The organism is Nitrosomonas sp. Is37, from assembly GCF_033063275.1.
Taxonomy (GTDB): Bacteria; Pseudomonadota; Gammaproteobacteria; order Burkholderiales; family Nitrosomonadaceae; genus Nitrosomonas.
The window spans coordinates 57,672-115,342 of record NZ_JAWJYP010000008.1; the positions used below are offsets into that span (position 1 = coordinate 57,672).

Below are 57,671 nucleotides of genomic sequence, written 5' to 3' on the forward strand. Positions count from 1 at the left end.
TTCGGGATTGAACCTATCGTAGTTTTTGCGGGTACCACTTTCCAGCGAGAAAGTTCACATCACTATCAGATTTTTCCGAAAAATCCTCGTGATTTTGACCAATTACTACAAACGATACGCGAAGAAGGTAAAACGATCGGTCATATTTTTTATCTTTGGAGTTTGAGTGCGGAGGAGGAGGCCAGTACCCAGGCAGAAAGCCTGAACAGCAATTTTTATAGCTTGCTTTTTCTTGCGAGAGCGCTGGAAGCTACCCCAGCGTTACTTCCATCAGGTAAGAAAATCAGTATTACGATAGTGACCGACCAATTGGAGGATGTTACCGGCACTGAAATGCTGTGCCCAGCTAAGGCGCTGCTCTATGGGCCATACAAAGTCATTCCTCAGGAATACGAGCATCTTGCTTGCCGCTTGATCGATATCGAATTGCGAGATCGGGAAAGTATGAGTCGCATGCGTCTGGCTCAACAGATTTTTGCCGAGTCGCAACTGGATAATGAAACGGCTGTAGTCGCATTTCGAGGACCGCACCGATGGATACAACGTTTCGAAACCTTGCAACCTCGCGCAACGGTTGCTAACCGCTTCAAATCGGGAGGGGTTTATTTGATCACTGGCGGATTAGGCGGTATCGGCTTGACGATCGCTGAGTATCTGGCCCGTACCCAGCAAGCTAAACTGGTACTGCTGGGTCGTTCTCCTATTCCTGCGCGAGAAAACTGGCAGGAAGTTCTGTCCATGGTCAACGAGGACAACTCGCTACGCAGTAAGTTAGAGAAAGTGATGCGTCTGGAAGCACTAGGTGCCCAAGTGTTAGTTTTGAATGCGGATGTGGCCAACCCGAGTGAGTTACAGACTGCAGTGACGCAAGTGCGGCAGTTTTTCGGTGCGATCAATGGTGTGATCCATGCCGCGGGTGAAGTCAGCAGTGGATTAATCTCTACGAAATCGGATGAAGCGATTGCACGAGTATTTGCGCCCAAGTTGCATGGAATGCGCGTTCTGCAAGCAGTTTTCAAGGATGATCCACTCGATTTCATGCTGTTATGCTCATCGCTTGCTACGATCGCAGGTGGACTCAGTAAGATCGATTATTGTGCGGCCAATGCTTACTTGGATGCGGTGGCGCGTGCCGCTTACCGTGAATTTGCCTATCCGGTCATTTCAGTTAATTGGGACAGCTGGCGGGAAGTTGGTATGGCCGCAAACATGGACATGCCAGAGGGCATAGGAATTGCCCCGCAAGCAGGCGCAGCAGTGTTCGAGCGTATCGTGAACGGCTCGCATCTCCCTCAAGTGATCGTTTCAACGATCGATTTGCATACCCGATTGAGTCAAACACAGCAAGATTTGGTCGCGCAACCGTTTGCTTTTGCGGCGCCCATTAAGACAGGAAGGTTTCCGAGACCGGCGTTGCCAACGGCATTCAAATCCCCAGAAAGTGAGCTGGAAACGAGCATTGCAGAGATTTGGCAAAGCTTGCTGGGAATCGATGCCATTGGCGTGGACGATAATTTATTTGAATTAGGCGGTGATTCGCTGCTGGGGGTACAACTTCTTTCCAGAATCCGAACCGGCTTTTCCGTTGATCTACATCCAGCCGATTTCTTCAGATCACCTACTATCGCGAGTTTGGCAGCATTAGTTGAAACCAAACTGCTCGATGAAATCGAATGTTCATAAGCAGTCTTCCGTATTGATGCATAACTCAAAGAATATTCTTTATGACAGACAACAACGATCTTGCGCAACGGCGGGCACGTCTTACGCCGGAACAGCGTCAACGATTAGCACAGAGGCTCCAGACAGCTAGAGGCCAGGTACGGCAAGAATCTACCATTCCGCGGCGAGAGGCGGGGAAACCTGTATACCTTTCCTACGCACAACAGCGGCACTGGTTTTTATGGCAGCTGGATTCGCACAGTACGGCCTATCATTTAGGCGGTACATTACAACTGAGGGGCAAGCTGGATCGGCAAGCACTGGAAGACAGTTTCCAAACACTGGTTGCACGACATGAATCGCTACGCACGGTGTTCCGTGCCAATGCGCAAGGCCTGCCTGAGCAGATTATTCAGGCGGAAAGCCAATTTAAACTGACGGTGATCGATTTGAGCGATTTACCGGCTGAGCAGCGGGCAGCACGCGCACGGGCAGAAGCGATCCGCATCCATACCACGCCATTCGATCTCACCCAAGGTCCGCTATTGCGTGTGGCACTGATCCGGATCGAACCCGAGGAACACTATCTGGTAGTGGTGATGCATCACATCATTTCGGATGCCTGGTCCAATCGCATTATCATCGACGAATTCGCTGCGTGTTACCGTGCCCATAGTGAGGGACAATCTGCTGCGCTGCCAGCGCTTTCCATCCAATACGCCGATTATGCGCTCTGGCAGCGTAACTTTCTGGAAGCGGGCGAGAAAGATCGGCAATTGGCTTACTGGCGTAGCCAGTTAGGCGAAGCACACCCTGTGTTGCACTTACCAACCGATCACTCGCGCTTATCAACAAGTAGTTATCGGGCCGCCCAGCATGATTTCGTGCTTTCTGCTCCACTGATGGCACGTCTGCAGCAGCAGATGCAGGCGCATGGGGCCACGCTCTTCATGGGCTTGTTAACAGGCTTTCAGGCGTTGTTATACCGCTATACCGGGCAAAGCGACATACGGATGGGCGTGCCAATCGCTAACCGTCACCGGCTGGAAACCGAAAAGCTGGTTGGCTGCCTGGTGAATACGCAGGTATTGCGTAACCAGATCGACGGACGCATGTCGCTGAGCAAGATGCTCGAGCAAGTACGTGAAGTCGCTCTGGGCGCACAAAGTCACCAGGATCTGCCTTTTGAGCAACTGGTCGAAGCCCTTCAACCTGAGCGCAGTTTGCACCAACCTCCGTTATTTCAGGTGATGTTCAATCATTTGCGTGAGGATTATCGTGCGCTGGAGCAACTGCCGGGATTGACTGTCGAGGAAATTGAGCTCGGGGAACGGGGTGCTCAGTTTGAATTGACGCTGGACACACTGGAGCGAGCGGATGGTCAATTCAGTGCGCGCTTCACCTATGCAGCCGAACTGTTCGAAGCAGAGACTATCGCACGGCTTGGTGAGCATTATCTTCGATTGCTCGAGCAATTGGCGGAACAGCCTGCGCAGTGCCTGGGCGATGTTACTCTGTTAAGCGAAGCAGAACAGATTCAGCTGAAGGCATGGGGAGTCAATGACCGACATTATGCAAACATCGAACCCGTACATCGCCTGATTGAACGCCAAGTGATGACATGTCCGGAAGCGATCGCATTGATTTTTGGCGATATCGAACTCAGCTATGTGGAACTAAATCGGCGCGCAAACCGGTTGGCGCACCGGCTGATCGCATTAGGGATAAAACTGGAGAGTCGGGTGGGGATTGCGGTGGAGCGCTCGATCGACATGATCGTGGGGCTGCTCGCCATCCTCAAGGCGGGCGGAGCCTATGTGCCGCTCGATCCGGATTATCCGCGGGAACGATTGAATCACATGGTGACAGACAGCGCCATCGAGCTGCTGCTGACCCAGCGTGCCATCCAGGAAAGAATTCCTTGTCCAGCTACAGGTCATATTCTGGTACTTGATAAACTAGATTTAGCAGATTCACCGGAAGACAATCCGATTGTCACCCTCCATGGCGAGCATCTGGCCTATATCATTTATACCTCCGGCTCTACCGGCAAACCTAAGGGCGTGATGGTGCGCCATCATGCATTGAGTCATTTCGTAGCGAGCATGCTTGAATCGCCGGGTATGACATCCAAAGATACCCTGGTATCTGTCACTCCACTCTCGTTCGATATTGCTGGTCTGGAGATTTATCTACCTCTGAATGCAGGCGCGCGGCTGGTGCTGGCACCGCAGGAAGCGAGACGTGATGGATCGATCCTTGCGCAATTGCTCCAGACTCATCAGGCAAGCGTTCTCCAGTCCACCCCAGCCGGATGGCGCGTATTGCTGGCAAGTGAATGGAAAGTCTCACAAGAAGAGAATCAGCGTCCTTTTAAATGTCTATGCGGTGGAGAATCACTGCCTATCGATTTGGTTGATCAGTTGAGCACACTGAATGTCGAACTGTGGAATATGTATGGCCCCACAGAAACAACTATTTGGTCAGTTATAGGCAAAGTCGAGCACCGAACGAATCCGCTTGGCGCACCGATAGCCGCAACACAACTCTTTATCCTTGATGCGGAAATGAAACTGGTACCGCAAGGTGTGGTAGGGGAAGTCTATCTTGGCGGTGTTGGCCTCGCACGCGGTTATTTGAACAGATCAGGACTGACGGCGGAGCGGTTTGTTGCCGACCCATTCAATGATCAAGGAGGCCAGCTTTACCGGACAGGCGATCTAGCCAGGTGGCGGTCGGATGGACAAATCGAATACCTCGGACGAGTGGATCATCAGGTCAAGGTCAGAGGTTTCCGCATCGAATTAGGCGAAATTGAAGCACAACTGCTGGCACAGCCGGAAGTAAGAGAAGTTGTCGTAACAGCCAAGGAAGGGCCAATCGGTACGCAGCTGGTGGCCTATGTCTCGCTGCAAGCAGGCAGTGCGGTGACGACCAGCGAATTGCGTAAATCGCTTGTGCAAACCTTGCCGGATTACATGTTGCCCTCGGCGATAGTGGTACTGGACAGTCTCCCCTTGAATATGAACGGCAAGGTGGATTGCAAGCACTTGCCGGAGCCGGAATTTGTCAGCGAAGGGAAATATGAAGCGCCTGAAGGGAAAATTGAGGAAGCCTTAGCGACGATCTGGGCACAAGTATTAGGTCTTGGCCGAGTAGGGCGCAACGATCATTTCTTCGAACTCGGGGGGCATTCTCTTGCCGTTCTGCAAGTTCAACAGAAACTGCAGCTAAGTCAATCCATTTCCATGCCCTTGCGGGTATTTTTTGAGCAGCCTGTGCTGAGAGATATTGCAGGAGTGATACAGGAAAAATACACGCTGGTTTCCAGGGAAGCCAGGGAGCAGGGTGAATTATCTGAAATGTCTAAATTACTCGATTTACTGGAGAATTAATTAGAATTGAATAAACAAGATATTGCTGAGCGGTTTTCCACTCTTTCCTCCGAAAAACAGAAGGTATTTCTGAGCGCATTGAAGGAACGAGGTATTGATTTTTCTCTTCTACCTATCGTTCCACAACCAAGTGAAAAACGCCATATTCTTTCCTACGCACAACAGCGGCACTGGTTTTTATGGCAATTAGATCCGCAAAGTACGGCGTATCACTTGAGTGGTGCATTGTGTTTGCGTGGGGAGCTGGATATTGAAGCCTTGCAGGCAAGTTTCCAGGCATTGGTAACACGTCATGAATCGTTGCGCACGGTTTTTCAGGTTAACAAAGAAGGATTGTCGCAGCAAAAGATCGATGCGGAAGGAAAATTCGAACTGATTCTAATCAATTTGTGCGACCTACCGCTTGCGCAGCGCGCAAAGCAGGCGCATGAAGAAGCGATGCGGATCAATACCACGCCGTTCGATCTAACAAAAGGGCCGCTATTGCGTGTAGCATTGATACGAGTTGCGGCAGAAGAGCATCATCTGGTGGTCGTGATGCATCACATCATCTCGGATGCTTGGTCCAACCGCATCATTATCGATGAATTTGCCGCGCATTATCGTGCACAAGTTGCAGGATTGACGCCTTCGCTGCTGCCGCTTGTGATCCAGTATGCAGACTATGCGCTATGGCAGCGCAACTGGCTGGAAGCAGGGGAGAAAGAACGGCAGTTAGCCTATTGGCGCAGCCAATTGGGAGAAACGCATCCGGCGCTGCAATTACCGACCGATCACCTACGCTCATCAACCGGCAATTACCGTGCGGCACAACACGATTTTGTATTACCGGCTGCACTGGTAGCACACCTGCAGCGCCAGGCGCAGGATCAGAGAGCAACGCTATTTATGGCATTACTGACGGGTTTTCAGGCGTTGCTCCATTGCTATACTGGGCAAAACGATATTCGCGTGGGCGTGCCGATTGCCAACCGTCACCGGGAGGAAGTAGAACATGCCGTAGGTCTGTTCGTGAATACCCAGGTATTGCGTAATCGTATTGACGGACGCATGACGCTGAGCAGCATGCTTGAGCAGACCCGTGAAGCTGCGCTGGGTGCTCAGACGTATCAGGATCTACCGTTTGAACAGCTGGTCGAAGCGTTGCAGCCGGAGCGAAGCTTAAATCAGAATCCCCTATTTCAGGTTATGTTCAATCACTTGCGCGAGGATTATTATGCACTCGAGCAACTGCCCGGACTGACTGTCGAAGAATATGAACTCGGCGAACGGGGTGCACAGTTTGAGTTGACTCTGGATACAGTGGAGAGGCCAAATGGGCAAATTGACGCACGCTTTACCTATGCCGCCGAGTTATTTGAGCCGAACACGATCAGGCAACTGAGTGAACACTATCAAAGAGTATTGGAGCAACTGGCTGAATACCCAGAGCGGTGTCTGAGTGATATCACGCTATTGAGCCCAACAGAATGGGAACAGCTAAAAAGGTGGGGGGTTAACGAACGGCGCTATGGCAATACAGAACCGGTGCATCGACTGATCGAACGGCAAGTCAATGAGCGGCCTGATGCGACCGCGCTTATTTTTGGTGAAATGGAACTCAGTTATACGCAACTGAATTCTAGCGCGAACCGGTTAGCGCACCATCTGATTGCGCTGGGAGTGAAGCCGGAGAGTCGAGTAGGGATCGCGGTGGAACGCTCGATCGACATGGTGATTGGATTGCTAGGGACGCTCAAGGCAGGCGGGGCGTATGTGCCGCTGGATCCGGAGTATCCGTGGGAGCGGCTGAATCACATGGTAGCGGACAGCGCAATTGATCTGCTGCTGACGCAAAGCCATGTCAGAGAGCGGGTTCCTCATGCGGAAGGGCGTCCTGTTGTGGAGCTGGACACACTGGATTTATCGGGTTGGCCGCAAAATAATCCGCAAGTGAATCTACATGGTGAACATTTGGCTTATATCATCTACACCTCTGGTTCCACTGGGAAACCTAAAGGAGTAGGCGTGGCGCATGGGCCGCTGGCAATGCATGTGCAATCGATTGGCGAGCTTTACGGCATGGCACCAACCGATCGCGAATTACAATTTGCCTCGATCAATTTTGATGGCGCGCATGAACGCTGGCTGGTGCCGCTGGCCTTTGGTGCCACATTAATGCCGCGAGACAACGAGCTGTGGTCTGCTGATCGCACGGTTGCCGAGATAGCCAAACATCGCATTACGGTTGCTTGCTTTACGCCGGGTTATTTGCAGCAGCTCGCGGAATTTACCGGCAGTGCTGGCACGAACCTACCGATTCGCTCCTACACGGTTGGAGGTGAAGCGATGAGCCGCAGCAGCTTTGATTTTGTCCAAAAGACTCTTCATCCGCCGCGTATCATCAATGGCTACGGTCCTACCGAAACAGTGATCACACCGCTGATTTTTAAAGCCTATCCTGGAACGCAGTTTGATTCAGGTTATCTGCCCATTGGTTCACCAGTTGGTGACCGCACCGCTTATATTGTTGACGCTGAAATGAAGCCGGTTCCGCGAGGCGTGACCGGTGAACTATATCTTGGAGGAATGGGACTTGCGCGCGGTTACCTGAACCGGCCTGGCCTGACGGCGGAGCGGTTTGTGGCGGACTCATTTGATGAGAACGGAGGACGGCTTTATCGCACGGGGGACCTGGCGAGGTGGCGGGCGGATGGGCAGATCGAATACCTGGGACGATTGGATCATCAGGTCAAGATACGGGGTTTTCGCATCGAGCTGGGCGAAATTGAAGCGCAACTACTGCTACAACCGGCGGTAAGAGAAGCCGTGGTGATCGCGAAGGCAGCCTCTCATGGCGCGAGGCTAGTGGCTTACGTCTCACTGCATACAGGCAGCACGGCAGATACCGCTGGGTTGCGCGAATCGATAGGGAAAGCTTTGCCGGATTACATGATTCCCTCTGTAATCGTTGTTTTGGAGAACCTGCCGCTCAATGCAAACGGTAAAGTCGATCGCAAGCTGCTGCCCGAGCCGGAATTTGTAGGTGTGAGTGACTATGAGGCACCACAAGGCGAAGTGGAAGAAGCATTGGCCATTATCTGGTCAGAAGTACTTAGCATCTCCCAAGTTGGGCGGAACGATAATTTTTTTGAGTTCGGTGGTGATTCCATTATCAGTCTGCAGATTGTGACCAAGGCACACCGTGCAGGTTGGAAGATCACGCCGCGGCAATTGTTCGAACGCCAAACCATTGCTGCGCTGGCAAGTGTTGTCAAACCGGTGGAGGAAATTGCTAAAACTATCTCTCAACAGGATGGTTTGCTGGATACCACAGCGCCTATTGCTATGCTGCCGATTCAGCTCGATTTTTTTGAACAATCCATTCCTGCGCAGCACCACTGGAATCAGGCAGTATTGCTGAAAAGCCGCCAACGGTTACAAGCGGTATGGCTCGCTCAGGCATTGCAAGCGATTGTGCAGCGCCATCGGGCGCTTTCCTTTTGTTATGACGTACAAGTGGATGGTCAATGGTTACAGCGCGCGAGGGGCGCAGCGATGCAGGAAGTTGCGCACGATGTGTTGTGGGAGCGTGACGCGGCTGATAGTGAACAATTCATCGCATTATGCAACAAAGCGCAGCGCAGCCTGAATCTGCACGAAGGGCAACTCCTGCGCGCATTGCTGGTCGACATGTCTGACGGTACGCAACGTTTGTTGTTGATCACCCATCATCTGGTGGTCGACGGGGTTTCTTGGCGGATCCTGCTGGAAGATCTCGAAGCGGCTTATGATCAGGCGGCGCGCAATGAAACGATCGTCTTGCCTGAGGCGACGACCGATTATGCCATCTGGACCCAACGGCTTCAGCATTTTCCCGTCACGCATGCAGCCGAGTTTGCTTATTGGCAGAATCTGGCGGACATTCCTGTTGCATTTCCATGTGATTACCCGGAAGGCTCAAACGCCATGCTGCACATCGATCGCGTGACCATGAAACTCGATCAAGCGAACACGCAGGCCTTGCTCAAGGACGCGCCAGCAGCTTACCGTACGCAAGTCAACGATCTGCTGCTTACTGCATTGGGTAGTGCGCTATGCCAATGGAGCGGGCATGAGAAAATTTTGATCGACCTTGAAGGTCATGGAAGGGAAGATCTTTATTCTGATATCGATCTTTCCAGGACGATCGGCTGGTTTACCTCTCTATTTCCGGTGGTACTTGATCCAACAGGCGATTTAGCTACGCGACTCAAGCGCATCAAAGAATGCTTGCGGCAGTTACCGCATAAAGGATTAGGCTATGGCCTGTTCAAATATTATGGAACTGAAGCACAGCAACGAATCCTGGCCAGCTTGCCTAAAGCGCAAGTCGTATTCAATTACCTGGGGCAATTCGATACCAGTTTTGAATCGGATACTCCCTGGCAATTGGCCAGTGAGCCTATTGGCGATTTGATGGATCAGGATGCGCAGCAACCACATGATTTATCGATCAATAGTCATATTTACGAAGGTAGACTCTGCCTGGAAGTAAGCTACAGCAAAGCTCGTTATACGCGAGTGAGCATTGAGGCGTTTATTCGTATTTTCATGGCCGAGCTTGAATCCGTGATTGCCCATTGCACACAAGACATTCGTGCAGTCACACCTTCTGATTTTCCCTTGACTCGTATTACGCAGGATGAATTGGATCGCCTACCCATTCCCATCGATCAGCTTGTGGATCTCTATCCGCTTTCCCCGATGCAGACAGGTATCCTGTTTCATAGCGTGTTCGATACGGATGGCGGCGTTTACCTCAGTCAACTCAGAGCGGATATCGAGCATTTGTCGGCAGAGCGTTTCAGAAGTGCCTGGCAGGCTGCAATCGACCGGCATGAAATATTGCGTACCGGTTTCCTACAAGAAGGCGGTACTCCTTTGCAGTGGGTCGCCAAAACAGCTGAGCTTCCTTTCGTCATCATCGATTGGCGTGATCGCACGATGTTTTCTGCGGCGTCCTTGGAACAAGCGCTCGATGACCTTGCGCAATCGGAACATGCGCAAGGTTTCGATCTGATGAAACCGCCGCTTATGCGTATTGCCGTGGTAAGCCTGGCTGATGATCGCTATCACGTCATCATGACGATTCATCATTTGTTAATAGATGGCTGGAGCACTTCCCAATTGCTAGGTGAAGTGTTGCGGCAGTATGGCGGCGCGCTCCCTTCATCACCACGCGCCCGTTATCGGGATTTCATCGAATGGTTGCAGGGGCATGAGCGGAAAGCAGCAAAGGATTATTGGCAGGCGTGGTTAAGTCAATTCAACGAGCCCACCAAGTTAGCTGGGTCAATTGCATCTCCATCAACCAATGAAGGTTACCAGGAAGTCGCACGCCAACTCGATCATGAGTTTACCGAAGCGTTGATTCATTTTTCCCGGCAGGAACGAGTTACGGTCAATACCCTCGTGCAGGCAACCTGGGCTTTATTGCTTGGTCACTATACGGGTCAGCATAGGGTGACTTTTGGGGTGACTGTCGCCGGTCGACCGGCAGATTTATCAGGATCAGATCAGATTCTAGGACTGTTCATCAATACCTTACCTGTGAAGATTGAACTCAAACCAGAGCTTGCGGTGGGGGAATGGCTGCGTGTCTTACAAGCGCAGAATCTGGCTTCACGCGAACATGAACACACACCGCTATACGAAATCCAGCGCTGGGCAGGGTTACAGGAATTATTCGATAGCATTTTGGTTTTTGAGAACTATCCCCTCGATGAAGCTTTCAAGCACTCTACACCCGGCGGGCTCGTGATCACGAACGTGCGAGGGCGCGAGGAAACAAATTATCCAATGACTGTTTCGGTCGTTGAGAGCAATGGTTTTAATCTGAACTACAGTTACGATTGTAAGTATTTTTCAGAAGTGACTGTCAATGGCATCGCGGCGCAAGTGGAGAAGCTTCTGCGTGAAATCATGCAAAGTGCTGCCAAGCGGCTAGGCGATCTTATTCTTTTGAGCGAAGCACAGCAGGTTCAACTCAAGACGTGGGGGATCAATGAACAGCGATTTACATCGGTCGAGCTCGTCCACCGCCTTTTCGAACAACAAGCTTTGGTGCGTCCGGAAGCGGCTGCGCTGATTTTTAATGATACCGAACTCAGTTATGCGGAACTGAACCGGCGGGCGAACCGGCTGGCGCACCGGCTGATTGCAATGGGCATTCAACCCGAAAGTCGGGTCGGGATTGCGGTGGAGCGCTCGATCGATATGATCGTCGGACTACTGGCGATTCTCAAGGCAGGGGGCACGTATGTGCCGCTGGATCCAGATTATCCAAGAGAACGGTTGAGTCAGATGGTGAGAGATAGTGCTATCGAGCTGCTGCTAACTCAGCGCGCCATCGAGGCAAAAATTCCTCGTCCTGCTTCAGGTAACGTGCTGGTGCTGGATACCTTGGATTTAACCGATTCACCCGAGGATAATCCCGCTGTCACGCTACATGGCGAGCACCTGGTTTATATCATCTATACCTCGGGTTCTACCGGTCAGCCCAAAGGCGTAGCTGTTGCACACCATGCTCTTGTTGAGCATGCGCTGATCGCTGTTGAGTTCTTTAAGCTAAGCAGCAGTGATCGCATGCTGCAATTTTCCACCATCAATTTCGATGGTTTTATCGAGCAACTTTTTCCACCGCTATGTATTGGCGCCGCGATCGTGTTACGCGGCACTACACTCTGGGACAGTGAAACGTTCTACCAGGAACTGATCGATAAGCGCGTTACAGTCGCTGATTTGACCACCGCTTACTGGTTTTTGCTCGTGCAGGATTTTGCCAGAGAAGGGCCGCGTGACTATGGCGTATTACGGCAAGTGCATGCAGGAGGCGAAGCGATGTCGCCCGAAGGCATCAAGGCTTGGCGGCAAGCTGGTCTAGCGGGAATAACTTTGCTGAACACCTATGGGCCCACCGAAGCGATCGTGACGGTGACCGTTGCTGACTGTGGTGAAGATGCAGGAGTTGCAAAGGGCCACGATCAGGAGCCGGTGGTCACTATCGGCAAGCCGCTGCCCGCACGTCATATTTATCTGCTCGATGCTCAGCTGATGCCTGTGGTACCAGGCGTAGCGGGAGAGCTGTATATCGGGGGCGAATTGCTCGCACGTGGCTACCGCAACAAACCTGGTTTGACAGCCGAGCGGTTTGTCGCCGATCCGTTTAATGACCAGGGTGGCCGGCTTTACCGGACGGGTGATCTGGCGAGATGGCGCCTGGACGGCCAGATTGAATACCTCGGGCGGGTAGATCATCAAGTCAAAATCAGAGGCTTCCGTATCGAATTAGGCGAAATCGAAGCACAATTGCTGCACCAGCCAGCCGTGAGGGAAGCGGTGGTAGTAGCCAAGGAGGGGCCGAGCGGCACGCGGCTGGTAGCCTATGTTTCATTGCAAGCAGGCAGTGCGGTGACAACTAGCGAATTGCGTGAAGCGCTTGTGCAAACCCTGCCTGATTACATGTTGCCCTCGGCAATTGTCGTACTGAAAAGTCTCCCGCTGAATGCAAACGGTAAAGTGGATCGCAAACGCTTGCCTGAACCGGAATTTGTCAGCGATGATAAATATGAAGCGCCCGAAGGGAAAATAGAGGAAGAGTTGGCGGCAATTTGGGCAGAAGTATTGGGTATTGATCGGGTAGGGCGCAATGATAATTTCTTCGAACTGGGTGGCGACTCCATCCTCAGTTTGCAGATTGTGACTCAGGCGCGACGCGCAGGCTGGAAAATCACACCACGCCAACTGTTTGAACGGCAAACAATCGCTGCGCTCGCATCAGTCGCTGAGCCCTTGTCGGAATCAGTGATAGAGGCGACTTCATTGGCCCCTTTATTCGAGCGTGCGTCTCTAGAAGATTTCCTCGATGAAAGCCTCTTGTCGACATTACCCTTTGGAAATGATGACGTCGAGGATATCTACCCGTTGTCGCCAACACAGGAAGGAATGCTATTTCATACCCTGGAGGCACCTGGCACTGGATTATATGTGAATCAGATCAGCGTCGAAGTCGAGGGTCTCGATGCTCCGCGGCTGGCACAAGCCTGGCAGGCCATGATTGCCCGCCATCCTGTGTTGCGTACGGGGTTCTTATGGCGCGCGGGATTGGCACGTCCTTTACAGATTATCTTCAAGCAAAGCGAGGCGCCAGTGATCCAGTTGGATTGGCAAGATAAGGATAATCTAGAAGAATGCATCGTTACCTATGCTGACCAGGAGCTGAAGCGGGAATTCGATTTTCTCCATCCTCCTTTGGCACGCTTGAGCTTGATCCGGCTAGACGACAAACGCCATCAGTTGATCTGGACCAAACACCATATCCTGGTGGATGGTTGGGGCGATTCTATACTGATCAGTGATTGGCTGCGTTGCTATAACGGTGAAACATTACCTCCGATTGGGCCAGGTTATGGCGTTTATGTGCGTTGGCTGGCTAAGCAAACCAGTCAAGCAGCCCAGCGTTTTTGGCAAACCGAACTCAGTAACACTGAAGGGCCGACGTTGTTAGCAGAATCGGTCGCGAAGACAGTAAAAAATCAGAGTCGATCTGGTTTTGCTCAGATTTATACACGCTTGAACCCAGAAGAAACCCGTCGTTTGCAAGCCTTTGTGCAGCAAGCGCGCGTGACCTTGAATACCTTTGTCCAGGCAGCCTGGGCGCTGCTATTGCAACGCTACACCGGAAAACAGACTGTCATCTTCGGTGCAACTGTGGCCGGGCGTCCGCCCAGCCTGCCGCGAGCAGACGAGATTCTGGGGTTGTTTATCAATATGATTCCGGTGCCGGTGGCGCGCCGCAGCGAATTGACGGTAAATGAATATTTACAGTCGTTGCAGCAAACAAATGCCCGGTTGCGTGATTATGAACATAGTGCACTCGCCGATGTTCAGCGATGGGCAGGTTTTCCAGGGCAACCGCTGTTCGATAGTATTGTCGTTTTTGAAAATTATCCGATCGATGCGTCATTGCGCAGCAATGAATTGTATGGTCTGCGTTTCGGCGAAATTGCCGGCAAAGGGCTGACCGGCTATGCCATGGATTTGCAAGTGACGATCGGGGATACGCTGGAGATCGAATATGCTTATGGCTGCCATGATTTTACCGATGAATTTGTAATCGAATTGCGCAGCCACATGGAATGCCTGATGCGGGAAATGATGGCTTACCCGCAGCATGCGGTGGGAGAATTGAGGGGGCTCGCCAAGGAGAGACTTGAACACCTGCTATTACTACGTGGCGGTGAGGAGACAATTGGAAGTTGGTCACAGTCCTGTCAACCCGTTCACTGTCTGATCGAACACAATGCAGCGCACCAACCGGATGCTATCGCGCTCTTGATGGGCGAACAAGAAGTGACCTATGCAGAACTGAGCAGGCGCGCAAACCAGCTGGCGCACCACTTGATCCGGCTGGGCGCCAAACCGGAGATCCGGGTCGGCGTTGCGATGGAACGTTCTCTCGATGTCATCGTAACGCTGCTCGCGATTCTCAAGGCGGGCGCAGCTTATGTCCCGCTTGATGTGGATTATCCGACTGACCGACTCTTGTTCATGATGAAAGACAGCGCCTTATCGTTGTTGATCACGCAAAGCAAGGTACGCGCCAAGCTTGTATTCAATACAGTTGTACCTGTGCTTGTCATGGATGCGATCGAGCTTGAGGCTGAGCCGGCATCGAATCCCGAGATACCAGTGTATGAGCACAATCTCGCTTATGTGATTTACACTTCAGGATCAACCGGGTTGCCCAAAGGGGTGGCAGTTACGCATGGCCCACTTGCCATGCACTGCCAGGCGACTGCGCGCATTTACGAGATGACGCCTCGCTCCTGTGAGCTGCTTTTCATGTCCTTTTCCTTCGACGGCGCGCATGAACGCTGGCTGACCGCGTTGACGGTAGGGGCAGGGCTTGCAGTACGCGATCAGGAATTATGGACTGCTGAACAGACCTATGATGCTTTGCGTCATTACGGTATTACCAATGCTGCCTTTCCTCCCGCCTATCTTGGTCAGGTTGCGGAATGGGCCGTACCGCGCAACGACCCGCCGCCGGTCGAGCTCTATGTCTTTGGTGGCGAAGCGATGCCAAAGGCATCCTATGACTTGATTCGCCAGACGTTGCGGCCGCGAACCCTGATCAATGGCTATGGCCCCACCGAAACGGTCGTTACCCCTTTGATCTGGAAAACCGATGCCAGCAACAGCTTCGAATGCGCTTATGCGCCGATTGGACGCCCAGTAGGTGAACGCGCCGTGTACGTGCTGGATGGCGATATGCAGCCCGTGCCGATGGGTATCATGGGCGAGCTTTACATTGGCGGCTATGGGCTGGCACGCGGTTATTTGGGACGAGCTGGTCTGACGGCTGAACGTTTCGTCGCTGATCCTTTCGACGAACAGGGTGGCCGCCTTTACCGTACGGGTGATCTGGTCAGGTGGCTGGAGGATGGCAACATCGAATATATCGGCCGCGCGGATCATCAGGTAAAAATACGTGGGTTTCGCATCGAGCTCGGTGAAATCGAGGCCCGTATTCGTGAAGCAACCGGTGTCGCAGAAGTGGCTGTGGCGGTTCACCAGGGGACAAGCGGCGCTCAACTGGTGGCCTACATCGTTCCTACCAAAGAAGATGCGACAAAGCAATCATCGCAGCACTTGATCACGCAACTCAAACAATCACTGAGCGAGCGACTGCCTGAATACATGCTGCCCGCCCATTTTATGACACTTACCAACTTGCCGCGTTTACCGAGTGGCAAGCTCGATCGCAAAGCGTTACCGCAGCCCGATTATTTGCCGGGAGCGCATTATCAAGCACCTTCGACACCAGAAGCCAGATTGATCGCAAACATATGGCAGGAAGTTCTAGGCGTTGAACGTGTCGGAGAAACGGACAATTTCTTTGCACTTGGCGGCGATTCTCTATCCAGTCTGAAGGTGATGGCACGCATGCGCAGCCTGACCGAGGTGAAGTTGGATTTCAAGCTAAGGGATTTGATACAACGACCAACCATCGCCAGCTTACTTGGTTTGGATAAACGATCGCAACCCAATCATGGACTATTGATGCTCAACCAAGGGGGGGACGATGGCAGAACTCAACCGTTGTTCTGCCTGCATGCCGGTTTAGGCACGGTATTCGATTACCGGCCGCTTGCTCAGCGCTTGCAAGGGCAGAGGACCGTCTATGGTTTACCTTGCCGCATGCTTGCCGATCCTACGCATCGCGATATCTCCTTGAACCAGATGGCAGAAGACTATTGCAGCATGATTCGCGCTGTTCAACCGGAAGGACCCTATCATTTGCTGGGCTGGTCATTGGGCGGGACGCTGGCTGCCATGATTGCCGCGTTGCTGGAAGCAGCTGGGCAGACGGTTGCGTTTCTGGGCCTGATCGATCCCTACATACCCGGAACTGAATCACCGCAGCAAGATGATTGGCAGCTGGATTTTCTCGATTTTGTTTCGGTGGCGATTCCTGGAGTGACGTCCAATGTTGCACTTCAGACAAAGTTATCCAGCCAATCTGCGGGAATGGTGTCAAAGCAGGTCATCGTCGATTTATTGGAAAGCGTGCTAGCTACCAGGCAAGCTGAAAGCCGAATGAATGGGCAAACGGCTATGCAAGGTTATGCCGAGATGGGTACGGAGGAACTGGCAAATATCTTTCTCGTTGCCCGCCATTTAAAAACACTGTCGTTGCAAACCAGCGCACTGCGTCCTTTGAAATGCCAAACAACGTGCTGGTGGGCAACGACACGTGAGGTAAATGATCGGCAGGCGCTTGAGCAGCAAATCAAACCTGCCGAGATTCGCTCAGTTGAGATTGAAGCCGATCATTTTTATATTGTGAGGTCTGAATCCTTATTGTTGGGAATCAGGTCTGAACTCGAACAAATTACGCATGATTCAGACGTATCTGATAACCTAACCTCAGCTATGGCAGAACAATAGCCCAATTTAGTTTATGGCGAGGCGGTATCGATTTGCCGCCATCCTTTGGCAGGGTGGCAAATCATGCCTGGAGCTTGCGGAAAAAAAACAGCCAGACCAGTAATTTTCACGCACAACTGTTTCATTCCTGTTTACCTTTTGGCTCCAACGATCTGCACACGATTACCCGCATTAAAGCAAGTATTCTGATTCATAAGCTTGGATATATTTACTGCATCAAAGTCAATGAAACGAAATAATTCTTGACAGTTGTGCGATAACGCCACACAATTTCCGCATCATGGGCTATGAATCTTTCCAAGCGTGAAACTTAAACAGATCGCAACCATCAATGCTGGCTATCCATTTCGAAGTAAAATTCCTGAAGTAATTGATTCTAGCGTGATTGCGGTTCAAATGAAGGATGTGTCGCTACAGGAAGGAATTCACTGGACAAATTGTTTAACAACCGAGCTGACCGGTAAGCGTGAACCCGGCTGGTTGCAACCAGGCGATATCCTGGTTGCGGCACGCGGCAGCCATAACTATTCCGTAGCGGTTGATGAAAATCTGCTTCGAGCGGGTGTGCAGGCAGTGGCGGCTCCGCACTTTTTTGTAGTCAGCATCCAACGCAAAGCGGTGCTGCCTCAATATCTGGCCTGGTTCTTGAACCAAAGTCCCTGTCAGCGCTACTTCGAGCAGAACGCCGAGGGCACTCTGACCAAAAGTATTCGTCGCCGTGTGCTGGAAGATACACCGATCGCCGTGCCACCGTTAGCCAAACAGCAGGCCATTATTAACCTAGTCAATGCAATCAAGCAGGAACGACAAATCGTAGAACAACTGCTGCGCAATCATGAGCGCTTACTTGATATCATTGCCAGCGATCTGCTGGCGAATCAATAGGCAAAACCCACACCGAATTAGAGAATAACAAGGAAACTCCGCCGATGAACGACAAAATCAACCAGGACAGTATCAACAAAGCACTGTGGGCTGCCTGCGACACCTTCCGCGGCACCATCAGCGCCGATACTTACAAAGATTTCATCCTCACCATGCTGTTTTTGAAATATATCTCCGATGTCTGGCAGGATCACTACGAAGGTTACCAAAAAGAGTATGGCGATGAGCCAGAACTGATTGAAGAGATGATGAAAAACGAGCGCTTTGTGCTGCCGCGCGAGGCTAGTTTTTACGCACTGTTTGATCGTCGCTTCGAGCCCGGCAACGGCGAGCGTATCGACCAGGCACTGCACGCCATTGAAGAAGCCAACGGCACCAAACTGAAAGATGCCGGTAAAAGCGTGTTCCAGGACATTTCCTTCAATACCGACAAACTCGGTGAAGAAAAGCAAAAGAACACCATTCTGCGTCATCTGCTGGAAGACTTCGCCAAGTCGGAACTCAACCTCAAGCCCAGCCGTGTCGGCAGTTTGGATGTGATCGGCAACGCCTACGAGTATCTAATCAAAAACTTCGCCGCCAGTGGCGGCCAAAAGGCGGGTGAATTTTATACTCCGCCGGAGGTGAGTGACTTGATTGCCGAGCTGCTCGACCCGCAACCGGGCGACAGCATCTGCGATCCGGCCTGCGGTTCCGGCTCCTTGCTGATGAAGTGTGGCCACAAGGTTGTCGCCAACCATAACAGTAAGCAGTACGCTTTGTATGGTCAGGAAGCAATCGGCTCCACCTGGTCGTTGGCCAAGATGAATATGTTCTTGCACGGCGAGGACAATCACAAAATCGAATGGGGCGATACCATCCGCAATCCAAAACTGCTGGATAAAAACGGCAACCTGATGCTGTTTGACATCGTCACTGCCAATCCGCCGTTCAGTCTGGACAAATGGGGTCATGACGAAGCTGAGCACGACAAGTTTGGCCGCTTCCGTCGCGGCATCCCGCCGAAAACCAAGGGTGACTATGCTTTTATCCTGCACATGATCGAAACCCTCAAACCGAAAACCGGACGCATGGGTGTGGTGGTGCCGCATGGCGTGCTGTTCCGGGGGTCCTCCGAGGGCAAGATCCGGCAGCAACTGATCGACGAAAATCTGCTCGATGCCGTGATTGGCCTGCCGGAAAAACTCTTTTACGGCACCGGTATCCCCGCTGCGATTCTGATCTTCCGTAAAGACCGCCTCCCTCTCCCTCAGGGAGAGGGTAGGGGTGAGGGGCCAGGCATTCTGTTTATCGACGCCAGCCGCGAATTCAAAGCCGGTAAAAACCAGAACCTGCTGACTGATGACAATATTGCCAAAATCGTTGCGACCTACCAAGCGCGTAAAAGCGTGGATAAGTACGCCTATCTCGCCAGCCTAGAGGAAATTAAAGAGAACGACTACAACCTCAACATCTCGCGTTATGTCGATACCTTTGAAGAAGAGGAAGAAATTGATCTGATGGCGGTGCGTAAGGAAAGGCTGGAACTTAAAAAACAGCTTGCTGCATTGGAAATGGAAATGGAAAGCTACCTGAAGGAACTGGGCTATGAGTGACAGTGGCAGAAAGGGCAGAGGCAAAAATCTTGATCCGGATGTCATCCTGCCAGTACCATGCCACCTGAGCGAGTTGCCCGATAGCTACCCAGAGCTACTGGAAAGCGTGAAATCGCTGGTCAGGCATGAACGCCTGAAGGTGATACAAAGCGCCAATGCCTAAATGATTCTGCTTTATTGGCAGATTGGCCAGCACATCTTAAGGCGTCAGCAGCACGAGGGCTGGGGCGCCAAAGTAATCGATCGCCTGGTTTATGACCTCAAACGGCATTCCCGGAAATGGGCAGCTTTAGCTCCCGCAATCTGAAATACATGCGCAAATTTACCGAGAGCTGGCCCGACCTGGAATTAGTGCAGCGGTGCGCTGCACTAATTCTCTGGGATTGCAAAGCAATGCACAATGAGAATTCGCTATCAACATAACTTAAAAAGGTAAACAAGGTGGACAAGCAACTGATCACCCAACTTAAAACGCGATTCGATCAATCCTTACACCGTCTGGAAGACGCCGATATTGAATTCTGCTATGCCCAAGAGCTGATGGTCCTGCTGGGCTATGACCGCTGGGAGAACTTTCTCAATGTTATTGAAAAGGCAAAACATGCCTGCAGGAACAGCAAGATAGAAGTCGAAAACCATTTTCGTGACGTTACGAAAATGGTCGCCATAGGGTCGGGAGCTGAATGCTAGAATGCGAAATGATCAAGTATCTGAAGGAGTTGGGTTATGGTACCTAGGGGGTGGAGAAAAGGGCTTTTCGAAGAGGGGATAGAACTGATATCTGGTCAGCATGTTGAAGCAGATCTAGTGAATACAGTTGGTATAGGTCGCCCATATTTGACAGGGCCAGCCGATTTTCTCAATGGAAAAATCATCGTAACCAAGTACACAGAGAGTGGAAAAAAATTTAGTAAGAAAGGCGATCTTTTAATCACCGTGAAAGGCTCTGGAACAGGCAAAGTTGTCGAATCTGATGGCGCTTACGCTATCAGTCGACAGCTCATGGCAATTCGTCCCACTAGGTTCTATGTGAGATTTACATACTACAACTTGCTTGCAAGGATTGCTCGGTACGAGGAAGCTGCGGCCGGCTTGATTCCTGGTATATCACGAGATGACGTGTTACATACCCCACTTTTAATTCCCCCGCTTCCCGAACAAAAGAAAATCGCCCAAATTCTTTTCACCTGGGATAAGGCGATCACCACCACCGAGCAACTGCTCGCCAATAGCCGGCAACAAAAAAAAGCCCTCATGCAACAACTGCTCACCGGCAAAAAACGGTTCGATCGGAGTTCCGGTACCTATGGGTTCCAGAAAACCAGATATGGAGAAATTCCATCCGATTGGAGTTATCTGGCTATTAAGGAAGTTTGCACCGAGATCTCAGAGAAGAACTCTACTGGGCGGAATTACCCGGTACTCTCATGCTCGAAGCATGAAGGCTTCGTTGATTCACTAAAGTACTTCAAGAAACAGGTATACAGTGAAGATACCTCTAGTTACAAGGTTATTCCTCATGGTTGTTTTGGATTTCCAGCAAACCATATTGAAGAGGGATCAATCGGGCTTCAGACGTTCTATGATGTTGGTATTATCAGTCCGATCTACGTTGTTTTTAGAGCAGATAGTCGCAAAGTGAATAATGACTATCTATTTGCAATATTTAAAACCGAGCATTATCGCCAGATTTTTAGTGCTGCAACCAACGCATCGGTTGATCGCAGAGGCAGTCTTCGTTGGAAGGAGTTCAGTGCAATTCATTTACCGCTCCCCCCACTTGAAGAGCAAAACAGGATCACGAGGATTCTTAAATCCGCCGATCAGGAAATAGACGCCTTACAACAAAAACTTGACTGCCTGAAACAAGAGAAAAAAGCGCTGATGCAGCAGTTGCTAACGGGTAAGCGCCGGGTCAAAGTCAACGGCCTTGCCACCTAAACCTAAAGGATGAGTTTATGAAAATTAAACAGTTCCGGTTACATAACTTAGGCCGATTCAAGTTATTGGAAGCACCTTTAGCACCAACGCAACAGACGACATCAAATGTAACAGTATTAGTTGGTAATAATGGTGCCGGTAAAACTTCAATACTGAGAGCATTGGCTACCTCACTGAGCTGGTTTGTAGCGAGATTGCGTAGTGAGAAAGGCAATGGCAGCCCAATTCCTGAAGAGGTAATTTTCCATGGTGCATCTTCGGCTGCCATTGATATAGCGGTATTTGATGAACGTGGACAATCAGCTAATCCAGAAGCCAATGAAGAAGACTTTTTTTATCAATGGACATTAACGAAAACGCGCAAGGGAAACAAAGGTGAACACACAAGCCATCTGAATGATGCTTCAAGGCTGGCAGATTATTATCGTTCAGCCTTATCCAACAATGACAAAACTAGCTTGCCGCTCATTGCTTTTTACCCGGTTGAACGGGTGGTACTCGATATTCCACTTAAAATCAAAGAAAGGCATACGTTTTTACAGCTTGATGGTTATGATAATTCGCTCAATCAAGGTGTCGATTTTCGCCGCTTTTTTGAGTGGTTTCGCGAACGTGAAGATACCGAGAATGAGTCCGGGATTTCGCAGGATATGCTCAATAAATTGCTAGAAATGCTGGGCAGTGAGAAAAACAGTGTATGGGAAAAACTACTCGCGCTTAAAGCCTCATCAAGAGACAGGCAGCTCACAGCGGTACGGACGGCTATTGCCAATTTTATGCCTGGGTTTAGCAATCTAAGAGTGCGCCGTAAACCAAGACTGCATATGTCTATCGATAAAGATGGCGAGACTTTTAACGTATTGCAGCTATCCCAGGGTGAAAAATCGCTGATGGCACTGGTGGGTGATATTGCCAGACGACTAGCGATGATGAATCCGTCCCTTAATAATCCTTTGCAAGGGGACGGTGTGGTCTTAATTGATGAAGTCGATATGCACCTGCACCCGTCGTGGCAGCGTAGCATTATCGAGCGGCTAACCAATACCTTTCCCAATTGCCAGTTTGTATTAACTACTCACTCACCTTTGGTTATCAGTGATTGTAAAGATGTGCTGGTGTACTCACTCAATAGCGGTGAGCTGACTCTAGTTCCATCTCAATATGGCCAGGATGCAAATAGTGTATTGCTAAATGTGATGGATACCCATATCCGAAACGCTGAGATTGCGAAAAAACTAAATGATCTGCTAGATCACATTCAAGATAGGCGATTGTCAGAAGCCAGAGAACTACTGACTGAGTTGGGGCGTGAGTTACCTGCTAATCATATAGAGCTTGCAAAAGCAAAACTATTATTGCGTAAAAAGGAGTTACGTGGTGAGAAAGATTAACAAAGGACGGGAGCCTGCAAGTTTAATCGCTTGGAAACGTACCAACCCTGTAGGCGACTATAATCAACTAACAGAGATCGAACGCCAAGATATCCGTGATGCTTGTTTGCAAGAGCAGTTTTATCTTTGTGCTTACTGTTGCCAGAAAATCACTGGAGAAAATGATGATTGTATGAACGAGCATGTCGAAGCGCGTCATTTGGCACCAAATCGGAGCCTTGACTTCGGTAATATTGTTGCCAGTTGTACTACTCCTAATCAGTGTGACGCAGCCCATGGTTCGCAGCCTTTATCATTAACACCTCTAATGGCTGAGTGTGAAACTGAATTACGGTTCAAAATTAGTGGGCGAATTGAAGGGCTTACAGATCAGGCCAAAGAAACTATAAGAGTCCTAAACCTAGGGGACACTGAGGTCAATAATAAGGCTCTTATTGAAAAACGTAAAAATCTATCTGAATCCCTTCTTTGGAAAAATGGCGTAGATCCCAGTGAAGGATTAGATGACGATGAATTAATTAAAGCAGTTATCGATGACATATCTCAACCACAAAATGGCAAGTTGGAGTCTTTTGCCCCTGTTGTTGTAAATATTCTAAGGAATTGGTTGACTACCTAGAGTGTTTATTCGCACCTCGAACATCAAGCATAGGAAGAAAGAATAAAATGGCACAAGATACACCCAAATTCCAAAAAGAATACAGCGCCAAGTTGCCAGTGCTGACATCATTGACCAACCTGAGATGGTCGTTCTTTTTTTATGAATATTCATCGGATAAGGCGACCACTCTGACTACACCATGCGGTGAGAGCCTGTGGGGCTCTTGTCATCGGGGTGGAACATTTAAAAACGGTGGGTTGTCGCTGATTTGTTACGCTGGCTCAGTCGGCAGAAGCCCCAGTAAGTTCAATAGCCGTTTGCTCGTGAATTCACTGCGTAGTGTAATTACTGCAGTTTACTCAGGCAAACTGTTTGAAAGTTTATTTTCAGGTGTTAGTATTCACCTTACGACTCATCCTTTGCAGGGCCATTTATTTGGTTTCTGCTTGGGGCGGAAAAACCGCATTTCGGGCGGTTTTTTCATTTTCGCAGAAAACATAGCCGCCACGCTTAGTGCTCTTCAGGGCAACGCGCAACCTTGGCGGCTTTTTTCTGCTTACAAGAAGGCAGTATGACGGACGATCAGCTACCCCAGGCACCTTCCGGCGAGTTTGTCATGTTCACCAGCCAGGATGGAAAGGTGCGTATCGAGTGTCGCTTCGAATCAGATACTCTCTGGCTATCACAGGCCATGATTTGTGAGCTGTATGGCAAGGCCAAGGCCACGATCAGTGAGCATATCAAGCACATCTTTGAGGAAGGCGAACTGGTGCAGGATTCAGTTGTTCGGTTTTACCGAACAACTGCCGCCGATGGCAAAAGCTATCCTGTGCAGTTCTTCAGCCTGCCGTTGGTTCTGGCTGTAGGATACCGGGTGCGCTCAGTCCGCGGTATCCAGTTTCGCCAGTGGGCGACCCGGACACTGGAAGAATACCTTATTAAGGGTTTTGTCATGGATGATGAGCGTCTGAAGAATCCACCGGTCGGCACTTCCATCGTACCCGACTACTTCAGCGAAATGCTGGAGCGTATTCGGGACATTCGCGCCAGTGAGCGACGCATGTACCTGAGAGTGAAGGAAATCTTTGCTCTGGCCGCCGACTATGAGCCGTTGAACCGTGAGACTACTCAGTTCTTTCAAATCATGCAGAACAAGCTTCATTACGCCTGTACCGGCCTTACCGCTGCTGAACTGATCAGCCAGCGCGTTGATGCGCTCTTGCCGAATATGGGGCTAACCAGCTTCAAGGGGGATGAGGTACGTAAGTTCGATGTCACCATTGCCAAAAACTACCTGAAAGAAGATGAAATCACAGAACTGAACAGAATTGTTACCATGTGGCTAGATTTTGCCGAGGATCAGGCTATGCGGCGAAAGCAGGTCTTCCTGCGTGACTGGCAAGAGAAGCTTGATCAGTTCCTGCAGTTCAATGATAGGACTGTCTTGACCAATGCCGGTAAGGTGACCAAGGCAGAAGCAGATCAAAAAGCTCTGGCAGAATACGAAAACTATGCCCAGCGGCGTCGTCAATTAAAAGAGGCAGAAGGCGAACGAAATAACTTCAACGCATTACTTGAGTGGCAGAATAAAAAGTCGAACAAGAAACAGCCATGACCCAGACACTGCCAAAGTTTCAGGAAGAATACAGCGCCAAACTCCCGGCACTGGCGCTGTTGATTAATCTGGGCTGGTCGTTCTTTCCCCCTGAACAAGCACTAACTGCCCGCGGTGGCAGGCAGGATGAGGTGGTGCTGCGCGATGTGTTACGAACAGAGCTGCAAAAACGCCGCTTTACTTTTGCTGGCCGTGAGCATGCTTTATCGGATAAGACGATCGATAACCTCATTGCGGAAGTATGCAGCCTAGCGCTGAACGAGGGCTTGCTAACTGCCAATGAGAAACTATACAACCATCTGCTGTACGGTATTGCGGTCACCGAGTTTGTGGAGGGCAAAAAGGCCAATCCGACCATTGCCCTGATCGACTGGCAGAATCCGGCCAATAACAGCTTTGTGTTTACCGAAGAATTCAGCGTGATGCGCTCCGGGAGTGTGGATTGCCGTCGGCCGGATATCGTCTGCTTTGTCAACGGCTTGCCGCTGGTGGTGATCGAGGCTAAACGGCCAGATGGCCATGCGCAAAAAGGCCCGACCCTTGAGGAAGGGATTTCGCAAAGCTTGCGCAACCAGCGCCATGACGAGATTCCGCACTTGTTTGTCTACAGCCAGTTACTGTTGTCGATCAATGGCACGGAAGGGCGTTACGGCACCTGTGGCACACCTGCCAAGTTCTGGGCTGTTTGGCGCGAGGAGGATATTTCCGATGCCGAGATGTTTGCGCAGAAAAATAAAAAGCTGAGTCAGAATCAAATCACTGCGTTATTCAACCACCGCCCGACTGGGAACCTGAATTGGTATCAAACCTTGATCGGAGGAGGCGAGCTAGCTGTGACCGGACAGGATCGCATTTTGATCAGTTTGCTGCAACCGGTGCGTTTGCTGGAAATGACCCGCTTCTTCACCTTGTTTGATAAGAAGGTGGGCAAGATTGTGGCGCGCTATCCGCAAGTGTTTGGTATCAAGCGCCTGATCGAGCGCATCAATACCTTTGAGCCCTCACCCCAATCCTCTCCCGGCGGGAGAGGACGCAGAAAGGGTGGGGTGATCTGGCACACCACTGGTTCCGGTAAGTCATTCACGATGCTGTTTTTAAGCAAGGCGCTGATCCTGCACGACTCGCTGAAGCAGTGCCGCATTGTGGTGATAACGGACCGGGTCGATCTGGAAAGCCAGCTTAGCAAAACCTTTGCCTCGGGTGGCGAGTTGGCCAGCAAGAAAGACCGGGAAGCAGCGATGGCCACTTCAGGGCGGCGCCTGGCCGAGCAGATAGGCCAAGGTAGCGAGCGCATCATTTTCTCGTTGATCCAGAAATTTAATACCGCTACCAAATTACCTGAATGCGTCAACACCAGTCCGGACATCATCGTGCTGATCGACGAAGGCCACCGCAGCCAGGGTGGCGAGAACCATATCCGCATGAAGCAGGCGCTGCCGAATGCCGCTTTGGTAGCTTTTACCGGTACGCCGCTGCTGAAAGACGACAAGACCACTAATAAGTTTGGTCCGATCGTGCACGCCTACACCATGCAGCGTGCGGTGGAAGACCAGACGGTCACGCCATTGTTGTATGAAGAACGAATTCCCGATCTGGAGGTGAATGAACGCGCCATCGATAGTTGGTTTGACCGCATTACCGAAGGCCTGACCGGGGAACAGAAAACAGATCTCAAACGCAAGTTCGCCAAGAAAGGCCAGGTGTACAGCGCCGATGACCGCATCCGCCTGATTGCACTCGATATCGCTAACCACTTTGTTAAAAACATCGATGAAGGCTTAAAAGGCCAGCTGGCCTGCGACAGCAAAGCCTCGGCCATCAAATACAAGAAGTATCTGGATGAAGCGGGATTGTTTGAATCGGCGCTGGTAATGAGTCCGCCGGATAGCCGGGAAGGCAATACCGCCGTGGATGAGTCCACCATGCCGGAAGTGACTCAGTGGTGGAAGGAGAATGTCGGCTCCCGGGACGAGCAGGCTTATACCAAGGCCGTGATCGAGCGCTTCGATCAGGATAATTCACTCAAGCTGTTGATCGTGGTGGATAAGCTGCTGACCGGCTTTGACCAACCCAAGAATATCGTGCTCTATATCGATAAACCACTGAAGGAGCACAACCTGATCCAGGCGATCGCGCGCGTGAACCGCCTGCATCCGAAGAAGAAATTTGGTCTCTTGATCGACTATCGCGGCATTCTGGCCGAGCTGGACACCACCATCGCTAAATACCAGGATCTCGCTTGCCGCACGCAGAGTGGGTACGACATCGATGATATTGCCGGGCTTTACCGCCAGATGAGCACCGAGTACAAGCGCTTGCCGCAACTGTACAAAAATTTGTGGGCGATTTTCGCTGATGTGAAAAACAAGAACGACATCGAGCAACTGCGTCAGGTGCTGGTGCCCAGGATGGAAGAGCGCAATGGCGAGCGGGTAGATGTGCACCTGAAGGCGCGGGAAGACTTTTACGAAGCGCTGACCGAATTCGCCAGTTGCCTGAAAGTGGCGTTGCAATCGGCTACATTCTTCGAGGATAAGAGTTTTACCGATGATGACCGCCGCCATTATAAGGAAACGATGAAGCAGTTCTCCAGCCTGCGGCAGCTAGTGCAGCAGGATAGCGGGGAAATCGTCAACTACGATCAATACACCTCTCAGGTGAAAAAACTGCTGGATAAACATGTGATAGGGGTGGAGATCAAACAGCCTGCTGGGGTATATGAAGTCAACAAAATGGGGCAAAAAGCGAACCCCGAGAATTGGAGCGAGGAAAAGACCCGCAACGAAACCGACATCATCAAGACCCACGTCACCAGGATGATCGAGCAGGCGTTACGTGATGACCCCTACGCGCAGGAAGCCTTTTCCAAACTGCTGCGCCAAGTGATTGAGGAGGCCGAGAAACTGTTCGATCACCCGCTGAAGCAGTATCTGCTGTTTCGCGAGTTTGAACAGCAAGTGCAGGCGCGCAGGCTGGACGATATCCCAGATGTTTTTGCTGGTAACCGGCACGCGCAAGCTTACTTCGGCGTGTTAAAAAAGACACTGCCGGAAGTGTTTGCCATTGACGATCAGCAAGTGCAGGATAAATGGATCAAACTGGCCTTTGCCGTGGATAAGTGTATTGAAACTTCAGTGGCCGAGCACTCCATCAATCCGCAAAACATCGAAGCCGACATCCGCAAGAAGCTGTTGCCCATGATGTTCAAAGAGTGTAAAGCGATTGGCGGGGGGATTGATCAAGCCAAGGCGATTGTGGAATGGGTGGTGCAGATTACTCGGCTGGGCTTGAACGGAATGTAGGGTAAATGAGTGTCACGATTCATAAACCGATCAAGTCAAGCCACACCCTGAGCTTCAATTATGGGGATGAACAGATCTTCTTTGAGCGGCTGCCGCGTAGCGAGGGAATTAACCGGATATTGATCAAAGTGCGTCCGGATTGCCGGGTTGAAGTAGTTGCCCCGGCCCAAAGCAATGATGCAGAAGTGCTGGCTGCCGTGAAAAAACGTGGCCGCTGGATTTACCAGCAACTGCGTGACTTTCGCGCGCAGCTTGCGCATGTTACGCCAAGGAAGTACATAAGCGGAGAAAGTCATTACTACCTGGGTAAACAGTATCTGCTCAAGGTGATGGCAGCGCCCGATGCGGTACAGGGGGTGAAGCTGCTGCGCGGTAAGCTGGAAGTGACCGTTCCCCAGAAAAATGCTGAAAAAGTACAACAGTTACTCACCGATTGGTACAAAGTTCGTGCCAAAGATGTTTTCGCCAAGCGGCTGGATGCCGTGCTGGGGCAAGCACTTTGGGTAGTTGATCGTCCTCCGCTTCGCATGCTTACCATGCAAACCCAATGGGGAAGTTGCTCACCCAAGGGCCGATTGACGCTTAATCCTCATCTGGTGAAAGCTCCCCGCGAATGCATCGACTACGTGATCCTGCATGAGCTTTGTCACATCGCTGAGCACAATCATAGCGAGCGCTTCTACCGGCTGATGAAGCAGATGATGCCGGAGTGGGAGAGGATTAAAGAGCGATTGGACGGAATGGCCATGCGATATTTTGTGTAATTCCATCTCCAAATCAAACGTGACGCGAAGGTGAGCCGCAGACAGTATAAATAATACGGCAAGGAGAAGCCGACAAAGTCAGGTTGGATTTAGAAATGAAATAACAGATCGATAAATTCAGTCTTTTGATATGCTGCCTACACTGGTAATGCGCGCAGGAAAGTATGGGGTACTGATAGTAGTGTAATATAAGCTTGTTTGGATTAAACGAGTTTAGCAAATCGGGAAACCAGTTTTTGCCAATTGAGGTAGAGGTTATGATTTTTGTGCTTTTCTACGGCTATCCAAGGAGGTAAACAGACAATTCACAAGACGAAACTTCACAAACACACTTTCTGCGCAATTTTCCAAACGCGGCTTTCTGGTTTAACCACTGTTTCTATCGCGCTTCAATGACTCTTGATTACGCTACCCTTGATTTGTTGCGCCAAAATCATCCGGCTTGGCGTTTGCTGCGCTCCGATCACGCACCATTGGTAGCTAGCTTTTTACAGCGCGTATTCATCGTGCCCAATGTGCGAGTGATGGCGCAAGCGGATTTGTCCGAGGCACTGGAAGATGAGTTGTTTGCTCTGCGCGAACGATTGGGAGCAGATGCATTTCCCAAGGCCGCACTGGAGTACCTCAATGACTGGGCCGGTACCGAGAAAGGCTGGTTGCGCAAGTTCTATACCCATGGGTCGGATGAGCCGCATTTCGATCTGACTCCAGCCAGTGAAAAAGCAATTGCCTGGTTAGCCACGCTGATCGAGCGTAGTTTCGTCGGCACGGAATCGCGCCTGCTTACCCTGTTTGAGTTACTTAAGCAGATGAGTGAAGGCAGTGAAATCGATCCTCAGGTACGTATTGCCGAATTGGACAAACGCCGCGATGAGATTGATGCCGAGATTGCGCGCGTACAGGCTGGTGACATACAACTGTTGGACGATACGGCGCTAAAAGATCGCTTTCAGCAATTCATGCAGCTGGCGCGTGAGTTGCTCGCGGATTTCCGCGAAGTGGAGCACAACTTTCGCAACCTGGATCGGCGCGTGCGTGAACGCATCGCGCTGTGGGAAGGAGCCAAGGGAGCTTTGTTGGAACAAATCATGGGAGAACGCGACGCCATTGCCGATTCGGATCAGGGGCGCAGTTTTCGAGCTTTCTGGGATTTTCTGATGTCGAGCAGTCGGCAGAAAGAACTTTCGGTTTTGCTCGAACGAGTTTTATCCTTGCCGCCAGTCGCTGAACTCAAACCAGACATCCGCACTCGCCGGATACATTATGACTGGCTGGAAGCGGGTGAGCACACGCAGCGCACGGTGGCTCAGCTCTCGCAGCAGTTGCGGCGCTTTTTGGATGATCAAGCCTGGCTGGAAAACCGCCGCATCATGGATATTTTGCACGAGCTAGAAGTCAAGGCGCTGGCGCTGCGGGAATCACCTCCACCAAGTGAGATAATGGACATTGCCGACATGGCTGCTACCATCGAGCTACCGATGGAACGGCCGTTATACACGGTAAGCGTCAAAACGGCGATCGCAGAAATCGAACTGCAATCAGGCGATGTTGAAGAAGACGCAGCATGGTCAATGCAAGTGTTGTACTCGCAAGTGGTGATCGACAAAGGACGGTTGACGCGGCACATCCGCCACGCTTTACAGGATCGCTCCCAAATCACGCTAGGTAAGCTGTGCGAACTACAGCCGCTACAGCATGGCCTGGCGGAACTGGTGGCCTACCTGGAACTCGCCAACAATTCCTTCAAATCCGTGGTAGATGAAGAGGTAACCGAAACGATCGTTTGGCAAAGCTTCGGCACGAAGGGTGAAGAAAAGATCAAACAAGCACGTGTGCCACGCGTGATTTTCGTGAAATAGTCATGACAGAACAAGCTGTTGAAAATACCGCACCTAACTATGACTTGTCAGCCGTAGTCATCCCTTTACTCAAAGGCGTGTTATATCAGGAAAATGATGCCAGTCTGTGGCATGGCCTGATACAACTGCAAGCACGCGTGCGGGACTATGTGGCCGTGCTGGGGCTGGAATTGGAGCTGGATGAGGCCGAGGGTTACGCCTTTCTGCGTGCGCATAAAGAATTGGATGATGACACGACACCCAAACTGCCACGACTGATCGCCAGAAGGCCGTTGTCGTTTCCGGTAAGCTTATTATTGGCACTGCTGCGCAAGAAACTGGCTGAATTCGATGCGAGCGGTAGCGATACGCGGCTGATGCTCAGCCGTGATGAGATCGTGGAGCTGATGCGAGTATTTCTGCCTGAAAGCAGCAATGAGGCTCGCTTGATCGATCAGATCGAAACGCATATCAACAAGATTGTGGAGCTAGGATTCCTGCGTCGGCTGAAACTCGCTGCCGCACCTCCTGGTAAACAAACAGCAGTATTTGAGGTAAAACGCATCCTCAAGGCATTTATCGATGCCGAATGGCTGGTGAATCTCGATGCGCGACTAGCGGACTACCAGGCATATCTTGCGGGTGAACATGGAGAGAGCAGCGATGACTGAACGACAACCTTTAGAACTCGATTTTGTGGCCGATAATGCACTATCGGGCTTCCGCTTGCAGCGCTTGGAAGTATTCAACTGGGGCACCTTCGACGGCCGCGTGTGGAGCTTGCAGCTCAATGGCAAAAACAGCCTGCTAACCGGTGATATCGGTTCGGGCAAATCCACCCTGGTGGACGCGATTACCACGCTGCTGGTTCCAGCGTACCGCATCGCATACAACAAGGCAGCCGGTGCTGACAACAAGGAGCGTACATTGCGTTCCTATGTGCTTGGGCATTACAAATCCGAACGCAGCGAGATGGGGGTGAGTGCCAAACCAGTGGCACTGCGCGACGCCAGCAACTATTCAGTGATTCTGGGGGTGTTTCATAACGAGGGCTACGATCAGACGATCACGCTGGCTCAAGTATTCTGGATAAAGGATGGACAGGGGCAAACTGCCGGGCAACCTGCCCGCTTCTATGTCTGTGCGGAGCGTGCTTTATCGATCGTCACCGATTTTGCCCAGTTTGGCTCCGAGATTGCGCAGTTACGCAAGAAACTGCGTGCTGGAAACGAAAACCAGGGTCTTGAACTATTTGATAGCTTCACACCCTACGGCACCTGGTTCCGCCGCCGCTTTGGCATCGGCAACGAACAGGCACTGGAGCTGTTTCATCAAACGGTGTCGATGAAATCGATAGGCAACCTGACCGATTTCGTCCGCAACCACATGCTGGAGCCTTTTGACGTCGCACCACGCATCACAGCGCTGCTTGCCCACTTCGATGATCTCAACCGCGCACATGAGGCTGTGTTGAAAGCGAAGCGGCAAGTGGAATTGCTTACCCCACTGATCGCCAACTGCGAACAGCATGCTTCCTTGCGCGCGCAGATCGAAGAGCGCCGTGCCTGCCGCGAGGCGCTCAAACCCTATTTTGCCAACCTTAAACTGGGCCTCCTGGAAAATCGACTCGAAGCTTTAGCCATTGAATGGATGAATCAGGACGCCTTGGTCAAGCGCAGTGAAGCACGCCGTGATGCCCAGCGCGCGGAAGTGGATGAACTCAACCGCAGTATTGCTGATAACGGTGGCGATCGCCTCGAACGGTTGGCCCTTGAGATCCATAAAAAAGAACAGGAACGCCAGCTGCGGGAGCGCAAAGCGCAGCGTTACGCCGAACTGGTGCGCACGATTGACGATATACCCGCTGAGAATGAAGTCGATTTCCTTGCCCAGCAACAACGCTTGACAGCACTGGCGGGAGCGGCGCAAATACGTGATGTCCAACTGCAAAACGATCTGACCGAGTATGGCGTCAGCTTGCGCCAGGGCAAGCAGGAACACGATGCCCTGGTTGCCGAAATCATCAGCCTGAAGGCAAGACGCAGCAATATCCCGGCTGAACAGGTAGCCATGCGTACTGCCCTTTGCCAGGCACTGGCTTTGCCGGAGGAGAAGATACCCTTTGCTGGCGAATTGCTGCAAGTGCGTGAGGATGAGCGTGACTGGGAAGGCGCAGCGGAGCGACTGTTGCGCAACTTCGGTTTGTCGCTGCTGGTGCCGGATGAGCATTATCCAGCCGTGGTAAATTGGGTGGATAACACGCATCTTAAGGGACGCCTGGTCTACTTCCGGGTACGCCAGAACGTCCGCAGTGAACATATCGAACTGCACCGGGATTCGCTGGCACGCAAGCTGGTGATCAAACCTGACTCGCTTTTCTACGATTGGCTTGAACGGGAAGTGGCCCATCGCTTCGACCTTGCCTGCTGCATGACGCAAGAGCAGTTCCGGCGCGAGACGCGTGCCATCACACGCGCAGGGCAGATCAAGGCACCTGGCGAGCGTCATGAAAAAGACGATCGCCATCGGCTCGATGACCGCAGTCGTTATGTACTGGGCTGGAGCAATGCGGCCAAGATCGCCGCACTCGAAACCAAAGCGAAAAAACTGGAGAGCCAGCTTGGCGAATTGGCCAGCCTCATCAGCAAAATCCAGGCTGAGCAAAATGCACTCAAAGCACGCCTGACCGCGTTGTCAAAACTTGATGAATATACTGATTTTGGTGAGCTCGACTGGCAATCGCTTGCAGTGGAACTAGCAAAGTTACAGGATGAAAAGTTAGAACTGGAATCGACTTCCGATGTGCTTAAACAACTGACTGAACGGCGGAATGAAGCCGTGGCAGTCTTGCAAAAGACAGAAAACCAGCTAGAAGCACACAAGGACAAGCGCTCCAAAATCGAGCAGAAAAAAAGCGATACCGAGGTCTTGCGTGCACAGACGCAAGCGCTTGTGGATGATTCGGCGCAGGCTGCTCACGCTGCCTATTTCGAGCTGCTCGACACGATGCGCAGCCAGGCGCTGGGCGAACAGCCGCTCACGGTCGACTCCTGCGACTCACGTGAACGTGACATGCGTGACTGGCTGCAAAAGCAGATCGATAGCAAATCCAGTACGCTCAGCACGCTGACAGAGCGGATCATCAAGGCAATGACTTCCTATAAAGAAGAATTCAAGCTGGAGACTGTAGAGATCGATGCCAGTATTGAAGCCGCTTTCGAATACCGTAATATGCTGCACAATCTTCAAAGTGACGATCTGCCACGCTTTGAAGCGCGCTTCAAGGAATTGCTTAACGAGAATACCCTACGCGAAGTGGCGAATTTTCATTTGCAATTGGCGCGCGAGCGGGAAACGATCAAGGAGCGGATTGCCCACATCAATGAATCACTAACCGGCATCGACTATAACCCAGGCCGCTACATCGTGCTGGAAGCGCAGCCAACGCTGGATATCGATATCCGCGATTTTCAAAACGAGTTGCGCACTTGCACCGAAGGCGCTTTGACCGGATCTGATGATAGCCAATATTCCGAAGCTAAATTTTTGCAAATTCGGCACATCATCGAGCGCTTTCGCGGTCGGCAAGGATTGGCCGAGCAAGATCGGCGCTGGACGGCCAAGGTCACTGATGTGCGCAACTGGTTTCTGTTTGCCGCCAGTGAGCGCTGGCGTGAGGACGACAGTGAACATGAACATTACTCCGACTCGGGTGGCAAATCTGGCGGTCAGAAAGAGAAGCTGGCTTATACCATTCTGGCCGCGAGCCTGGCCTATCAGTTTGGCCTGGAATGGGGTGCAGTGCGCTCCCGTTCTTTCCGATTCGTCGTGATCGACGAGGCGTTCGGGCGAGGTTCGGACGAGTCGGCGCAATATGGCTTGCGCCTGTTTGCCCAACTGAATCTGCAACTGCTCATCGTCACTCCCTTACAAAAAATCCATATTATCGAACCTTTTGTCTCTAGCGTAGGCTTTGTTCACAACGAAGATGGCCGTACCTCCAAATTACGCAATCTCTCGATCGAAGAATATCAACAAGAAAAGGTAAGAAAAAACGGATGAGCTGGACCACGCCAGCAGATCTACGCACCCAACTCCAAAGACTATGGGAGCGAGGAGAGATTTTGGCCAGTTTGGTGACAGGTGAATCGCTATTCCCGCGGCGTTTGACTCTCAAGCGCCCCACCTCTACGGAAATAGCAGAACACTTTAGCGAAGTGCGCGTCTGGATTGAGTCACTCAGGAAGATGACATGCTGCCGGTTGGAAATGCGCGAATTCAAGTACCGGCTATTCGGCACTAACACGCTCCCCCATGAGATCTGGATCGACTCGGTTGAGGACGCTTTGAGCCTGATAGGCAAGCAGCGCGAGGTTGCCCGCTTCACTGCCCTGGTTGCGATGACACGCCAACAACAACCAGAATTGCTGGATTGGCTAGCTAAAAAGCCGCAGCGTGCACTGGAACTGGCCGAGGAATGGCAGCGCTTGCTGGCCATCGTCGCCTGGCTCAAAGCCCATCCGCGCCCTGGTGTTTATCTCAGGCAAGTAGATATCCCTGGGATACATAGCAAATTCATCGAATACCATCGTGGCGTGCTTAGCGAATTGCTTGATCTCGTGCTGCCAGCCGAAGCAATTGATTTTACTGCTTCTGGTGTTAATCAATTTGCACGGCGTTACGGCTTTCTTGAAAAACCCCTGTGTATTCGCTTTCGTGTTCTGGATCGAGCCCATGCTCTGTTGCCCGCGGTAGGTGAACAAGATATTTCGCTGGATGCCGCCAGTTTTGCCCGGCTCAATCCAAAATTGTCGCGCGTGTTCATCACTGAAAATGAGATCAATTTTTTGGCTTTCCCCAATGTCAAATACAGCTTGATCATCTTCGGTGCAGGCTATGGCTTCGAAATGTTGCGCAAAGCAACATGGTTAGAGAATTGTCGTATTTACTACTGGGGTGATATCGACACCCATGGCTTTGCCATACTCGATCAACTGCGCAGTCAGTTTGAGCAGGTCGAGTCGTTCCTCATGGACCGCGCCACCTTGTTGGCATTCGAGGCACAGTGGGGTATAGAGACCAAGCCCACTCGCCACGAATTATCGCGCCTGACGCCGGAAGAGAAAGCGCTGTACGATGATTTACGCGATAACCGCTTGCGCAAAAATTTGCGGCTGGAACAGGAGCACATTGGCTTCGAGTGGGTGAAAGCTGCGCTGGCTGCACTCGCGTAAATTTAGTTATGCAGCAAGTGTCATTCTAATTCCCGCTAGGACAAGAAAAAATATTTAATACAAAACTTTTATTCATGGAATATTACGTTCTCCTACTACTGCTATTTATGTTAAAAATTGGAATTACCTTTTGTATGCATAGTATGCTTAGCGGATAAATAAATTACTCGGTCAATTTTAAAGGGCCAGCAGTATGGATGATCACTATCATCCCAGTGCAAACAATGCATACAGAAAGAGACAAGTAGCCTCCAACTGCTAAATAAACAGCAAATATTGGAGACAGAGCACTGGCGTGCAAGGGCAAAATTAACAATTGATAATAAGGTGAGCGATTCGTGAAATTTATTCATGCCGCTGATATTCATCTTGATAGTGCTCTAAAGGGTTTAGAACGTTATGAAGGCGCACCCGTGGATGAAATACGTAGCGCTACCCGCCGTTCCTTTGACAACCTTATTGAGCTTGCGATTGATGAGGAAGTTAATTTCGTGCTACTGGCTGGTGACCTTTATGACGGCGATTGGCGAGACTATAACACGGGTCTTTATTTTGTTGAGCGCATGGGGCGACTGCGGGACGCTGGTATCCGGGTTTATGTTGTCACGGGCAATCATGATGCGACTAGCCAAATCACCAAATATCTTCGTTTACCTGACAACGTCAAGATGTTTGCGACATATACCCCAGAACGGGTCGTTCTGGAAGATTTGGACGTAGCTATCTACGGACAGGGCTTTGCAAGCAGAGCGGTCATGGAGAATCTTTCGCTGGCATACCCTCAAGGTGATCCAAATTATTTCAATATTGGTCTTTTGCATACTTGTCTCGACGGAAAGCCTGGGCATGAGCCTTATGCGCCTTGTACGGTAGATGGTTTGAGGTCTAAAGGGTATCAATACTGGGCGCTTGGTCATGTTCACAAACGCGAAGAGATAAGCCGTGACCCATGGATAGTATTTCCCGGAAATATTCAGGGTAGGCATATTCGAGAGACTGGTCCCAAGGGTTGCACGCTGGTGACTGTCGATAATGGTGAGGTATTAGCAGTTACGCACCGCGATCTCGATGTGCTACGCTGGTCACTTTGTGAAGTTAATTTGACAGATAGTGAGACGGTTTCTGATGCCTACGAGCAGGTACGTAAGGTGCTGCAGCAGGCGCTGGACAGCGCCCAAGGACGGCCGGTTGCAGCACGCCTGGTATTGGAGGGGGCGTGTGTTGCTCATTCACGCTTACATGCTGAGCTGGAACATTGGACGCAAGAATATCGTGCTTTAGCAAATGTTCTAGGTGGTGCAGGGATATGGTTGGAGAAAGTATCTCTTAAGACGCGGCCATCTATTGATGTCGATAGCATTCTGGCACGTGACGACGCGTTGGGTGGACTATTACGGGGTATTCGCAATATGGAGTTGAACGATGCTGCACTCGCTGAACTCGCTCAAGAAGTATCTGCGTTGCGACAAAAACTTCCTGCTGAAATATTAAGTGGCGATGATTGTTTCGATCCATCCGATCCGCAGCAACTGCAAATCGTTCTGGAAGACATCAAGGAACTGCTGGTTAACCGCCTGACAACGACAGAAAAGGCGTGATGGATTCTGGTTTATGAAAATAAGGAAACTTAATTTTGTTGCCTTTGGGCCGTTTACCGAGCGCGCTCTTATTTTTGACCTAGCGGGAGGTGGGCTCCATATCGTTTATGGGCCCAATGAAGCTGGAAAGAGCTCAGCACTCCGTGGCTTGAAAGCTCTGCTGTATGGTATTGACGAACGTACTCCCGACAATTTTCTTCATGACAATGAGAAACTCCGTATAGAGGGATGTATGCGCGCGGCAAATGGAGAAGAACTCACCTTGGCACGCCGTAAGGGGCGCAAGAATACACTCTTGTCACGAGAGGGGGAAGCGCTGGATGATAAGGTGTTGACTCCATTTCTTCAGGGTATAACCCAAGAGCTTTTTGAAATGCTTTTCGGAATAGACCACCAAGCCCTGGTTCAGGGGGGTGAAGAAATTTTAGAACAGAAGGGTGAGGTGGGGCAGGCGCTTTTTTCTGCATCACTCGGTAGCCATACATTACATGCAGTTCTTGCTCAGCTTGACGAAGAAGCCGACGGACTCTTTCGCCCAAGGGGAGCCACTCAAACGATAAACTCAGCCTTGAAAGCCTATATGGATTTGAACAAGGAGATTAGAGAACGATCACTCTCATCCAATCTATGGGAAGAGCATCGCCGTGCATTGGCGCGAAACACGAAAGAATTAGAACAAATTCAAGCTGAACTCGCCAGTAATCGGCTTGAGATTAATCGTTTGAAGCGCATTCAGCGTGTCCTGCCAAAACTGGCTAGGAGGCACGAACTTAAACAAAAGCTTGAGGAATTGGCTAATGTGACTATTTTGCCGGATGATTTTGGAGCGCGCCGCCAGCAGGCCATGGCTGAACGTGAGACAGCACAGGCGATTCTCCAACAGGCCACATCCCGGCTCACTATACTTCAAGGGCAATTTGAAGAGCTCTCTGTTCGTGAGGAAGTGCTGGAGCAAAGTGAAAGTATCGAAGCACTCCATGCGCGCTTGGGGGGTCACCGCAAGGCAATACAAGATCGCCCGCACCTCGAAGCGCAATACATGCAGCTTCTTACGGATGCTGAATCCCTACTTAAAGATATACGCCCCGATCTTGCCCTGGGGGATATTGAAGTTTTGCGTCCTGTACTTGCAAAAAAGCAGCGCATTACCGAATTGGGAAATCAAAATCCTGTTCTGTTATCAAGAATAAAGCAAGCGAATAGCAATCTGCGGGATACAGAAGCGCAACTGGAGGAAGCGCGCAGAGAGCGCCAGAAACTTCCAAAGGTTAAATCACCAGATGCTCTGCATAGAGCCATTGCGTTGGCAAGAAAGTCGGGTGATATGGACAGTGTCATTCAATCTACCCACACTGAGCTTAGTGCATTACAGCAGCAATGTGCTGACCACTTGGCGCGACTCACCTTTTGGACTGGTTCGCTGGAAGATGTTCCCGCTTTGCCCGTGCCAAACAAAGAAAGTATCAACCAGTTTGAACAACTATATACAGACCTCAATAAACGTATTCAACGTCTTAGCGAAAAGCAAGAAGAGACAGCAGTTGCCATGCGCGAGGCATTGCGGCGATTGGATGAGATAGAGCATGTAGGTTCAGTACCGACAGAAGATGAGTTGATGGAGATTAGAACTGAGCGTGATCAGACTTGGCAGTTATTGCGTCGGCAGTGGATTGAGGGGGAAGACGTTAATGCAGAGGCAAGTGCACTTGATGCAGAACGTGCACTTCCCGACGCATTTGAATATCGACTGGCAGAAACTGATGAACTAGCAGATCGTTTGCGCCGAGAAGTCGAGCGCGTGCACACAAAGGCAAGTCTATTGGCTGAATTGGAAAATCAAAAACAACGTGCCAACGAGATCGAAAAGCAGCTTGATAAATGTGTAGCTGAGAAAAGCCAGATTGATAGCGACTGGGTAGCCTTATGGAAATCCTGCAAGATTCAGCCACAAACACCGCGCGAGATGCGAGCATGGCTCGATGATCTGGAGAAACTCCGCGAGCGAGTAGTCCAGTTGAATACACTGCGACAGCGTGTCAGTGAACTGGAACATACCCGTGTCACACAAATACAGTTAATTAAACAACAACTGCAAAGCCTTGGAAGAGAAAGTCCTGATATCACATCACTTGAAGCCGTACTGCTTGAGAGTGAGGAAATCGTTGATAAATTCGAGGAAATCATTCGGCATGGCGAGAAACTGGAGGGGGAGATCGCGGTTCTAAAGCGCAATCAGGAAACTGCCCGCGTGGAATTCAAAAGAGCAAACACTGAACTTGACGATTGGAAAGTGCAATGGAAAGAGGTGTTAGAGGGCGTGGGCTTGGAAGGCAATGCCTCGCCGTCGGAGGTGGCGGAGATCATCGAAAAGCTGAAGGAGCTATTCGCAAAACACAGTGAGGCGGACAAGCTGCAAATACGTATTCAGGCGATGAACAAAGATGCAGACTCGTTCGCTGCTCAAGTCAGCAATGTAGTCACCAACGTGGCACCTGAATTAACTATACTGCCAGCAGATGAAGTGGTAATGCGCCTTAATGCATTGCTATCAGAGAGTCGAACCCGACAATCGCGCCGTCAACAAATAGCAGAACAGTTACAACAAACACGACAGGAGATACTGGATTCCGAGGCGACAATCCGAACCATGGACGAGCGTCTGGATGCCTTATGTGTTGAGGCAAAGCGTGCTAGCCATGCAGAATTAGAAGAGGCTGAGCGCAATTCGATCGAATATCTTCGCTTGAAAGCAGAAATCAGTCACGTGGAGCAAGAACTCCTGGAGGTGGGTGAAGGAGCAACGCTTACGGAACTTGAAGCAGAAGCAAAAGATGTAGCTCCGGATGAGTTGCCGGGAAAGATAGATGCCCTTACTAGCAAAATCGATGAGGAACTGGAGCCAAAACGAACATCTCTCGCCGAGAGCAAGGGGCGCAAGGAAAAAGAAATTGAGCTTATGAATGGCAGCGACCATGCAGCATCGGCTGCAAACGAAGGGCAGTCTGTTCTTGCCAGTATTCGGATTAATGCGGAAAGATACGTTCGTCTAAAACTGGCAGCACGCATTCTGCGTAGTGAGATTGAACGTTATCGTAAAGAAAATCAGGGCCCATTGGTCAAGCGCGCCAGTGAGCATTTCGCTATGCTGACATGCGCATCGTTTAAGGAACTGAGGGCCGACTTTAACGAAAAAGATGAGCCCATTCTTGTAGGCATTCGTCCCAATGGAGAGCAGGTACATGTGGAAGGAATGAGCTCAGGCACCCGCGATCAACTTTATTTAGCTCTTCGATTAGCTTCCCTGGAGAAATATATGGAGAGTTCGGAGCCCATGCCTTTCATTGTGGATGACATTCTTGTTGATTTTGACGATGAGCGTTCCGAAGCTGCGCTGGGTACTCTCTCACAGCTTGCTCAAAAAACGCAAGTTATCCTGTTTACACATCACTCAAAAGTGATAGAGCAGGCAAAGAAGATTGACAGCGCGGTGCAAGTACATTACTTGTAATTAATTGCTTAGCTAATTGGAAAATCATACCTGTCACTCTACTATAGCCTTCAGCAAGGCATCCCTGGCATCGGAATAAAACTGGATGTCGATTTTGGTCGCCATGTCATCTGAAAGATCAAACAATTGGCGACGGCAAGCGACCGGCATCAGCAGCGCTGTCGCTCTTTTTTCAACGGCGATTTCGGCGATGGTGACCGGATTGTGAATCGGCTCGATGGAGCCGCCCAGGTTAATCTCCCCCACAATGATGAGACCGCCTCGCACACTCTTTTTTAGCAGAGAAGTGCACAGCGCAACTAACGAAGCCATGGCAAGCTTTGCATCAATTTTTGAGACATCGAAAGCTCGAAGTTGTGCTGTAAATTCATGTTGCCGCGGGTCTTTGTCGTCTACCAGTTGCGTAGACCTTGCATACAAATTTTGTTCTGCAGGCTATTATGTTCATAAAACTGAGGAATCTATGTTTAATTCACGCTTTCTTTACTTCGATCAATATCAACTGTGGTTACCCAACTTCCCTTATTTCCCCATGCATTCCTGATAAAAGATACGATAAGCGCAACTTCTTCCTCACGAAGAATTTGTTGAAATGGTGGCATTCCGTAAGGCCGCGGGTTGGCTGATGTCGTAGCCGGATAACCGCCGTTTAAGACACTACGAATCGTATTCAAGGGAGAAGCCATGATTACGCTTCGATTACCTGCTAATGGAGGATAGACGCCCGGCACACCTTCCCCAGAAGTGCCATGGCAATCCTGACAATATTTTTCATATAACTGTCCGCCTTGTACAAACTGTTCCCACCGTTCCGCCGAGTTAACTGGGGTATGCGTGCGAGCGGTATCATCTCTTTCATTTTCAGCAATCGATTTAAGATAAACAGCCACTGCACGAATATCTTCGCTTGATAAATGCTGAAGATTTTGTCGGATAATCGTCGCCATCGGGCCAGAAGCCATTGCACGTTTCGATACACCCGTTGCAAGTAGCTCGCTAATTTCTTCGATAGTCCAATGGCCACTACCCGCTTCTAAATTCGAGATCAAGGAAGGCGCATACCAATTTGCACCGATTATTCGTCCCCCTGTTAACGTATCGTCTTCACTGGCCCCCAGCAAATTACGACTAGTGTGGCAGGCATTACAATGGCCCAATCCTTGTACTAGATAGGCACCCCGATTCCATTCTTCATTTTTCGATTGATCTGATGCGTACACGCCTGCTTTGAAATACAATGCGCGCCAGATAACCAAGAGTGGCCTGAAATTATAAGGAAAACGAATTTCACTCGGTGGATTAACTTGAGAGACCGTTGGTAAGGACTGGAGATAGGCAAATATTGCATTGGCATCTTCTCGAGTCACTTTGGTATATTCGGTATAAGGAAAAGCGGGGTAAAGCAATCGACCATCCGGTGATTTGCCTTGATGCAAGGCTTGCCAGAAATCTTCTTCAGACCAATAACCTATCCCCGTTTTTTTATCAGGCGTGATATTGGGCGTAACGAAAGTACCAAATGACGTAGACAATCGGCGTCCTCCGGCAAATGGCAGGCCACCCGGAGCGGTATGGCATCCCATACAATTCCCGGCGCGCGTAAGATAGGCGCCCCGTATTTGTTGTTGTTCAGCAGGAGAGGGATTGAGTGCTTCATTATTTGTTTCCTCCTCTAGAAGAACACTGCTGCAGCGATGAGTCAATTCGGACGAAAGCGCAGTGATAGAATTTGGTTTTCCTGAGGCAGGCTGGGTTGCCAGCCATTTAGCAATTGTATTGACTTCTTTGTCAGTCAGCTTCTGGGCAATTTTGGACATACAATCAGAGGTTTGACCGCGCATTAGCCCGCCATTGCGCCAGCTACCAAATTGCGCCGTGAGATAGGCGCGGGACAAGCCCAGCAATCCAGGAACAAATGGTTTTACACCCATCAAGGTGTCGCCATGACAAGCACTGCATGCCGGAATATCCCTTGCCGCATGTCCTGAATGAATGAGCTGTTTTGCCATCTCGACTTCATCAGCTTGCATCGTGATCGGTTCAGGTGGCGGGAATGGTGGTTGCAGAGTGGAAAAGTAATGGGCTATTTCCTGCAGATACGCATCCGACATGTTCTCCAACAGAATAGCCATCGGCTGATAATGACGCAAGCCATCTCTGAAATTGCGTAACTGATTAAAAAGGTAACCCTGTGGTTTGCCGCTTATACGAGGATAATAGGCATGTCGCCCCATTTTATCTTTATCATCGTGACAGACCGTACAGACCTTAACGCGCTCAGCTATTGTATCTGGAACACTTTGGGCTGCATTTGCCGCAAACGTTATTAAAAGAAAAATGATTAAAATAAAATGTAGCATGATGATATTTCCTTGCTGGTCAAGATAATAGCCTGTTATGGACTCGCAAGCCGTTAGAAACGAAAATTGTATTGAACATAAAGTAGATCGGCTGCGATGCCAGTCTTTTATTTTTCAGGAAGTTTCCACTAAACAGCTTTGAGTAGCTCACCAGCACATCTTGATGACGGCTTAGGTGAATATTTGCCCGAAAATCAATTTCGTCGCCAATATGACTGCCTGACTGGCCTATTGGATCTCTCTGGGTACCCATATTAAAAAACCTCAAACATAAATTTCTACCCGTTGATTTTGTTGGCCCTTAATGTTTTTAGAAAAAAACATTTAATCAGAAAATATACATTCAATAACCGTACCAAAAATTAACGCTATGATTATTAAGTAATTGTTTGTTTATTGAAGTATTAAGAATTTAATATTCACAATTTCTTGTGATACGATTCACAAAAAATTGTGATTTTCTCCAGGAAAAAATGAGTATTTTTAGTTTACTGTTTCTCGATTCGCCATTATTTGTTGCGGCAGTCGATGATTCGCTTGTTTGTCGAGATCTCAGTGCAATATGGCGTAAGCACCTAGGTTTGACGACGACGGCGGTGGTTTCTCTGCCGTTGGAGAAATTATTCAGCTTTGAAAATGAATCCTCTGTTATGGATAAAATCAAGCAGGTCATCCTTCAAGGCAATGTGATCAGCGGAATGTCTGCATCATTATTAAAAAGAAATCCTGCAGCAACACCTGTCCATACAGGATTATTGTCAGCGTGGCGCATACCGCAAACCCATCATGAATGGATGCAGGCGCTCCTGGTATTTACGGAAACGACCGAATATAGTCGGGCGATCAATCAGCTTAATCAGTTGCAAACCACGCACGAATTAATTCTTAATGCAGTCGGGGAAGGAATTTACGGCGTGGACTGTGAGGGTAACACGACCTTTGTTAACGAAGCGGCCACTCAGATACTGGGTTGGCGTGCTGAAGATGTAATTGGCAAGTCATTGCACGCTATTCACCATCACTCCTATCCTGATGGGACATCTTACCCTAGTAGCGAATGTCCAATTTACGCTGCTTTTTCAGATGGCAAAGTGCACCGGGGAGATGATGAGTTTTTTTGGCACACGGATGGAACTTCTGTTCCCGTTGAGTATACCAGTACGCCCATTCGAGAAGGGGATAAGCTCAAGGGAGCCGTCGTGGTCTTTCGCGATATTACTGAGCGCCGGAAAAGCGAGCAGCAGCGCGAAGTGGCCTATACGCAAATAAAAATCCTGAAAGATTTGCTTGAACGTGAACGCGATTATCTGCGTGATGAAATCAATGTCACCAGTAATTTCGGCGAAATCATCGGAGAAAGTCAAGCATTAAAGCGTACACTTGCCCAGATCGAAGCCGTCGCTAAAACATCAGCAAGTGTTCTCATTCTAGGGGAATCAGGCGTTGGCAAGGAAATGGTTGCTCGGGCCATTCATGCTCACAGCGCACGGGCTGACAAGCCGCTGGTTAAAGTTAATTGCGCCTCTATTCCCAAAGATCTTTTTGAGAGTGAATTCTTCGGGCATGTTCGAGGATCATTTACGGGTGCTCATCGTGATCGGGTTGGGCGTCTTCTTCTCGCTTCAGGCGGGACGCTTTTCCTTGATGAGGTAGGGGAAATTCCTTTGGATTTACAAGGAAAACTGTTACGTGCCCTGCAGGAGCATGAATTTGAACGTGTGGGTGATGATAAAACCATTAAAGTAGATGTGCGCATTGTGGCTGCAACCAATCGTGACTTGAAAGCGGAAGTCGATGCAGGGCGGTTTCGTAAAGACTTGTATTACCGTCTGAGTATTTTTCCTATCGAAGTGCCGCCGTTGCGGGAGCGTATCCAGGATATTGGGCCACTCGCGATTCAATTTTTGGATAGCATTTGTAAAGAGCTGGGTCGAGATCCATTGACATTGACCCGACAACAACTAGACAGCCTGAATAGTTATACTTGGTCGGGTAACATTAGAGAGCTCAAGAATGTCATCGAACGAGCGGTCATTCTCACAAAAGGCAATCGGCTCAGACTGGATCTTGCCATGCCCAACAATAATCAAGCTGAGAAATCACTGATGCTGATGCCATCCGAAAATGAAGAATTTGTTACTGACGCTATTTTTCGCGAAAAAGAAAAATTAAATATGATTGCTGTGTTACGTCACACCCACTGGCGCATATCTGGTACAGATGGTGCAGCCGAATTGTTGGGAATTAAGCCTTCCACACTTGCCTACAGAATGAAAGCATACGGCATCAAGAAATCAGAAAGCCTGTGATAGCTTTTGCTTATCTTCGTTACTGTGTTGTAAGCTTTTCTGGCTATCTCGCGAATCTCTAGTACTAGAAGCAGCGGCTTTAATTAGCCCCATGTATTTATTTACCCAGCCCAATAACATTACTCCACTATCTGAAACTGAACAAAAATGATTCCGTTCATGGCTCGACAGGCTTACCCCGAGCAGAATCAGATATTCATGTTCATCTAGTCACTGCCTGGTACATATAAGGTTTACCTTCTGCCTATGATTCTATGATTTTAGTATTTTGAAATTTGTTCGCCGAATGCCATGTTTATTTTGCTCAATTACTGGAACTAGGATAATAGTTGTGGTTTCTTGCACGCGCCCATCGCTTCCTTTGCCAGATAATCACTCCGGTCACGGATAGTATTGCAACTGCTACACCTAGCAAGGAAACCAGGATACGTCCGGGCAAGCCAAGGATGCGACCGGAATGTAAAGGGAACTGGGCTTGCAAGAATATGTCGCCCATACTGCCTGCCCCCGGAATATTGTCACCGAGAAAGGCTCCATCCTGACCATCAAAATAGAGCCATGAATTGCCGAGACCAAAGTTTGCGTGATCTTGACCTGGTTCGTGAAACGTTACGCCATAAATCCCATACTCTGGCTGATAAAACATGCCGCCTAATGGAATGTCCCAATTTTTTCTTTGGGCTTCTGCACTGGCAAGTTGAATGATTTCGTGCCGCGTGATCGTAGGCTCGATCGGTTCATCATGTGGCCTCGGAGTATGGTACGCAAACGGGTCTGGGGTGAGAGTGGAAAAGACCGAGACGAGGGGGCGCATGACTTCTTGTTTAAGGTTCATGGAGATAGCGGTCACGGCAAGTAGCAATAAGCAAGCCCATAGCCACACCCCACTCGAGCGATGCAAATCGAAATTCAGCTTGTAACCGCCTTGTTGCCAGCGGAAAGCGAATGATTTACGCCATGCCTGGAAATGGGGAAACGAAATCCAGAGCGCAATGAAGCAATCGATCGACCATACGATCGCTAGAATACCCATAAACAGAATGCCTAATTCCATCCCAAAAGCATCCGGAATATGCATGCTGTAATGCAATTTGTACAGAAAAGGCAAGAAATTTTCTCTGCTGAGCGAAATTTCACCCCACAAGCGTGTCCCGCGTACTTCTCCATTCACGGGATCAAGCGCAACTTGATTAAAATCCAGATCGAAAGCCTTGCCAGTATTAGAATCAAGGCGGGGGCTTACACCTAATCCAAGGTTTTGGTCAGGTTCCAGGGACAAAGGCAGCCAGGTGATCAGAGTTTTGGGGTGAGATGCTTCGAACTGGTCAGCGAGCGCCAGGGGTGAAAGAGGTTCTCCCTGGCTTTGTCGTTCGAATAATTGGGGATTAAGCCACTCATCCAGTTCGTGATCCCAGGAGATGATTGCGCCGGTCAGTCCTGAAATGAATAGGAAGGTTGCTAGAAAAAGACCAGCCCAGCGGTGTAACAGGGTGAGTATTTGGCGACTTGCCCTGGATTTACTGGACTGTTTTTCCTGTTGCGCGATATCAACAGTTATATCGGGTTCAACAAATTTTTTCATGAAGTTAAGTGATACTATTGGCAGTCATCAGTGATGGTGTGGTTATTTTGGTTTCGGAATTTGCTATTTCCCGATGATCAAAGGTTAAACAGCCATTTTCCATGCGTAAGATACGATCGGCTAAATGAAAGTAGCGATCATCGTGCGAAATAACCAGGATAGCTTTACCCATCGCGCGCAATTCTGGCAGCAATTCATAATAGAAAATTTCCTTAAATGCCGGATCCTGGTCAGCTGCCCATTCATCGAATACCAGGAAGGGTCGGTTTTCCAGATAAGCGATCACTAAAGCGAGGCGTTTACGTTGTCCTTGTGACAAAGTCAGCGTGGTAAAGGCGCCATCCTGGACTTTTACCTTATTTTGCAGATGAAGTTTGGCTAATAACTGATTTCCCCTTTGGTCCAAATCCTCGCCATGGTCCGTTTCAAGCAGCCGGTCAAAAAGGTGGAAGTCGGAAAAAATAGTGGTAAAGAATTGCCTGTAGTAATCACGGTTGGTATCATCGATACCCTTGCCATTGAGGCTGATGCTGCCTTCTTCCGGTGGGTAGAGCCCCACCAGCAATTTTGCCAAGGTCGTTTTGCCACTGCCATTGCCGCCGATCAGAAAAGTGATTTCACCCGGATGGAATTGCAAATCAATCGGTCCCAGCGTAAACATTTCATCCTTTTGCTCATGATAATAACGATGCAACACTCCCAGTAACACGATAGATTGCAGCGGTGGCAGCTCAACTTTGTCTGTTTGGGATTCGGAAGAGGACATGGAACGCGTAATTTCTTCTATATGATCGGCTGACACCTGGGCAAGATTGGCCCGTGGAATATTCAACAGTAATGCTTCGAGCGGCCCAACCATGTAAACGAATACTAGGGCGTAACCTGTCATGATCAATGCCCGGTCAGGCACATCACCTACCAGCAGGAACAACACCAGACCAATAAATGCGTAAATCAGGAAATTACCCCAGCTTGCTGAAACAACAAAAACAGACATACCGAATGTTCGCTCCTTACGTACCTTTTCTATTGAGCGTTTGAGTACATCATCATAAAAAGTGGTGCGTTTATCACGATTGAGGCGCAATTCTTTGGCGCCGTCGGTTAGTGAGTGAAAGTAGGCGAATAAATTGTCCTGCTCCTGGGCTGCAATATCCAGGTGCCGGATGGCGCGCAAATGAGCAAGATGATAGCCGAGTGAACCAAATCCAATAACGAGGAGGGCGAGCAGGAATACCTGCCATGATAAAAATGCCAAGTAAACCAGGCAGCCAGCTACCACCACTGCGTTGGTAAGAATGACCGGGAAACTGACAAAAAATTCAGCCACTCGCGTGCAATGCTCGGAAAGGGCTGATTGTACCCGCGCAGCACCGAGTTGCTCGAGTTGTCGGTAATCGGCAGCGATCACTCTTTGCGCGATAAAACTGCGTAGTTCGGAATGCGCGCGTTGCCCTAAGTGTTCAAAGAGAATTGCCGCCACCATATAACTCAACATGACACAGAGTGCCGTTGCTGCAAAAATGAGCGCCATTTCATCCTGATCAGATGCTGTCGAAGTGAGTGCCGAGCTGATTTGGGCAAGCAGCAATACACTGCAAATGCCATGCACGATGCTGGCAAATGACGCACTCAACAACAGCAGTTTAGATTGTTTAATAAGATACTTCAGCATGGTCTATCCATTCATAAGCTATATAGTAAAAGAGACGAATAGCCAAGGTAAATGTTTATGTCAATGTAGTCATACTTTCGCTAATTTTACTAAAACAGCTCATCCCGTCGCTTCTCATTACAGACAATTATGCTCTGTTTATCAATGATATAGCCGCTCTTCTCATTTCTTTTAACACATGATAAATAACTAAAGTCACCTAAAATTTATAAACAATAATACTTCTCATTCGTCTTCAATCAGTATAACAAGGGTATTACCAAAAGTATTACCAAAATCAGTTTACTTGGAGAAAAATGGAACGGTATCGATTAAACGATCAATCGTGTGAGCCGCTGATAGAGCAGTCGGTGCATCCGGTGAGTTTGTTATCTTGCCCGGATCAGATGCGCTATCTCGTTACATATGAAGGGAAAACGTTGAGCGTGCAGGATTGGGAAAGCGGAAAAAAAACGATCTGGCATTTATATCAACGATCTGGTCAATTGAAGTTGGAGTGGGGCAATACTGAGTCAGAGCAACCCAAAGTGACTGAACTGATGGCGGCAGTTGAAGCAGCATTTGTCTATTACCCCAATCAGGCAAAGTTATATTTCTCTGCACCCGTTAGGCAGTTTGGAGAGTTATTCGATTCGGGGGTAATGGTTAAGACTGAGGATGGCCGAGATGTTGTTTATGTAGAGCTATTCTGGCAACAAGCTAGAGTATGGCTTTCCTCATCGCGAACCCAACCATACCCAATTTATCCTGTTTTTACTTATGGTCGCCGCCATCCGCTCCGGCCACCCAAGCCAGCTGGCACTGTTTACCGGCGCTATATCACATGGCTGGGGCGTACCTTATCATTTCGAACAGTCGATCTCACGACCGATCTTGTACGCTTCAATCGCTGGATGAATGATCCCGCCGTGGCTGAGTTTTGGCAGGAAACAGGCGATCTCGCTAAACATCGCGCATACCTCGAAGGCATCCAGAACGATCCACATGTGATCAGTCTCATCGCTTGCTTCGATGACGAACCTTTTGGCTATTTTGAAATATATTGGGCCAAAGAAGACCGGATCGCACCTTACTACGATGTGGATGATTTTGATCGTGGCTGGCACGTGTTGATTGGAGAGCCGCATTTGCGTGGCAAACCTTTCGTAACCGCTTGGCTACCGTCTATTTCTCACTATTTATTTCTCGATGATGATAGAACTCAGCGCATCGTCATCGAACCCCGTGCTGATAATCACAAGATGATCCGGAATCTTGCTCGATGTGGTTACGCTCTTCTCAAGGAGTTCGATTTTCCCCATAAACGCGCCATGCTCGGGATGTTGTTACGAGAGCGCTTTTTTGCTGAACAACTGTGGGTGCCGCGCAGCACGCCACCGCTCCATTCCGTTTCTTTATCCTGAGGATTTCATCATGAAAATTTACGATTTGATCGGTATTGGCTTTGGCCCATCCAATATAGCGCTTGCCATTACGCTCCAAGAAAAAAAGCAGGCTGGTTATGGCATCGAGTCTTTTTTCATTGAGAAACAACCCAGTTTTGCCTGGCATGCCAACATGATGCTGAATAACGCGCATATGCAGGTTTCTTTTCTCAAGGATTTGGCCACGATGCGCAATCCATCAAGTCATTTCACGTTTATCAATTATCTCCACCAAAATAATCGGTTGCAGGATTTTATCAATCTCAAAACCTTTTTTCCGAGCCGCCATGAGTTCAATGATTATCTAGCATGGGCAGCGTCGCATTTTGACCATTGCTGCGCTTATGGCGAGGAGGTGATTGAGATAATTCCGGAAAAACGTGGAGAGGAGATTGTGCTGTTGCGTATCCGTTCGCGTGATGGTGAACAAGTCGTTCACGAACGGCTGGCGCGAAATCTGGTAATCAGTATCGGCGGTCAACCGAGAATCCCGGATAGTTTCTCACCGCTAAAAGGAGATCCGCGTGTATTTCATTCGAATAGCTATCTGCAAGAAATTAAACAACATTCCCATGCCAGCAGAATTGCGGTGGTGGGGGGTGGACAAAGTGCAGCAGAAATATTCATGGATCTGCATGATCGGCTCCAGACAGCTCAGGTTGATCTAATTATGCGTGCGCGCTCAATCAAGCCATCGGATGACAGCCCATTCGTCAACGAGATTTTCAATACCGACTTTACGGACTTTGTTTTTAATAGCTCTAAGCAAGATCGCGCTGAAATCCTCAATGAGTTCTGGCATACCAATTATGCCGCGCCCGATCTGGTCTTGATTGAACAAATTTTCAATGTGTTTTACCGACAGAAAGTGTCCAGTATCGAGCGTCATCGTTTTCTGCGGCGCCATGAAATCAGGCAGGCTCTTTCCTTGCATGAGGGTATTCAGTTCGTTTTGCATGATTTGAATACCAATTGTGAGCGAACAGAAACTTATGATGCCGTGGTGCTTGCCACGGGCTATAGGCGTGATCATCACAAATTCCTATTAGCACCGCTTACCCCATATTTCGAAGATTTAACAGTGGATCGTCAATATCGACTATGCAGTACACCTAATTTCAAGCCAGGGGTTTTTCTGCAAGGTGCTTGTGAATCGAGTCATGGTTTGAGCGATACCTTGCTGTCAGTGACGGCAATGCGGACGAGTGAGATAGCTCAGGCACTCATGAATGCATCTAATCAAGCAAGTGCCACGCAGGCAAAACGCACAATTTCTTCCACATTTGCTTAATAAGCAATATTTTTTAAATTAATCAACAAATTAAATATGAATAGCTTCACAATTCCTCACGAAGGAACAATTAAACTGAAAAATGCAATTCTATTATCAGTTGTGCAACTGGCTTTATTGACAATATCAATCAATAGTTATGCAGAATCAAAACAAATAGCTAATAAAGCAGATATAAAAAGCCAGCAGACTGAAGTTACTGCTGAGTCAACGGAGCCAGACGCGAATAATTCGAATGTCACCGTATTACCCGCTGTAACAGTTAAGGGTAAATCATCTCACCATACCACGGGTTATGTCGCCAAAAGTAGCATGACCGCAACCAAGACAGATACGCCGATTATTGAGATACCGCAATCGATTTCAGTCATCACGCGTAATGAACTTGACATGCGCAGTGTGCAGAATTTCACTGAAGCATTACGCTATACCCCGGGTGTTACTGTCGATAACTTCGGATTTGAACCGCGAGGTTTTGAAAATCTATTCATGCGTGGCTTTAATGCATTGACGACTGCAAATTTTCGTGATGGCTTGAGTCAGGCGGCACAAGGTCTGTTTTTTGGTTCTTTTATTACCGATCCCTATGGAATGGAGCGCATCGATGTGCTACGTGGACCCTCTGCGGTTATGTTTGGTCGTGGAGATGCAGGCGGGATCGTGAATCGTGTGACCAAGCGTCCCAATGCTGATCCGATTCGGGAAATAGAGTTGCAGTATGGTAATTTTGACCGTAAACGGGTTGCTGCCGATTTAGGATTTGCAAACAAGGAGGGAACGTTGATGTTCCGCCTTGTAACTCTGGGGCTTGATACGAATACGCAAGTTAAATTTCCCAATACCGTCAGCGATAGCACATTTCTTAAACGCTTTTATATTGCTCCCTCAGTGACTTGGCGGCCAACAATAAACACTACCATTACCTTAATGGGCGATGTGCTCAACAATCGTACTAATGCGTCCGCTTTTTATCCGGCCGCACCCGATGGTAGTCGCCCAAGCCTCAATGTGCTGTTAGGAGATCCAAAATTTGTTAAATACTCAACAAATCAATCTTCTTTCAGCTATCAGATCGAGCATATTTTTAATGAAATATTTACTATCCGTCAAAATTTTCGCCATATGAGTCAGGATGGCAGATTTAATGATTTTCTCCCGGTTGGGTTTAATATCGATCAGCCAACTCTGCTGGATCGTATGGCAATCTCCACCAAGGAGCGATTAAATCAAACTGTGCTGGATACCCATCTTCAGACCAAACTCAATACTGGTCCTGTTCATCATACGATGTTGCTAGGTGTGGACTGGAATGTAACTAATGCTTCTCTCAAATCTTTCGCAGGTTCTAATACCCCTGGTATCGATATTTTAAATCCGATCTATCCGCAACCGATCCCCATACCAGATACTTTAACCATTAATGCAAAGCAGAAAATCGATCAAATTGGGGTTTATATTCAAGATCAACTCCGATACGATCAAAACTGGATTCTGACGTTAAGTGGTCGCTACGACCGAGTTGACACCACCACGCGCATGGACTCATTAAAAGAGGGTGTCAAGGATAGTGCGTTAACTGGGCGGGCGGGATTAACTTATCTTTTTTCCAATGGCATTGCGCCTTATGTCAGCTATGCTCAATCTTTCTTACCGCAAGCTGGTTTTGATGCCAACAATAATCCGTTTAATCCTACACGTAGCGCTCAATATGAAGTGGGAATTAAATACCAGCCAATAGGTGGCAGAAGTCTCTATACACTGGCATTGTTTGATCTGACTAAAACCAATGTACTGACACGTGATCCCAATGATCCTTTCCGCAGTGTAGCAATAGGGGAGATCGGTTCGCGCGGTGCTGAACTGGAAGCCAAGGCAGAACTATTACCTAACCTATTACCTAACTTGAATTTTTTGGGATCATTTACTTATCAGGAAGTGACTGTCACCAAAAGCAATGATGTCGACTTAAATAAAATGCCCATTTTGGTGCCTAATACCATGACCTCGGCCTGGCTGGATTATTCTTTTAGAAGTCTGGGCATAGACTGGTTGCGGGGGTTGGGAATTGGAGGAGGGGTTCGTTATGTCGGGAGAGTATTCAATGATCAGGAAAATACCAGTACGACCTCCTCATTTACCTTGTTTGATGCCACGCTGCGCTACGATTATGGTCCGTGGCTATTTAATATTAACGCTAGCAATATCTTTAATAACAAATATGTATCGTCTCATGTCGGTGGTAATTTTTTTCTTGGAACACAACGAACTGTCGTGGCGACTTTGAAGTACAGATTCTAGGTGGTGTTATGCTGTGTTCACATCCTTGCCAGGCGATAAGCCTGAATTTTATTAACCATCGGAGAAGATTGAATGTCGCTTGACCCGGATCTAGCTGCATTTCTTGAATTGGTTGAAGCTAATGTAATGAGTGGAAGCAAACCCATGATGCATGAGTTAACACCTGAGCAGGCGCGGATAGAATATGATGCTTCAACGCAGATACTGGATGTTCCTGGGTTGGCTGTTGAGAGCGTGACACCTCTCAGTATTTCATGCCGAGATGGCCAATGGATCAATGCGCGACTTTATAAACCAATTGAATTGGCAGAAGAAAAAGGACCTCTGCCAGTATTACTCTATTTTCATGGTGGAGGATATTGTGTGGGTAGTCTGGATTCTCATGATTCTTTGTGCCGGTCATTGGCGGCATTGACGCCTTGTTGCGTGTTAAATGTTGCTTATCGACTGGCGCCTGAATACCGGTTTCCTACAGCTGTTTATGATGCACAGGATGCTTATCAGTCGGTACTGTCATCAGGTGCTGAGTATAATCTGGATATTACCCGTGTTGCTGTTGGAGGAGATAGTGCTGGTGGAACGCTGGCAACCGGGTTGTGCTTAGCAGCGCGTGACAGCAATTGGTCACAGCCTGTATGCCAGGTGCTGCTTTATCCTTGTACCAGTGCATGGCAGAATACCGAGTCCCATCGTCGTTTTGCACAAGGCTATCTACTTGAAGCAGTAACCCTGCAATGGATGTTTTCCCATTATTTACGTGATACAGCAGATCGAATAGATTGGCGTTTTGCGCCTCTTGAAGCGAGCAATCTGAGCGGTCTTGCTCCCTCTTTTCTAGTTTTTGCTGAATATGACCCGCTGATAGATGAAGGCATTACATATGCCGATCGACTCAAGACTGCGGGTGTTTCCACGCTTATTAGTATTTATCCCGGGATGACACATGATTTCGCTCGTCTTGGAAGCATTGTCAATGAATCTTATCAGGTTCGTAAGGACATCGCTTGTGCGCTCGCTAATGCGTTTTACCCAAACCGGAATACCCGCTAGATTAGATATGCGTCTTTATCTTTCAGTAATCATTAGTCGTGTTAATAAGTGGAGTCGGATGGGTTCAAGTGATTAGGGTTTTTATTTGGATAATTCTTTTTCTTATCCTGGCAGGTTGTAATATGCTGCCGCAGCGGCATGTGCAGGAAGTGGGCGCAGAGATGCCAGATCAATGGGTTGAAGATAAAGCATTTAGTCAACCGATACCGACCAAGTGGGTAGAGACTTTTGGTGATCCCCAGCTAAGTGCTTTGATTGACAGTGCGCTGGCTGATAATTATGAACTGAAAGCGGTGGCAGCGAGGGTCGATGCGGCGATAGCGCAGGCACGAATTGATGGATCGGGTCGTTGGCCTCAACTTTTTTTCACAGCTGATCACCAACAAGTGCAAATTCGTGAAGCGGGTTTTGGTTCATCAAGATTCGATGTCTTTGAAGTTCTGTTCGGTTTGAGCTGGGAAGTGGATGTGTGGGGACGGATACGCGATTTTCAGCAGGCTGCAGTTTTGGAAGCCGATGCGACTGCTGTCGATTATTATGGAGCCAAATTATCCTTGGCAGCGCGGGTAGCGCAAAGCTATTTTGAGTTAGTTGAAGCAAACCTGCAAGCAGAGGTAGTCGAGCAATCGATCAAAGATCGAACAATCATAGTGAATTTAGTCCAGGGGCGTTTTCAGCGAGGTCTGGAGCGCGGTCTCGATTTACGCCTGGCCCTCACTGATCTGGCCAATGCAGAAGCACAACTCAAGGAGACGCGTAACAGAATTCAGATAATTACCCGTCGCCTGGAAATTTTACTGGGACGCTATCCGGCAGGAAATGAAATAAACACATCAGTCCTGCCGCAATTGCCTGTTGGTATTTCTGCCGGATTGCCTTCCGAATTGCTAGAACGGCGGCCGGATGTGGTTGCAGCATTTGGCCGTCTGCGGGCTGCCGACTTCCGAACAGTCAGTTCCAAAAAACTGCGCCTGCCGCGTATTACCCTGACTGCTGCCGGCGGTACGCGCAGCAGCGATCTGACTGAGCTGATCGACCCCAAGGCAGTGGCTTGGAATGTATTTAGCGGGCTTATGCAACCTTTGTTTACGGGGGGGCGTATCCAAGGTGAAATTTTCCGAAATCAGGCTCGCGCAGAGGAAGCACTGAATTTTTACAAAAATACCGCACTTAATGCTTTCCGCGAAGTTGAGCAAGCGCTGGCAGCAGAAGAGTGGTTACGGCAACAAGAAGCGTCTCTTAAAAAAGCAGTTGAACAAACCGAATCCAGCCGGAAATTGGCTGTTTATTCATACCGTAACAACCTGATTGGAATTCTTACCTTACTCGACAGTTACCGCAGCACACTCAATGCCCAGAGCGCCCATTTGTCTATCATCCGGCAGTTACTCAGCAATCGCATCAATCTTTATTTGGCTCTGGGTGGAAATGCGTGACGCGGCAGATGCAGTGATGCTAAACCGGTATTTGATCGTTACCACTCTATGAAAACGCGCCAGCAATTACTCATCGCACTGTTGATTGCGATGGCGGGGGGATTGGCAGCTTTTGCCATTGTTAATTCGCCACCGCAAACCGATCAGCAAGAAAACATCGTTACACTGCCTTCAGTCCAAGTCATCAAGGTAAAGCCTGAGCGGTTGCGTATGGATGTTCATTCGCAAGGGCGTGTCAAGGCACAAACAGAAATAGACCTGGTTACTGGTGTCTCAGGCAATATCATCAAAATTTCACCTGCTTTTGTCAGTGGTGGATTCTTCAAGAAAGGGGACGCGCTGGTTTCGATCGATCCGGCGGAATATGATTTGCGGGTAGCGCAAGCTCAAGCCAGGGTAATGGAAGCCCAATATCAGTTGACACGAGAGGAAGCAGAAGCGGAACAGGCGCGTGATGAATGGCAACATCTCGGACAGGGAGAGCCTAATTCGCTAAATCTAAGGATTCCGCAGCTTAAGGAAAAGAAAGCCAAGCTCGCAGCGGAGCAAGAAGAGCTGAAGAATGCCCGGTTACTGCGGCAACGCACAGATATACGCGCTCCTTTTAATGGTCGGGTGCGTAACAAGGAAGTAGGGATGGGGCAGTATCTGAGCAGCGGTACGGTATTAGGAAGAATTTACAGCAGCGATCTGGCTGAAGTGCGCTTGCCATTAACCACGCACGAACTTACTTTTATCGATTTTCCAGATTTACCCCATCGTTCTCATGCTGAAAAGGGGGCGCAAGTGAAGCTTACTGCGCATTACAACAGGCAGCAACAAACCTGGCTGGGTCATATTGTGCGCAGCGAAGGCGTGGTCGATCAAGACACCGGCATGGTAGTGCTGGTTGCACAAATCCCAGATCCGTTCGGTCTTGATGCAAAAAAAACTAACCCTGGCAC

At 49.4% G+C, this 57,671-nt stretch carries 32 protein-coding genes (2 of these 32 cut by a window edge); 27 read left to right on the top strand and 5 right to left on the bottom strand.

The annotated features are described in order from the left end of the window. The 20 genes from R2Q26_RS05440 to R2Q26_RS05535 form a co-directional block, all read left to right on the top strand. A protein-coding gene (locus R2Q26_RS05440; RefSeq protein ID WP_317535343.1) for a type I polyketide synthase crosses the window boundary here: on the top strand, positions 1 to 1,683 show its final stretch. Its footprint begins 3,000 nt before the window's first position; the window shows 1,683 of its 4,683 coding nt (coding positions 3,001-4,683); its start codon lies beyond the left edge, outside the window; the stop codon is at positions 1,681 to 1,683. A gap of 41 nt (positions 1,684 to 1,724) precedes the next feature. Next, positions 1,725 to 5,057: an amino acid adenylation domain-containing protein gene (locus R2Q26_RS05445; protein WP_317535344.1), complete on the top strand. Its 3,333-nt coding sequence runs from the start codon at positions 1,725 to 1,727 to the stop codon at positions 5,055 to 5,057. A gap of 6 nt (positions 5,058 to 5,063) precedes the next feature. Next, positions 5,064 to 17,030, top strand: coding sequence for a non-ribosomal peptide synthetase (locus tag R2Q26_RS05450; protein WP_317535345.1), 11,967 nt, complete (start codon positions 5,064 to 5,066; stop codon positions 17,028 to 17,030). 303 nt (positions 17,031 to 17,333) lie between these two features. Next, positions 17,334 to 17,915 carry a restriction endonuclease subunit S gene (locus R2Q26_RS05455; protein WP_317535346.1) on the top strand — a complete coding sequence of 194 codons (582 nt, stop codon included), beginning with the start codon at positions 17,334 to 17,336 and terminating at the stop codon, positions 17,913 to 17,915. Positions 17,916 to 17,959: 44 nt separating this feature from the next. Next, a complete protein-coding gene (locus R2Q26_RS05460; protein WP_317535347.1) occupies positions 17,960 to 19,510 on the top strand; it encodes a type I restriction-modification system subunit M in 1,551 nt (516 codons plus the stop codon). Then, positions 19,503 to 19,673 (top strand): hypothetical protein, encoded by a 171-nt coding sequence (locus R2Q26_RS05465; protein WP_317535348.1) that lies wholly within the window; start codon positions 19,503 to 19,505, stop codon positions 19,671 to 19,673. The genes R2Q26_RS05460 and R2Q26_RS05465 overlap by 8 nt, the downstream gene beginning before the upstream one ends. A 278-nt stretch (positions 19,674 to 19,951) precedes the next feature. Then, on the top strand, positions 19,952 to 20,200 hold the full coding sequence (locus tag R2Q26_RS05470; protein WP_317535349.1) for a hypothetical protein: 249 nt from the start codon (positions 19,952 to 19,954) through the stop codon (positions 20,198 to 20,200). 36 nt (positions 20,201 to 20,236) lie between these two features. Beyond that, positions 20,237 to 21,451, top strand: coding sequence for a restriction endonuclease subunit S (locus R2Q26_RS05475; protein ID WP_317535350.1), 1,215 nt, complete (start codon positions 20,237 to 20,239; stop codon positions 21,449 to 21,451). 17 nt (positions 21,452 to 21,468) lie between these two features. Further along, positions 21,469 to 22,842 (top strand): AAA family ATPase, encoded by a 1,374-nt coding sequence (locus R2Q26_RS05480; protein WP_317535351.1) that lies wholly within the window; start codon positions 21,469 to 21,471, stop codon positions 22,840 to 22,842. Next, a complete protein-coding gene (locus tag R2Q26_RS05485; RefSeq protein ID WP_317535352.1) occupies positions 22,829 to 23,461 on the top strand; it encodes a hypothetical protein in 633 nt (210 codons plus the stop codon). The genes R2Q26_RS05480 and R2Q26_RS05485 overlap by 14 nt, the downstream gene beginning before the upstream one ends. Positions 23,462 to 23,508: 47 nt before the next feature. Further along, positions 23,509 to 24,018, top strand: coding sequence for a hypothetical protein (locus R2Q26_RS05490; protein ID WP_317535353.1), 510 nt, complete (start codon positions 23,509 to 23,511; stop codon positions 24,016 to 24,018). Next, positions 24,015 to 25,058, top strand: coding sequence for a virulence RhuM family protein (locus R2Q26_RS05495; protein ID WP_317535354.1), 1,044 nt, complete (start codon positions 24,015 to 24,017; stop codon positions 25,056 to 25,058). The genes R2Q26_RS05490 and R2Q26_RS05495 overlap by 4 nt, the downstream gene beginning before the upstream one ends. Then, the gene (locus R2Q26_RS05500) at positions 25,055 to 28,360 is read left to right on the top strand and encodes an HsdR family type I site-specific deoxyribonuclease (RefSeq protein ID WP_317535355.1); all 3,306 of its coding nucleotides are present in this window, start codon (positions 25,055 to 25,057) and stop codon (positions 28,358 to 28,360) included. The genes R2Q26_RS05495 and R2Q26_RS05500 overlap by 4 nt, the downstream gene beginning before the upstream one ends. Before the next feature lie 5 nt (positions 28,361 to 28,365). Next, entirely contained in the window at positions 28,366 to 29,124 is a 759-nt protein-coding gene (locus R2Q26_RS05505) for a SprT family zinc-dependent metalloprotease (RefSeq protein ID WP_317535356.1), read from the top strand. Between the two features lie 392 nt (positions 29,125 to 29,516). Further along, positions 29,517 to 30,983, top strand: coding sequence for a DUF3375 domain-containing protein (locus R2Q26_RS05510; RefSeq protein ID WP_317535357.1), 1,467 nt, complete (start codon positions 29,517 to 29,519; stop codon positions 30,981 to 30,983). Between the two features lie 2 nt (positions 30,984 to 30,985). Continuing rightward, on the top strand, positions 30,986 to 31,633 hold the full coding sequence (locus R2Q26_RS05515; protein WP_317535358.1) for a DUF4194 domain-containing protein: 648 nt from the start codon (positions 30,986 to 30,988) through the stop codon (positions 31,631 to 31,633). After that, on the top strand, positions 31,626 to 35,024 hold the full coding sequence (locus R2Q26_RS05520) for an ATP-binding protein (RefSeq protein WP_317535359.1): 3,399 nt from the start codon (positions 31,626 to 31,628) through the stop codon (positions 35,022 to 35,024). The genes R2Q26_RS05515 and R2Q26_RS05520 overlap by 8 nt, the downstream gene beginning before the upstream one ends. Beyond that, positions 35,021 to 36,196: a DUF3322 domain-containing protein gene (locus tag R2Q26_RS05525; RefSeq protein WP_317535360.1), complete on the top strand. Its 1,176-nt coding sequence runs from the start codon at positions 35,021 to 35,023 to the stop codon at positions 36,194 to 36,196. Before R2Q26_RS05520 ends, R2Q26_RS05525 begins: the two co-directional genes overlap by 4 nt. Positions 36,197 to 36,534: 338 nt before the next feature. Continuing rightward, on the top strand, positions 36,535 to 37,794 hold the full coding sequence (locus R2Q26_RS05530; RefSeq protein WP_317535361.1) for a DNA repair exonuclease: 1,260 nt from the start codon (positions 36,535 to 36,537) through the stop codon (positions 37,792 to 37,794). Positions 37,795 to 37,807: 13 nt separating this feature from the next. Then, positions 37,808 to 41,302: an AAA family ATPase gene (locus tag R2Q26_RS05535; RefSeq protein ID WP_317535362.1), complete on the top strand. Its 3,495-nt coding sequence runs from the start codon at positions 37,808 to 37,810 to the stop codon at positions 41,300 to 41,302. 33 nt (positions 41,303 to 41,335) lie between these two features. Here the strand turns inward: R2Q26_RS05535 and R2Q26_RS05540 are convergent, their stop codons facing one another. From R2Q26_RS05540 to R2Q26_RS05550, 3 genes are read right to left on the bottom strand one after another with little or no spacing between them, the layout of a single operon-like run. Then, positions 41,336 to 41,722: a hypothetical protein gene (locus R2Q26_RS05540; protein ID WP_317535363.1), complete on the bottom strand. Its 387-nt coding sequence runs from the start codon at positions 41,720 to 41,722 to the stop codon at positions 41,336 to 41,338. A gap of 47 nt (positions 41,723 to 41,769) precedes the next feature. Continuing rightward, complete coding sequence (locus R2Q26_RS05545; protein ID WP_317535364.1) at positions 41,770 to 43,662, bottom strand: c-type cytochrome; 1,893 nt, start codon at positions 43,660 to 43,662, stop codon at positions 41,770 to 41,772. Between the two features lie 19 nt (positions 43,663 to 43,681). Continuing rightward, positions 43,682 to 43,915 (bottom strand): alginate export family protein, encoded by a 234-nt coding sequence (locus tag R2Q26_RS05550; protein ID WP_317535365.1) that lies wholly within the window; start codon positions 43,913 to 43,915, stop codon positions 43,682 to 43,684. A gap of 220 nt (positions 43,916 to 44,135) precedes the next feature. Here R2Q26_RS05550 and R2Q26_RS05555 point away from each other — a divergent pair, with 220 nt between their 5' ends. Beyond that, on the top strand, positions 44,136 to 45,971 hold the full coding sequence (locus R2Q26_RS05555) for a sigma-54 interaction domain-containing protein (RefSeq protein WP_317535366.1): 1,836 nt from the start codon (positions 44,136 to 44,138) through the stop codon (positions 45,969 to 45,971). 304 nt (positions 45,972 to 46,275) lie between these two features. Here R2Q26_RS05555 and R2Q26_RS05560 read toward each other — a convergent pair whose 3' ends face one another. Both R2Q26_RS05560 and R2Q26_RS05565 read right to left on the bottom strand, forming a co-directional pair. Further along, positions 46,276 to 47,553, bottom strand: a complete 1,278-nt coding sequence (locus R2Q26_RS05560) for a PepSY-associated TM helix domain-containing protein (protein WP_317535367.1) — start codon at positions 47,551 to 47,553, stop codon at positions 46,276 to 46,278. A 4-nt stretch (positions 47,554 to 47,557) separates the two neighbouring features. After that, complete coding sequence (locus tag R2Q26_RS05565; RefSeq protein WP_317535368.1) at positions 47,558 to 49,228, bottom strand: cyclic peptide export ABC transporter; 1,671 nt, start codon at positions 49,226 to 49,228, stop codon at positions 47,558 to 47,560. 296 nt (positions 49,229 to 49,524) lie between these two features. Between R2Q26_RS05565 and R2Q26_RS05570 the strand changes: the two genes are divergently transcribed. The 6 genes from R2Q26_RS05570 to R2Q26_RS05595 all read left to right on the top strand — a co-directional run. Beyond that, positions 49,525 to 50,631, top strand: coding sequence for a GNAT family N-acetyltransferase (locus R2Q26_RS05570; protein ID WP_317535369.1), 1,107 nt, complete (start codon positions 49,525 to 49,527; stop codon positions 50,629 to 50,631). A 10-nt stretch (positions 50,632 to 50,641) separates the two neighbouring features. Continuing rightward, positions 50,642 to 51,943: a lysine N(6)-hydroxylase/L-ornithine N(5)-oxygenase family protein gene (locus R2Q26_RS05575; protein WP_317535370.1), complete on the top strand. Its 1,302-nt coding sequence runs from the start codon at positions 50,642 to 50,644 to the stop codon at positions 51,941 to 51,943. Between the two features lie 36 nt (positions 51,944 to 51,979). Beyond that, positions 51,980 to 54,241 carry a TonB-dependent siderophore receptor gene (locus R2Q26_RS05580; RefSeq protein ID WP_317535371.1) on the top strand — a complete coding sequence of 754 codons (2,262 nt, stop codon included), beginning with the start codon at positions 51,980 to 51,982 and terminating at the stop codon, positions 54,239 to 54,241. 72 nt (positions 54,242 to 54,313) lie between these two features. Beyond that, positions 54,314 to 55,291: an alpha/beta hydrolase gene (locus tag R2Q26_RS05585; protein WP_317535372.1), complete on the top strand. Its 978-nt coding sequence runs from the start codon at positions 54,314 to 54,316 to the stop codon at positions 55,289 to 55,291. Positions 55,292 to 55,359: 68 nt separating this feature from the next. Then, positions 55,360 to 56,727 (top strand): efflux transporter outer membrane subunit, encoded by a 1,368-nt coding sequence (locus tag R2Q26_RS05590; RefSeq protein WP_317535373.1) that lies wholly within the window; start codon positions 55,360 to 55,362, stop codon positions 56,725 to 56,727. Positions 56,728 to 56,775: 48 nt separating this feature from the next. Then, positions 56,776 to 57,671 carry the 5' portion of an efflux RND transporter periplasmic adaptor subunit gene (locus R2Q26_RS05595; RefSeq protein WP_317535374.1) on the top strand. It continues 292 nt past the right edge of the window, so the window shows 896 of its 1,188 coding nt (coding positions 1-896); the start codon lies at positions 56,776 to 56,778; the stop codon falls past the right edge of the window.

Bases quoted from the DNA above. Each gene is read 5' to 3' on its own strand.
- R2Q26_RS05460 (WP_317535347.1), top strand. From the start codon at position 17,960: ATGAACGACAAAATCAACCAGGACAGTATCAACAAAGCACTGTGGGCT.
- R2Q26_RS05565 (WP_317535368.1), bottom strand. From the start codon at position 49,228: ATGCTGAAGTATCTTATTAAACAATCTAAACTGCTGTTGTTGAGTGCG.
- R2Q26_RS05555 (WP_317535366.1), top strand. From the start codon at position 44,136: ATGAGTATTTTTAGTTTACTGTTTCTCGATTCGCCATTATTTGTTGCG.
- R2Q26_RS05510 (WP_317535357.1), top strand. From the start codon at position 29,517: ATGACTCTTGATTACGCTACCCTTGATTTGTTGCGCCAAAATCATCCG.
- R2Q26_RS05465 (WP_317535348.1), top strand. From the start codon at position 19,503: ATGAGTGACAGTGGCAGAAAGGGCAGAGGCAAAAATCTTGATCCGGAT.
- R2Q26_RS05585 (WP_317535372.1), top strand. From the start codon at position 54,314: ATGTCGCTTGACCCGGATCTAGCTGCATTTCTTGAATTGGTTGAAGCT.
- R2Q26_RS05490 (WP_317535353.1), top strand. From the start codon at position 23,509: ATGGCACAAGATACACCCAAATTCCAAAAAGAATACAGCGCCAAGTTG.
- R2Q26_RS05575 (WP_317535370.1), top strand. From the start codon at position 50,642: ATGAAAATTTACGATTTGATCGGTATTGGCTTTGGCCCATCCAATATA.
- R2Q26_RS05570 (WP_317535369.1), top strand. From the start codon at position 49,525: ATGGAACGGTATCGATTAAACGATCAATCGTGTGAGCCGCTGATAGAG.
- R2Q26_RS05515 (WP_317535358.1), top strand. From the start codon at position 30,986: ATGACAGAACAAGCTGTTGAAAATACCGCACCTAACTATGACTTGTCA.
- R2Q26_RS05480 (WP_317535351.1), top strand. From the start codon at position 21,469: ATGAAAATTAAACAGTTCCGGTTACATAACTTAGGCCGATTCAAGTTA.
- R2Q26_RS05545 (WP_317535364.1), bottom strand. From the start codon at position 43,662: ATGCTACATTTTATTTTAATCATTTTTCTTTTAATAACGTTTGCGGCA.
- R2Q26_RS05560 (WP_317535367.1), bottom strand. From the start codon at position 47,553: ATGAAAAAATTTGTTGAACCCGATATAACTGTTGATATCGCGCAACAG.
- R2Q26_RS05535 (WP_317535362.1), top strand. From the start codon at position 37,808: ATGAAAATAAGGAAACTTAATTTTGTTGCCTTTGGGCCGTTTACCGAG.
- R2Q26_RS05550 (WP_317535365.1), bottom strand. From the start codon at position 43,915: ATGGGTACCCAGAGAGATCCAATAGGCCAGTCAGGCAGTCATATTGGC.
- R2Q26_RS05505 (WP_317535356.1), top strand. From the start codon at position 28,366: ATGAGTGTCACGATTCATAAACCGATCAAGTCAAGCCACACCCTGAGC.
- R2Q26_RS05580 (WP_317535371.1), top strand. From the start codon at position 51,980: ATGAATAGCTTCACAATTCCTCACGAAGGAACAATTAAACTGAAAAAT.
- R2Q26_RS05500 (WP_317535355.1), top strand. From the start codon at position 25,055: ATGACCCAGACACTGCCAAAGTTTCAGGAAGAATACAGCGCCAAACTC.
- R2Q26_RS05495 (WP_317535354.1), top strand. From the start codon at position 24,015: ATGACGGACGATCAGCTACCCCAGGCACCTTCCGGCGAGTTTGTCATG.
- R2Q26_RS05475 (WP_317535350.1), top strand. From the start codon at position 20,237: ATGGTACCTAGGGGGTGGAGAAAAGGGCTTTTCGAAGAGGGGATAGAA.
- R2Q26_RS05525 (WP_317535360.1), top strand. From the start codon at position 35,021: ATGAGCTGGACCACGCCAGCAGATCTACGCACCCAACTCCAAAGACTA.
- R2Q26_RS05445 (WP_317535344.1), top strand. From the start codon at position 1,725: ATGACAGACAACAACGATCTTGCGCAACGGCGGGCACGTCTTACGCCG.
- R2Q26_RS05520 (WP_317535359.1), top strand. From the start codon at position 31,626: ATGACTGAACGACAACCTTTAGAACTCGATTTTGTGGCCGATAATGCA.